Consider the following 57671-nt stretch of genomic DNA (forward strand, 5'->3'; position numbering starts at 1 on the left):
CGGCTTCTACCGCACCGGGGACATCGGCGCGCGGGACGCCGAGGGCTACATCACCTACGTGGGCCGCGCCGACGACGTCTTCAAGGCATCCGACTACAAGATCAGCCCCTTCGAGCTGGAGAGCGTGCTCCTCGAGCACGAGGCGGTGGCGGAGGCGGCCGTCGTGCCCGCGCCGGACGAGCTGCGGCTCGCCGTCCCGAAGGCCTACGTGGTGCTGGCGGAGGGCTGGGAGCCCGGCCCCGACACCGCGAAAGTGCTGTTCGAGCACTCCCGACAGGCGTTGGCGCCCTACAAGCGTGTGCGCCGCCTGGAGTTCGCGCCCCTGCCCAAGACCGTCTCCGGCAAGATCCGCCGCATCGAACTGCGCGAGGCCACGGCCGCGGGTTCGGACGCCGAGTACCGCGAGGAGGACTTCCGGTGAGCGGAAACGAAACGCACTCGCGCTCGCAGGGAACGAGCGGACCGCCGCACGAGGGCGCGGCCGGCGGAGTGTCGTACCCCCACAAGCCCGACGGACGGTCGTACACCCACGGGACCGGTGACACCGCGCTGCTCGGTGACACCATCGGCGCCAACCTGGACCGGGCGGTCGCGGCCTGGCCGGAGCGCGAGGCCCTGGTCGACGTGCCGTCCGGGCGGCGCTGGACGTACGCCCGGTTCGCCGCGGACGTCGACCGGTTGGCGTCCGCGCTGCTGGCGAGCGGGGTCGTCAAGGGCGACCGGGTGGGAATCTGGGCGGTCAACTGCCCCGAGTGGGTGCTCGTCCAGTACGCCACCGCCCGCATCGGCGCGATCATGGTGAACATCAACCCGGCCTACCGCACCCACGAGGTCGAGTACGTCCTCCAGCAGGCCGGCATTTCCCTGCTCTTCGCCTCCCTCAGCCACAAGAGCAGCGACTACCGGGCGATGGTCGACCAAGTCCGGGGCAGATGCCCGCAGTTGCGGGAGGTGGCGTACTTCGGCGACCCCAGCTGGGAGGCGCTGATCGGCCGCGCGACCCCCGAGGCCCAGTACGAGGGCCTGTCCTGCGACGACCCGATCAACATCCAGTACACCTCGGGCACCACCGGCTTCCCCAAGGGCGCCACCCTCTCCCACCACAACATCCTCAACAACGGTTATTTCGTCGGCGAGTTGGTCGGCTACTCCGAACAGGACCGGATCTGCGTCCCGGTGCCGTTCTACCACTGCTTCGGCATGGTGATGGGCAACCTGGCCGCGACCTCGCACGGCGCCTGCATGGTCATCCCCGCCCCCTCCTTCGACCCCGCGGCCACCCTGCGCGCGGTCCAGCAGGAGAGCTGCACCTCCCTGTACGGCGTCCCCACCATGTTCATCGCGGAGTTGAACCTCCCCGACTTCGCCACGTACGACCTCTCCTCGCTGCGCACCGGCATCATGGCCGGCTCGCCCTGTCCGGTGGAGGTGATGAAACGGGTGGTCGCCGAGATGCACATGGCGGAGGTCTCCATCTGCTACGGCATGACGGAGACGTCCCCGGTGTCCCTGCAGACGCGGCGGGACGACGACCTGGAGCACCGCACGGCCACGGTCGGCCGCGTCCTGCCGCACGTCGAGGTCAAGGTCGTCGACCCGGCCGGAGTCACCCAACCACGCGGCACCGCCGGGGAGTTGTGCACCCGCGGCTACAGCGTGATGCTCGGCTACTGGAACGAGCCAGAGAAGACCGCCGAGGCCGTCGACCCGGGCGGCTGGATGCACACCGGTGACCTCGCGATGATGCGCGAGGACGGGTACGTCGAGATCGTCGGCCGGATCAAGGACATGATCATCCGGGGCGGCGAGAACATCTACCCGCGCGAGATCGAGGAGTTCCTCTACGCCCATCCGAGGATCGCGGACGTCCAGGTCGTCGGCGTACCGCACGAACGCTACGGCGAGGAGGTCCTCGCCTGCGTCATCCCGCGCGATCCGGCCGGCCCCCTCACCCTGGAGGAGCTGCGGGCCTTCTGCGAGGGGAAGTTGGCGCACTACAAGATTCCCAGTCGGCTCCAGATCCTCGACTCCTTCCCCATGACGGTGTCCGGGAAGGTGCGGAAGGTGGAGTTGCGGGAGAAGTGGGCCGGGGAGACGTACGGCGGCGGGGGGCACGCCGGCTAGTCGCGGCGCATGCAGACCCTCGGCCACCGGTCGAGGCCGATGCTCGCCTCGTGGGTGCGGATCTCCCGTAGTCCAGGGGTGAGTTGGTCCTCGTCCAGGACGCGGAAGCCGAGGCGCCTGTAGTAGGGCGCGTTCCACGGCACCGTCGTGAAGGTGGTGAGGGTGAGACCGGTCAGACCTTCCTCGCGTGCGCGGTCGGCGACGTGTGCGAGAAGGGTCCGGCCCACACCCCGGCGGGCGGCACCGGGGTGCACCGACACCTGCTCCACATGGAAGGCACCGTCCACCGGTTCGCCCATCAGATAGGCGACGGGACGGTCCGCTTCGTCGGCGGCCACCCACAGGTGTCCCGCCCTCCGGTACCGCTCCAGCACCTCCGGGGCGGGCGGTTCGTCGTTCGCGATCTCCGCCATGCCCAGTTCGCGGAAGGGGGCGCCGGCGGCGCGCTCGATGTCCTGGAGCGGGGGGAGCTCTCCGGCGGTGGCGGAACGGATGCGCATCCGTCGAGTCTCGGGTACGTCGAGGCGCCGCGCGAGCGATATGTCAGGGCTCAGGTCCCCGTGGTGTCGAGCTCGTCGGCGGGACTGTTGACCGGCTGCGGAATCCCGGTGGGGTCCAGCACGAACAGGGGGACGCCCAGACCGTCGGCGCGTGCACGGGCGTCGTCCGTGTACCCGGCGAGGGAGAAGTAGACGCCATGCGAGGACTCCGTCATGGCCGTCAGCCACAGGCATTCCACGTCCCGCACGGAGGCCGGCCGCACGGCCGGGTCGACCTGGACCAGCAGGCCGCGCGCGGCGATGCCGATACCGGAGGGCGGCCGCTGGTCGGCGCGGCGGATGTCCCGGTAGCCGAGCCGGCGCAGATAGAGGGCGGTCGCCGTGACCGCGTCCCGGGCGGAACGGATCGTCACGGACTGGAAGGGCCGCCGCGGTGCCGGAGTGGCTTCGGGGGGCGAGTCCGGGGGCGCCTCGGCGGGCGCCCCGGTCACCGTGACCCGCAGCACCGTCCCGCACGGACAGCCCAGCTCCGGACACGGCCACTGGTCGCTGCGCCCGCAGGATGCGCAGCGCACGGTGATCCACTCCTCCTCCCAGGCGCGGTGGGTGACGGCGGTGGCCGTCCCGCGCCGGTCGAGGCGGGGGCTGACGGGCGCGCCGCACGGGCACGGATACGACGGTGCCGCGTAGAGATGCTCGCGCCGACAGGCCGGGCAGCGCACCGGAACGCTCTCGGACATGGCCCACATCGTCCTCCAGGAAGCCCCCGCTTGTCCGTCTCTTGACTGCCTTCACCCACCCACTTACATTAATTCCAGATCGTAGAATTTTATTTCCATCATACGGAAGTGCTCTCCGCGGGGCGCGACGGGAGTGCGGATCCGGCAGCCGAAGCAGGAGTACTGATGGCTCGAATGACCGCTGCCCGCGCGGCAGTTGAGATTCTCAAGCGTGAGGGCGTCACCGACGCTTTCGGTGTCCCGGGTGCGGCGATCAACCCCTTCTACGCGGCTCTCAAGGCCTCCGGAGGCATCCACCACACCCTCGCCCGCCACGTCGAAGGCGCCTCGCACATGGCCGAGGGCTACACGCGCACCCACCCGGGCAACATCGGCGTCTGCATCGGGACCTCGGGCCCCGCCGGCACCGACATGATCACCGGCCTGTACTCGGCGACCGGCGACTCCATCCCGATCCTGTGCATCACGGGGCAGGCCCCGACCGCGGTGATCCACAAGGAGGACTTCCAGGCCGTCGACATCGCCTCGATCGCCAGGCCGGTGACCAAGATGGCGATCACCGTCCTGGAGGCCGCACAGGTCCCCGGCGTCTTCCAGCAGGCCTTCCACCTCATGCGCTCCGGCCGCCCCGGTCCGGTCCTCGTCGACCTGCCGATCGACGTCCAGCTCACCGAGATCGAGTTCGACCCGGGGACCTACGCGCCGCTGCCGGCCTACAAGCCCGCCGCGACCCGCGCCCAGATCGAGAAGGCGATCGGGATGCTGAACGCGTCCGAGCGGCCGCTGATCGTGGCCGGCGGCGGGGTCATCAACGCAGACGCGGCCGAACTCCTCGTCGAGTTCGCCGAGTTGACCGGCATCCCGGTCGTCCCGACCCTGATGGGCTGGGGCGTCCTGCCCGACGACCACGAACTCAACGCCGGCATGGTGGGCCTGCAGACCTCGCACCGCTACGGCAACGCGACCTTCCTGGAGTCCGACTTCGTCCTCGGTATCGGCAACCGCTGGGCCAACCGCCACACCGGCAGGCTGGACGTCTACACGGCCGGACGGACGTTCGTCCACGTCGACATCGAGCCCACCCAGATCGGCAGGATCTTCGCCCCGGACTACGGCATCACCTCCGACGCCAAGGCCGCCCTGGAGCTGTTCGTGGCAGTGGCGAGGGAGTCGAGGGACGCGGGCAGGCTGCCCGACCGCTCCGGCTGGGCAGCCGCCGCGCAGCGGAAGAAGGCCACACTCCAGCGCCGTACGCACTTCGACGACATCCCGATCAAGCCGCAGCGCGTCTACGAGGAGATGAACAAGGCCTTCGGCCCTCAGACCCGGTACGTCTCCGCGATCGGCCTCTCGCAGATCGCCGGCGCCCAGCTGCTGAACGTCCACCGGCCGCGGCACTGGATCAACTGCGGCCAGGCGGGCCCGCTCGGCTGGACCGTCCCGGCCGCGCTGGGCGTGGCCAAGGCGGACCCGGAGGCGTCCGTCGTCGCCCTCTCCGGCGACTACGACTTCCAGTTCATGATCGAGGAGCTGGCGGTCGGGGCGCAGCACCGGATCCCGTACGTCCATGTCCTGGTGAACAACGCCTACCTGGGCCTGATCCGCCAGGCGCAGCTGGCGTTCGACATCGACTTCCAGGTCAACCTGGAGTTCGAGAACACCAACTCGCCCGAGCTGGGCGTCTACGGCGTCGACCACGTCAAGGTCGCCGAGGGCCTCGGCTGCAAGGCGATCCGGGTGACCGACCCGAACGAGCTGGGCGCGGCCTTCGAGCAGGCGAAGAAACTCGCCGCCGAGTACCAGGTCCCGGTGGTGGTCGAGGTCATCCTGGAGCGGGTCACCGACATCGCGATGTCGAGGACGAACGACATCAGCGAGGTCGTCGAGTCCGAGGAGCTCGCGACCGAGCCGGCGCATGCCCCGACCTCGATCAGGCCGCTGAAGGTCTGACAGCCGACAGCCGACAGTCACCTCACGAGGGCGGCCCACCGGGGGAGGGCCGCCCCTGCGGTGTGCCCTCAGTCCGAGACGCCGCCGCAGGAGTACGGCGAACGCTCGGAGTGCTTCAGAAGCCCCTTGTCCGCCACCTCCGCGCGGGCGGTCAGGCCGGCCCGCAGGGCGAAGCGTGCCGCGAGGACGGTCAGGGCGGGATCGCCGTGCAGGGCCACCGCCATCAGGATGCCGTCCGCGGACAGGCCACGTCGGCCGGTGGGGAGCGGGTGGTCGGCGTACAGGGCGTCGAGCGCGCGCCGGGCCGCGCGGGTCCGGCGCGGCGGAAGGGTACGCAGCAGGCCTGCGGACAGGAGGCCGGCGCGGAGGTCGTCCAGTGCCCGACGTACGCTCGTCCGGTCGACCAACTCGGCTACTCCGGCGGGCTGTTGAAGGGCCGTGAGTACCGCCTCGTACAGCGGGGGCAGGGCCTGCCCCGCGCCCCCGGGCTCCCCCGAGACCCGTACCGTGCCCGGTCGGCCGGCATCGGCGGCCCCCAGCAGATGCAGGGCCAGCACGGCGACCGTGACGGCGGCGCGGGGACCGCCCCGCAGCAGCGCGACCTCATACGGCTTCAGCCGGACCGTCGTACCGCTGTCCATGGCTCCCCCTGGCACGGGGTCCGCCGCCCCCGTGCCGGCGGGCCCCGTGCCACCAGAATGTGCCCGCGCCCGGGGGCAGTTGAAGCCTCCGGGCGCGGGTTCAGAGGTTGATTTGAGGGTTCCGTAGTCGGCGTACGACCGCTGCCGTACCCGCGCTCAGCGCTCGTGGTGCTCGGACAGTCCCGGCCACTCGTCGGGGCCGCCGCCCTGCCACTCGACGATGTCGCTCTCCTCGACCTCGACCTGGTCCAGATCGGCGAGCCGCAGGAGTTCGACGACGTCGTCCAGGTGCGAGGCGACGCCGAGGTTCTCGGCGTCCGCGGTGACCCGCCGGGAGCCGTCCAGGGCCGGGGCGTGGACCACGATGTGCGGGTGCTGTGCCGGGTGCGCTGGTGCCATGCCTTCAGACTCCTGCGGAAGGGGCGTTCCCGCACCCCGACGTACCGGGACGCACCCGGGAGCCGCCGATCAACTGTGTGCCGCGGTGGATTCCGGGCGGCGTCGACGCCTGGGCGCGACAGGACAGATGTCAGCGCCGATGCCGCCCGGAGTTCGGGAGGGCGGGGTCAGATGCGGGCGCCGGACAGGCGCTCCACGGCCCGCAGGAGCGCCGAGTGGTCGAGGCCGCCGTCGCCCTGCGTCCGCAGGCTCGCGACCAGCTGGGCGACCACGGCGCCGACGGGCAGGGCCGCGCCGACGGTGCGGGCGGCGTCGGTGACGATGCCCATGTCCTTGTGGTGCAGGTCGATACGGAAGCCCGGCGTGAAGTCGCGGTTCAGGAAGTTGTCCTTCTTGCGCGTCAGAACCATGGAACCGGCCAGCCCGCCGTTCAGGACGTCCAGGGCCGCCTTCAGGTCCACGCCCGACTTCTCCAGGAACACCACGGCCTCGGCGCACGCCTGGATGTTGACGGCGACGATCAGCTGGTTGGCGGCCTTCACGGTCTGGCCCGAGCCGTGCGGACCGCACAACACGACGGTCCTGCCGAGCGCCTCGAAGATCGGCTCGGCCGCGTCGAAGTCGGCCTGCTCGCCGCCGACCATGATGGACAGCACGGCCTCGATCGCACCGGCCTCACCGCCGGACACGGGGGCGTCCAGGACGCGGATGCCCTTCGCCCGTGCCGCTTTCGCCAGGTCGACGGAGGTCTGCGGGGTGATCGACGACATGTCGATCAGCAGCGCGCCGGAGCGCGCGTGCTCCAGGATGCCGTCGGGTCCGTACGCGATGGCCTCGACCTGCGGGGAGGCGGGCACCATCGTGATCACCACGTCGGCGTCGCGCACGGCGTCGGCGATGGAGCCGGCCGGGGTGCCGCCGGCGGCGGCCAGTCGGTCGAGCTTGTCCTGTTCCAGGGTGAAGCCGGTGACGTCGTAACCCGCCTTGATCAGGTTCTCGGACATGGGGGAGCCCATGATGCCGAGGCCTATCCAGGCGATCTTGGGAAGGTTCGCGGTCATGTGGAGACCTCTCTGCCTGCTTCGCAATGTCTGTGGCGTGGTGCTCAGCGGGCGGCTCGGGCCTCGGCGGGCAGCCAGTCGAACGCCGCCGCGCTCGGTCGGTCACCCGGCTTGTACTCCAGGCCGACCCGGCCCGGGTAACCGGCCTTCCCGAGGCGGCCGAGGAGGTCTTCGAGGGGGAGTGAGCCGGTGCCCGGCGCTCCGCGCCCGGGGTTGTCGGCGATCTGCACATGGCCGGTCTTCGCCGCGTACCGCTCGATCACCGACGGCAGGTCCTCGCCGTTCATCGACAGGTGGTACAGGTCCATCAGGAAGCGCGCGTTGCCGAGCCCCGTAGCCTCGTTGACCTTGTCGACGATCTCCACGGCCGCGGGTGCGCTCACCAGCGGGTACAGCGGCGACTCGGGTTTGTTGAGGGCCTCGATCAGCAGGATCGCGCCGATGGCGCTCGCCGCCCGGGCCGCGAGCACCAGGTTCTCCAGCGCGAGCGCGTCCTGCTGGTCCGGGTCCACGCCGTCGACGCGGTTGCCGTACAGGGCGTTGAGCGCCTCGCAGCCCAGCGACTGGGCGAACTCGGCGGCCACGTCGATGTTGGCCCGGAACCGCTCCGACTCCGCCCCGGGGATCGACAGGGCGCCCCGGTCCGGCCCGGGCAGCTGCCCGGCGTAGAAGTTCAGGCCCGTGAGCCGCACGCCCGCGTCCTCGATCGCCCTCTTCAGGGCGTCCAGCTCGGACCGCTCGGGGACGGGGGAGTCGCCCCAGGGCCACCACAGCTCGACCGCGGTGAAGCCGGCCGCCGCGGCGGCCGCGGGACGCTCCAGGAGCGGGAGTTCCGTGAAGAGGATCGACAGGTTGACGTTGAAGCGCTGCGCTGCGGCTGTGCTCGATTCGAAGCCTGGCATCGGCTCGGCGCTCCCCTCCTGAGTAATTCCGTATTACGAAAGTTAGTTTCTGCTCAATGGAAGATTGCCGCTCTGCGTAAGAGCTTGTCAAGAGGGCTCGGGCGGAAAGCGCTACCGCGCGTTAGGTTGAGCGCGTGCGATTGCGAGTGGAGTTCACGACGGAGCCCTTCGACCTCGATGAGGCGCCCGCGCATGCGGTGGTGGCCCGCCAGGTCGTCGAGACGGCCGGGCTGGACGCGGTGGACGTCGGCCCGTTCGGCAACACGGCCGAGGGGGGCGCCGACGCCGTGCTCACCGCCGTGGACGCCCTGCTGCGCAGGACCCTGGAATCCGGCGCCACCCGTATCTCGCTCCAGCTCAACGTGATCGGAGAGGGTGCGGAGTGACCGGCGCCGGAGGCGAGTCCTTCATCGGGGCCGTCAAGCCGCTGGTGGACGCCATGGGCGGCGAGATACTCGCGCCCGACGAGGCGGGCCCCGACGACGTGGTGCTCTCCTGGGAGGGGGCGGAGGTCGTTGCCGTGCGGCTGCCGCAGCTCGCGGACTCCCTCGACCACATCCTGGCCGCCCTGGAGCGCAAGAAGGGCAAGCCCCTGGCGGACCTGGACCGCAAGGCCAAGCAGGAGGTCGTCCGCATGCTCGAGGTGCGTGGCGCCTTCTCCGTACGGCACGGCGTGGAAACCGTCGCGGGCGCGCTCGGGGTGAGCCGCTTCACGGTCTACAACTACCTGAATCGCGACAAAGAGGGCTGAGTGAAGGGCTGAGTGAAGCCCGAGGGTTTCGTTACCCCGAATTTTCAACAAAGTGTTGACGTGGTGTCGCGGAGGGGCGTTAGCTGGCCCCAGTCCGTTCAGCACGAAGGCCCTTCGTGGCCACGGAGGCTCCCGTGACGTCGACTCCCACGCCCCCGGGCCTGGCCCGGTTCAACGCCCTGGGCGAGCACGCGGCCTTCGCCGCACTCCATGAGGCGTGCGCGTCCGCGGCCTGGGTGAAGCGACTGCTAGCCGCCCGCCCGTACGCCGACACCGGCAGTCTCTACGCCGCCAGTGACGCGGCGATGGCCGAGCTGACCTCCGACGACCTCGCGGAGGCGATGGCCGGGCACCCGCCAATCGGCCGACCCGAGCCGGGCGATCCCACGTCGACGCGCGAACAGCGTGGCATGGTCGGCGCCTCCGAGGAACTCAGGGCGGAGATGCTCGAACTGAACCTGGCCTACCAGGACAGGTTCGGCCATGTCTTCCTGATCTGCGCCACCGGACGGACCGGCGAGCAGATGCGGGACGCGGTCAAGGAGCGGATCGGGAACTCGCCGGAGCAGGAGCGGGAGATCGTCCGCACCGAGCTGGGCAAGATCAACCGTATCCGCCTGGCCCGACTGGTCGACGAAGACTGAAGTCGACGGACCTGAAGTCGACGAGACCTGAGTCGACGAAGACTGAAGTCGACGACTGATGAGGACGCCTGACCATGAGCACCAGCACCAGCACCAGCACCAGCACGAGCACCACCGCCTCGGTGTCGACCCACATCCTCGACACCAGCGTCGGCCGCCCCGCCGTGGGCGTCGCCGTCCAGCTCGCCGCCCGCTCCGGGCGCGACGCGCACTGGCAGGCGCTCGGCGGCTCCGCGACGGACGCGGACGGGCGGTGCAGGGACCTGCCGGCGCTGCCGGAGGGCACCACACACGTACGGCTCGACTTCGCCGTGGAGCCGTACTTCGAGAAGAAGCAAGCCGATGCGCAGCAGGACGCCCCCGCGAATCGGGACAGCGGTGCCGTGTTCTTCCCCGAGGTGGCCATCACCTTCGCGGTGAGGCCCGGCGAGCACTACCACGTACCGCTGCTGCTCAACCCGTTCGGCTACTCCGTATACCGAGGGAGCTAGCTAAATGACAGACACTTCCCGCCCTTCCCGCCCTGTGATCCTGGGACAGAACCAGTACGGCAAGGCCGAGAACCGAGTCGTCAAGATCACGCGGGACGGCTCCACCCACCACATCAAGGACCTGAACGTCTCGGTGTCGCTGAGCGGCGACATGGACGAGGTCCACTACTCCGGCTCCAACGCCAACGTCCTGCCGACCGACACCACCAAGAACACGGTGTACGCGTTCGCCAAGGAGTACGGCATCGAGTCGGCCGAACAGTTCGGCATCCACCTCGCCCGCCACTTCGTGACGAGCCAGGAGCCGATCCACCGAGCCCGCATCCGCATCGAGGAGTACGCCTGGGAACGGATAGAGCACCCTGGGCCGGGCGAGCACTCGTTCGTCCGCAAAGGCCAGGAGACCCGTCTCGCTCAGATCACGTACGACGGTTCGTCGTGGGAGGTCGTCTCCGGTCTCAAGGATCTGACCGTCATGAACTCGACCGACTCCGAGTTCTGGGGTTACGTCAAGGACAAGTACACCACTCTTCCCGAGGCCCGCGACCGCATCCTGGCCACCGAGGTCTCAAGCCGCTGGCGCTTCAACTGGACCGAGGACGCGCAGCGGATGCCGGCCTGGGACGAGTCGTACGCACAGGTCAAGGGGCACCTTCTGCGAGCCTTCGCGGAGACGTACTCCCTGTCGCTCCAGCAAAGCCTGTACGCCATGGGCGCGCGCATCATCGACCACCGCGGCGAGATCGACGAGGTCCGGTTCTCGCTGCCGAACAAGCACCACTTCCTCGTGGACCTGGAGCCGTTCGGGCTCAAGAACGCGACCGGAGACGGTGCGGTGTACGTCGCCGCCGACCGTCCCTACGGCCTGATCGAGGCCACCGTCCTGCGGGACGGCTGCGAGGCGAAGATCCCGGTGGACCTCACCAACCTCTGAGCCGACTTGTGAACCAACCGCGGACTTCAGGGTCATGCCGTGCCCTTCCCCGAGTCCACGAGCGAAAAGGACGCATCATGGCAGCAGACCGGCGCCTCGTCATCGAGAACTGTTCGATCGCGACCGTCGACGCCCACGACACCGAGTACGAGAGCGGGCATGTCGTCGTCGCCGGTAACCGCATCGAGGCGGTCGGCGCGGGCAGGGCGCCGGAGGGCCTGGCGAACGTCGAACGCAGGATCGATGCCGACGGCCACCTCGTGACCCCCGGCCTGGTCAACACCCACCACCACTACTACCAGTGGATCACCCGGGGGCTGGCCACCGACCACAACCTGTTCGACTGGCTCGTCGCGCTGTACCCGACCTGGGCGCGCATCGACGAGCAGATGGTCCGCGCGGCCGCCCAGGGTTCGCTCGCGATGATGGCCCGCGGCGGTGTCACCACCGCCATGGACCACCACTACGTCTTCCCGCGGGGCTCCGGCGACCTGTCCGGCGCGATCATCGGCGTCGCCCGTGAGATGGGTGTCCGTTTCACTCTCGCCCGCGGTTCCATGGACCGCAGTGAGAAGGACGGCGGGCTGCCGCCCGACTTCGCCGTGGAGACCCTGGACGGTGCCCTCGCCGCCACCGAGGAAACCGTCGGGCAGCACCATGACGCCTCCTTCGACGCGATGACCCAGGTCGCCGTCGCGCCCTGCTCGCCATTCTCCGTGTCCACCGAACTGATGAGGCAGGGCGCCGAGTTGGCCCGACGCCTCGGCGTGCGGCTGCACACCCACGGCTCGGAGACCGTGGAGGAGGAGCAGTTCTGCAAGGAACTGTTCGGCATGGGCCCCACCGACTACTTCGAATCCACCGGCTGGCTCGGCGAGGACGTGTGGATGGCGCACTGCGTCCACATGAACGACTCCGACATCGACGCCTTCGCCCGGACGAGGACCGGCGTCGCCCACTGCCCCTCGTCCAACGCCCGCCTGGCCGCCGGAATCGCCCGCGTCCCCGACATGCTCGCCGCCGGGATTCCGGTCGGCCTGGGGGTGGACGGCACCGCGTCGAACGAGTCCGGCGAACTCCACACCGAGTTGCGCAACGCGCTCCTGATCAACCGCCTGGGCGCCCACCGAGAAGCCGCCCTGAACGCCCGTCAGGCACTGCGCCTGGGCACCTACGGTGGCGCCCAAGTCCTGGGCCGTGCAAGAGAGATCGGGTCCCTGGAGCCCGGCAAGCTCGCCGACCTGGTGCTCTGGAAGCTCGACACCCTCGCCCACGCCTCGATCGCCGACCCGGTGACCGCGCTGGTCTTCGGCGCGGCGGCCCCGGTCACCGCGTCCTTCGTGAACGGCCGCCAGATCGTCGAGGGCAACCGGCTGCTCACCGCAGACGAGGACGCGATCGCCCGCTCCACGCGCGCCGAGGCGCGACGGTTGGCGGAGATCGCCGGAAGCTGACCCCGTACCCACGTACGGCAGGTGGTCTCCGGTCGGGAGGGACGGCTCCCGGCCGGTGGCCGTGGACCCGAGCTGGGGCCATGGCCACTGGGTCCGGGCCGGCCTGGACCAGGTAGGACATGACCCGTCCGGCGGAGGCGGGCGAGGGGATCGCGGGCGTCACACCCGCGTGACCGCCTGGCAGGGCCGGGGGGCCGGCAGTCGGCCGGTGAAGAACGACCCGGGCGGCACACCCATCACGGTGCGGAAGTCGGACGTCATGTGTGACTGGTCGTAGTAGCCGGTGGCGGCGGCCAGCTCCGCCCAGGGAGCGTCGGTCGCGTGCGTGAGCAGATGGCGTACGCGGCTGATGCGGGCGTAGTGCTTCGGCGACAGGCCGACGCCCTCGGCGAAGAGGTTGCGTAACTGACGCTCGCTGACGGCGAGTTGGCGGGCCACGTCGCGCACGGTGGCGGGGGCGCGGCCCGGCCGGGTCGACAGGGCGTCGACGGCGGCCCGCAGCAGCCGGGTGCGTGTGCCGTCGGCGACCGGGGCGAGCCGGTCGAGCAGTGCCTCCGCCAGACGCGCGGTCATCTCCTCCGGCCCCAGGTCGACCAGCTCGCGCGCGAGTCGCCGGGCCGTCCTCGTCGGCAGGGCACCCAACGGCACGACGTGACCGACGAGTTCGACCGCCGGTGCGCCGAGCAGGGGGCGCACGGTGCCCGGGCCCAGCCGCACCTGGACGCAGGACACCACCCGCTTGTCCGCGTCCGCGTGGTAGGAGGCACGGGTGCGCGGACCGATCACCAGGGTGTCGCGCCGTCCCGTGTCCTCGACCCGGACGACCAACTTGGTCGCGGTGTCCGGCACATGGGTGAACGACTCGGGCAGCGGGCCCGCCACGGCCGTCGCCGCGATGTCGGCGATCCATGGCCGCAGGGCGTCGGGGACAGGCAGGAGGCGTTCGGTCAGGGCGGTCGTCACCCGACCACGGTAAGCGCGCCGGCTGCCCGCGCGGGCGCCCCAACCGTGCCGGAATCTCCTAGAGTCCGGCGCCGGCCGCCCGCCACCGTGGTCAGCATGATTCTTGTGACGGGTGCCACGGGCACCATCGGCAGTGAAGTCGTACGACAACTCGCGGCGCGTGGCGAGAAGGTGCGCGCCCTGACCCGCGACCCGGCGAAGGCTGTGGTGCCGCCGGGCGTGGAGGTGCTGCGCGGGGACTACCGGGACCCGGGCTCCCTGGAGGTGGCGATGTCCGGGGTGACGGCCGCGTTCCTGGTGGGCGTACCCGCCCCGGGGACGTGGCACGACCAGGCGCTGGTGGCGGCGGCGCGGGCGGCCGGCGTGTCCCGCCTGGTGAAGCTCTCCGCCATCGGCACCGGTGATCCCGAGCTGGGTCCGTCCGGCTCCTGGCACCTCGACGGCGAACGCGCCGTCCGGGACAGCGGCGCGCGGTGGACGATCCTGCGGCCCTCCGCGTTCGCGTCCAACACACTGAGCTGGGCGGACCCCATCAAGGCGGGCGAGCCGGTGCCGAACCTGACCGGAGACGGGCTGCAGGGCGTGGTCGACCCGCGGGATGTCTCCGAAGTGGCGACCCGGGCCCTGGTCGACCCCGGGCACGAGGGACGGACGTACACGCTGACCGGACCGGAGACGATCGGCGTGCCCGGCCAGGCCGCCGTACTCGCGGACATCCTCGGCCGCCGCGTCACCGCGCGCGACCTCTCGGCGTCGGAGGTCCGGCAGTACGTGCTCGGTTGGGGCCTCGACGAGAAGGCCGCGGACGGTGTCCTGGCGGGCACCGCCTACGTCCGCCGGGGCGGGAACGCCGTCGTCACCGGGGATGTGCCCGAGGTGCTGGGGCGCACGGCGCGTACCTACCGGGAGTGGGCCGAGGACCACAAGGGGGTGTTCGGGGCGGGGTGACCGGTTGCGAGCCGCAGCCGAGCGATCTGAGGGGGCGGCCGATCGGGACACTGCGGGGCACAAAGGGCATGAGGGGTTGCGGAGGAACAGGGGAGGGGCGCCGACGGGCCGCCCGGGGCCGTTTCCGAGTGTCGGCCCCCCTCGCGCCCCCCGTCGAGCCCTCAGTCCTACAGCCCGAACAGGCCCGGATCCGCCGCCAGTTCTCTGAAGTACTCCCGTGGATCCGCCACCAGCCTGCGCTCCTTGAGGTCCATCAGGCCTCCGACGGCCGTGATCTCGGCGGCCACCGTGCCGTCCGCCTTGCGGATCGTCTGCTCGATCCGGAAGGTCTTGCCCTCGCCCCAGGCGAAGCCGCACGTCACCTCGGCCTCGTCGCCGGCCACTAACTCGCGGCGGTAGCGGATGGTGGTCTCCAGGGTCACCGGGCCCACACCGCTTCCGATGAGACCGGACTGGCTGATCCCCGCCGCCTTCAGCAGCGACCAGCGGGCGTGTTCCGCGTAGTTGAGGTAGACGCTCTGGTTGAGATGGCCCTGCACGTCCGTCTCGTACCCGCGGACGGTCACCGGGACGGAAAACGCTTCGGTCACGGCTTCCCCTTCTCGTCATGGATGCTCTGATCGACCGATCTTGGCATGCCCATCACGCCCGACGCGGGGACGCCAGCAGATAGCGCGCTCTCGTCCGTGGTTGCGTGTGCTCGCCGGCCTGCCAGCCCGCCTTCTCCAGCGTGGCCGCACAGACACGCAGCTCCTCGGTGTCCGGCGCGTGCACGGCGACGGCCTCCGGCTGCGGGGTCGCGCGCACCCGGTAGCCCCCGGTGCCGTCCCGCCCGGCGGGGCGCAGTCCGGCCGCCTCCAGGGCCAGGGCGGCGGCCTGGACCAGGTGGGCGCGCTCCCAGGCGCAGGGCCGTTCCGTGGCGCCGTGCGGGTTGGTCATCCGGCGCAGCTCCAGGAGCCCCTCCCAGGCGCTGTGCACCTCACGGGCCCGGGCCGGACCGGCCACCTGGGCGCCGTCGGGCGCGTCCTCCTCGCCGCCGATGCGGGCAGTGAAGACGCCCGGCGCCGGGGCTGGTGCGACGGCGGGGGCGGGAGCCTCCGGGGCCGCCTCGCGTATCCGGTGTCCGGCCGGGGTCAGGAAGTGGTCGTGCGGCGGCCGTGGGTGCCGGAAGGCGAGGCCTCGCGCGACCAGCGCCGTGAGTTGCGCGTCCGTCCCCCTGAGTCGCCCGGTGACGGGATCGGCGGCGTCGATGACACGCCGCTGCGCGGCGGTCGGCGGTCGGGTCACGGCCTGCTCCTCCCCGTCGGATCCTTCTCGAAGGCGTCACATCACTGCGACCTGCCAGGCACCTCACTGCGGTCACCCTTCGAAGACTACGACGGGGCTCTGACATTCCACCGTTCCTCATCAGTGAGCAGGAGTGAGTCTTGGACCCGTACCTGGTCGCTGCGGACATCCCGAACGGTGTTGGATGTCCTGGTCGCCCGCTTTCGCTCCGTGTCCGGTGACACGGATCGCGTCCGTGGTCCGGGGATACGGGGGCGGGTTTCCTCACGCCTGCGGGTGTCCGGTCGGGCCTGGACGGTCCGATGCCCCGCACCATCACTCTGGTGATGCGGGGGCGGTGCCGTCCGTCGCCGGATCGGATACCCGTAGGCGCGTCGCCCGACGGCGATGCTTGCCGCATCGTGCCGGGACATTGTGCGTCGTGGGGTGGTCAGTGGTTTCTGCCAGTGCTGGGCGCCCCACCGGCTGGTGTAGGCGGGGTCGACCGCGACGATCGCGATGTCCTGCTCGGCGGCCATCGACATCAGCCGGGCTTTGAGTCTGGCGGTGGGGAAGCGGGAGAGCAGGCGGCGGAAGCGCTTGTTGCGGCCGTGCCGCTCGCGGCTTGTGCCGTCGCTGAAGTCGAGGTCCTCGATGGCGATCGCGCTCGCCCCGCAACGCCGGGCATGGTGCAGCAGCCGGGTCAGTGCGTGCCGGATCTGCGCGTCCCGGTGCTGAGCGGTGCCGGTCAGGTCGTAGAAGTAGCGCTGCGGTTCGCCGACCGGGTTGCCGTGCACATCCAGGTGCCAGCAGGCGAGGTGGTCGTCGTTCATGTCCACTCCCACCACACCCCGCACCAACGCCGCCTCAAGCGGCAGCACCGGGGCGGCGGCGCGCTGCCACGAAGCGGTCACATACCAGCGTCCGCGCACCGGGTCGTGGTGGATGCGGTAAGCGACCGCCCGGTTCGCAGTGATCCGGTCCAGCCACTCCTGCCCTCGATGCTGGAACCGTACGGTCGCGTCCAGCAGATACCGGCCGTGGGGTGCGTTGGCCAGGTGGGCCAGCGGGGCCGGGAGCTTGACCGAGACCTGCCCGGTGTCGGTGACACGGATGGTCTCGTTGCCGAAGCGTTTGCCGGACTCCCCGTCGGCCGACAGGAACATCCGCTCCGCCCGCCACCGCTGTCGCCACTCCTGCTCGTTCAGCCCGGCCGCCGCCAGGTGGTGACGGGCGTGGGCGAGGCGTTTGCCGCCGCGCACCACCCGGACCCGGCCCGCCGCCCAATCCGCCTCCACCCCCGCGAGGCGGTCCTTCAACGTCTGCAGGCGGCGGGACTTGGCATGCCACTCACCCCGCGAACCGTAACCGCGTACCAGGCCGTCCCTCTTGTCGGCCTTGGCACCGAGCGGCCGGGCAAGCCGCGCCTCGACCGAGTCGATCTGCCTGCGCAGCCAGGCCATGTGGGCCGCCTGTCCACGCCTCGCCAGCGCCCACTGGTCATGCGTGGCCTTGGTGATACTGCCCGCCCAGCGCGCCGAGGACCTCCCCGTCAGCTCGCGCTTGCGCACCGCCCACCCGGCCGCATCATGCGCCCGCCCCTGGCGACAGCGTTCCGCGAGATCCCCGGCCGCCAGCGACCCCAGGAACGCCCCCACCTCGGTCAGCACCGCCGCGTCCGCCTCGCTCACCCGCAGCCGGTCCCGCACCGCCACACCGGCCGGACCGGGCACGACGAACGCCGCCACCAACTCCCGCAGCCCACCCACCCGTACACCCCCGACCGCAATGCGAAGACCCCGTCACCGCAGTCAACGACCACCACCCGCAAAGGTCACCCATTCGATGAGGGAACTCCCGTTCCCTACGCCCCACCACACCCCAGACACTCACTCATGCACGCCAGAACACACTCGTGCGCTGTTCCGCGGCAACAGTTCACAACCCCCTCGTAGCCGCCGTAGTCCCACTCGTAGAGGTCGGTGTCGACCCGCGCGTCGGGCAACCCGATCAGCTCCGCGGTCTCCCTGGCGCGCTGCAGCGGGCTGACGAAGGCGGCCCCGATCCGGTGCGACCGGATCAGCGGGACCAGCCGCCGCGCCTCGGCACGGCCGTGCTCGGTCAGCGGGACGTCCGTCCGGCCGGTGTGCCGACCTGACCGCGACCACTCGGTCTCACCGTGCCGCACCAGGAAGAGATCACTCATACGACCCAGGCTAGGAGGCCCCTACTGCCGGTACCCGCCGAGGAACCGCCCGATCCGCCCGATCGCCGCCTCCAGGTCGTCCGCGTGGGGCAGGGTGAGGATGCGGAAGTGATCGGGGGTCGGCCAGTTGAAGCCGGTGCCCTGGACCACCTGGATCTTCTCCCGCAGCAGCAGGTCCAGGACGAACTTCTCGTCGTCGTGGATCTTGTGGACCTTGGGGTCGAGGCGCGGGAACGCGTACAGCGAGCCCTTCGGCTTCACGCAGGACACGCCGGGGATCTCGTTGAGCTTCTCCCAGGCCACGGTGCGCTGTTCGTGCAGACGGCCGCCCGGCGCGGTCAGCTCGTGAATGGACTGGCGACCGCCGAGCGCGGCCTGGATGGCGTACTGCGCGGGCGCGTTGGCGCACAGCCGCATGGAGGCCAGCATGGTCAGGCCCTCCAGATAGTTTTTGGCGTGCTGCTTCGGACCGGTGACCACCAGCCAGCCCGAACGGAAGCCGGCCACCCGGTACGTCTTCGACAGGCCGCAGAAGGTCAGGACCACCAGGTCGGGGGCGAGCGCGGCGACCGAGTGGTGCACGGCGTCGTCGTACAGGATCTGGTCGTAGATCTCGTCGGCGAAGACCATCAGGCCGTGCCGGCGGGCGAGGTCGAGGATGCCCTCGATGACCTCCTTCGGGTAGACCGCGCCGGTGGGGTTGTTCGGGTTGATGATGACGACGGCCTTGGTGCGGGCCGTGATCTTCGACGCCATGTCGTCCAGGTCCGGGTACCAGTCGGCCTGTTCGTCGCAGAGGTAGTGCACCGCCTTGCCGCCGGCGAGGGTGGTGACGGCCGTCCAGAGGGGGAAGTCGGGGGCCGGGATGAGGATCTCGTCGCCGTCCTCGACCAGTGCCTGTACGGACATGGAGATCAGCTCGGAGATGCCGTTGCCGAGGAAGACGTCGTCGACGCCGACCTCCAGGCCCAGCGTCTGGTACCGCCCCGCCACCGCGCGGCGGGCGGAGAGGACGCCGCGCGAGTCGGTGTAGCCGTGCGCCTGGGGCAGCATGCGGATCATGTCCTGGAGGATCTCCTCCGGCGCCTCGAAGCCGAACAGCGCGGGGTTGCCGGTGTTCAGGCGCAGCACGCTGTGGCCCGCCGCCTCCAGTGCGTCGGCGTGTTCGATCACCGGGCCGCGGATCTCGTAGCAGACCTCGCTCAGCTTGTTCGACTGCCGGAACTCCATGCGCTTACGCCCCTCCGGTTCGTGGTGTTGCTTGGTTTTACCAAGTATGAGCTTGGAAAGTCCAACAACGTGTTTAGACTGCGTCGCATGTCACCTCGCCGAAGCTACGACCAGTACTGTTCCGCGGCCCGGGCGCTCGACGTCGTCGGCGACCGCTGGACCCTGCTGATCGTCCGCGAACTCCTGGCCGGCCCGCGCCGCTACACGGACCTGCACGCCGACCTGCCGGGCGTGAGCACGGACGTCCTCGCCTCACGGCTGAAGGACATGGAGCGGGAGGGGGTGACGACCCGACGCAGGCTGCCACCGCCGGGGGCCGCGTACGTCTACGAACTCACCGGTCGGGGGCGCGAGTTGCTGCCCGTACTCCAGGCGCTGGGGCAGTGGGGGCAGACCGAGTTGGGTGAGCGGCGGCCCACCGACGCCGTACGGGCGCACTGGTTCGCGCTGCCGCTGCTGCGTTCGCTGGAGGTCGAGGGGCTCGTCGAAGTCCGTCTGGAAGAGGGGGACTTCCATCTGTATGTCGGCGCCGAGCAAGGGCCCGTGTACGGCGATGGGCCCGCCCCGCGGGAGCCGGACGCCCGGCTGGCGATGGATACCGACACGTGCCTGCTCGTCGGGCGGGGGGAGTTGAGTGTGCCGGACGCGGTGCGAGCGGGGCGTATCGAGGTGACCGGTGACGGGGCGCCGGCGAAGGCCTTGCGGGAGGCCTGACGGCGGGGGAGGCCTGGGAGTCCTGGGGGACGGGAAGGCGAGGAGGGGCCCCGCCGCACAGGTGCGGCGGGGCCCCCTTGACGAACCGTCAGGCGCTCGGCGGCACCCGCGACGGACGCCCCGACCCGCGCGTCAGCGCGTACCCGCCGATACCCGCGAGTGCGGCCAGCACTCCGCCGATCGCGGTCCACACCCACCGGTCGGACCACCAGCCGGAGGACCAGCCGTCGTCCGGCTCGATGCTGGAAAGTACGGCGGAGTCCGACGAACTTCCTTCCTCCGCCTCGGACTTGACCGCGATGCCCGGCACCAGGGGCTGGGACAGCGAGCCGTCCACCGCGGCCGAACCGCCGATGTCCTTCGAGTCGACCCGCACGTCCGTGTCGACGGGGAGACCCAGGTCGGCCGTGGTGAGGTCGACGACCGTCAGCCGGACGTAGTACGTGCCGGGCAGCGGATCGTTCGCCCACTGCTCCGACCAGGCGTGGACCGTGCGGAGGACACAGGTCAGCCGCACGGAGGCGGTGCCCGCCGCGGCGGTGCGCGTCTGCGCGCCGTACTGGCAGGACTGGCGCCGGCGCAGACCGTCGTACACGTCGATCTGCCAGGTCTCGGCGGCGTGCGCCGCGGGCAGCTTCACCGTCGCCCCGACGGTGGGGCGCTGACCGGCGTCCGCCGGGAACGACCAGTACATGTAGTCGCCCGCGGACCCGTTCGCGGTGGCCGTCCGGCCCTGCTCGATCTCGGTCGCGGTACGGAACGAGGTGCCCGCGGCGGCGGGCGCCGAACTGTCGTCGGACGCGCTCGGGGACGGCGAGGAGTCGGCGACAGCCGGGGACACCGCCAGCCCGAGCATCAGCAGCGAAGCGCTCAACACGCGTGTGATCCGCATCAGTTGGTCCTCCAGACCGCGAGCCGCCAGCGCGACAGCCAGCCCCAGACGAGACCGGCGAGGAAGCCGGTGAGGATCAGTGCGCCGAGCAGCCACCAGCCGCGTCCGAGGCCGAAGGAGGCCACGTCGCTCGCCTGGCTCGGCCCGTCCACCACGTCCACGGTCAGCTCCAGCGGCAGACCCGGCGTGGTCTTGACCCCGGAGGCCGCCGAGAAGGAGTTGGTGACCTGGAGGCAGACGGTCTCGGCGGCCGGCTTGTCGCTGTCGTCGTCGTCCCGCTCGGGCTTCGGGTAGCGCAGCCCGGTGGAGATGACGTCCGTACGCCCGATTCCGGCGGCCTCGCCGCGCACGATCTCGCGGCCGTGCACGGTGACGGCCCGCAGCAGTGTCCCGTAGTCCGGGTTCACCGTCCGGTCGGCCGCCACGCTCACCGAGGCGCGCAGCTCCTGGCCCGCCTGGACGTCCACCCGGTACCAGCGCTGCTGCCCGAACTCCTCCCGGTCGGTGTACAGACCGGACTTGAGAGTCGGCGCCTTCGCGCACTCCGTCGCGCCCTGAGTGGCCACCGGCGTCACCACCGGATCGGCCGCCCGGTCCACCAACTGGTTGACCCGGTCGGTGAGTTCGTCGGTGTGCTCCACCGAGGTGTACGTCCCGCCGGTCGCCTCCGCGATACAGCTGAGCTGCTGCCGCATCTTGGCGTTCGGGACCAGACCGAGGGTGTCGATGGTCAGGCCGATGCCCTTGGCGGCGATCTCGCGGGCCACCTCGCACGGGTCGAGCGGGGCGCAGGTGTCCTCGCCGTCGCTGATCAGCACGATCCGCTTGGAGCCGTCGCCGCCGTCCAGGTCGCCGGCCGCCTTCAGCAGCGCCGGGCCGATCGGCGTCCAGCCGGTGGGGGAGAGGGTCGCGACCGCCGTCTTGGCCTCGGTGCGGTCCAGCGGGCCGACCGGGTAGAGCTGCGCGGTGTCCCTGCAGCCCGTCTTCTGGTTGTCGCCGGGGTAGTCGGCGCCGAGGGTGCGGATGCCGAGTTCGACCTCCTCGGGCGTCGCGTCCAGCACCTCGTTGAACGCCTGCTTCGCCGCTGCCATCCGGGTGCCGCCGTCGATGTCCCGGGTCCGCATGGAACCGCTGACGTCGAGGACGAGGTCGACCTTGGGCGCGGTCCCGCCCGTGGGTTCACCGGCGACCGCCGCGGCCGGGAAGGCGATCCCGGCCGTCAGGGCGGCGAGCAGGGCGCACACTCCCGCCGCCAGCTGTTTACTTGTGATCATCGGCGGATCTTATTGATCAGGAGGGCCGGGCTCCAAAACGGCCGATCAGATCGGTGGCACCGACGTCTCGGCACAGGGCATCGGGCAGCGGGCTGTTCAGTGAAGGGGATGGGGCAGCCCGGTCCACTGGTCTCCCGGCGTCCCCGGCGACAGCCGCATCAGCGTCAACGCCTTGGCGGGCACCGGCTCTTCGAGGAGCGCGACGAGGTCCGGCGTGCGCGGCAGATCCCGTACGGCGCTCTCCAGCGCCCCCCGCAACACCGCCGCCGACCCCGCCGTACCGGCGAGCGCTCCGGCCACCAGCGAACCGAACAGCTTGCGGCGCAGGGCCGTCACGTCGTCGGTGACGATGCGTCCGGTCAGCTCCGGGACCGGGATGCCGTGCCGGGCCAGACGGGCCGGGCTCACCCGGATGTCGGCGAGGTCCCGGTAGACCAGCCGCACGGGCGCGCCCGTCGGGGACAGCACCACCAGGAGGTTCTGACCATGCGCCTCCAGCGCCACCCCCAGATCCAGCAGCCGCAGGCCCACCGTGAGCGCGAGACGGGTGAAGTCGGCGAGCCAGGCCGGGGATTCGGGCAGCCCGGTGGTGGCGAGCGCGGCCACCGGCACCACACACTCACCACTGCCCGGGGCCGCATACGCCCGCGGTGACTCCCGCAACACCGCCGCCACATCGGGGGAGTTGGCGGTGACCGCGCCCAGCGTGCGGGTGATGTGCAGCAGACCGTCCAGCCGGGCGGCCAACGTCTCCGCGAACGCCGACAGGGTCGCGGACAGCGCGATCGAGTACCCGGAGATGTCCCGCACCGACGACGTCAGCCGGGCGCTCAGCGCGGTCTTCACATGCGGTCCGCAGGGCTGGTGGAACCCGCCGGGCAGCTCCAGCGTGCGCAGGGACATCAGCGGACGTGCGTCGATCCCGGTGTCGCACGCCCGCTTGAGCACATGCTCCGCCTGCCAGGGATGCGTCGGCACCAACAGCCGCTCCCCGTCCCGCAGTTCGTCCGGCCAGTCACCCGTCACCAGGCACTCGCCCGCCGGTACCGGCAGCAGCCCCAGCCGCACCAGCGGACCGTGCTCGGGCCCGTAGGCGAGCTGTTCGGCCACCGAGAAGCCGGGCCGGGAGCGGCAACCGGGGTGGTACGGATGCCCGTCGACCACCCGCCGCTCCCACTCCCAGTCGTACACCGGCCGTTCCTCCGCAGCGGGCCGCTCCTGCCCGGCCCGGGACAGCGCCAACGAGGCGACGCTGTGGCCGAGTTCGACCGCGAAGTCCGTACCGTGCGCTACGGCGAGGCCGGTCATCAGCCGCGCCGGATCGTCGTACGCCACCTCGTCGAGTCGTACGACGGAGACGTACGCGGCGGTGGCGTACGGGTCCGGACGCGGGCCGTGCAGCCGGCGGCCGTCCGACAGACGCAGCGTGCACCCGGCGGGGCCGTCCGCGCGGTCCGCGAGCCAGGGGAGCGGCTCATGGGTGAGACCGCGCCACAACCGGGTCAGGACGGCCGCGCGGGCACCGGGCAGTTCGGCCGTGTACCGCGGCACGAGGCCGGGACGTACGGCGGCCAGCTCCTCGGCGACCTCGGCCTCGGCGGTGGGGGGACGGTGCACGGGCGGGCTCCTCGGGTAACCATGGGATGTCACGACAGGTGGTGACGACAGACATACTGATCATCGCCGCCCGAACGGACCGTAGAGAACGAGTGGAACGCGTGGATCCCTTTCCCCCGCCCGACGCAGCCGACGCCGCCCCGCGCGCCGGCGCCCCGCACGACATCGGTGACCGCGCCGACGCCTACGCGGCGGCGCCCCTGCTGAACTGCCTGCTGCGGGAGGTGGCCGAGCCCCTTGAGCCGTCCGCCGCACAGGGCGCCCACCGCGTGTACCGGCTGCCCGGAGGCAGACCGCTGCGCGTGCGCGGGCAGCGGCGGCCCGCCGAACCCGAGGTCCACACGGAAGACGGCTGGCGGCGCGTCGGCCATCCCGAACTCGTGAAACTCGTCGCCGAGGAACTGGTCCGGCACACCGGGCTGTCCAACCCCGACCTGCCCACCGAGATGATCGACAGCCGGGACGCGGTGGCGGCGCTGCTCACCGCCCGCGCCCGCGTGGCACCGCCGGACGACGCCTACCTGCGCTCCGAGCAGTCCCTCATCACCGGCCACCCCCACCATCCCGCTCCCAAGGCGCGCGGCTGCGGCCCCGTCGCCGACTGGCTGCCCTACGCCCCCGAGGCGCACGCCCGCTTCCCGCTGACCCTGCTGGGACTCCGGGAGGACGCGGTCGTCGACGAGGGCGACACCTCGGCCCTGGACGCGCTGGGCGAGGCCCCGCCCGGCTACCGACTGCTGCCCGCGCACCCCTGGCAGCTCGACCTGGTCGCCCCCGCCCTCGCACCGGCCTTCGCGGACGGCCGCCTGATCCGGCTCGGCGACACCGCGTTCGAGACCTGGCCGACCGCCGCGATCCGCACGGTCTACGCCCCGGGCCGCGACCTCTTCCTGAAGTTCAGCCTGGACGTCCGCATCACCAACGACATCCGCCGGCTGTGGCGGCACGACCTGCTGAAGCTCCGCCGGACGGACACGGCGGCACACGAGGCCCTCGCCTCGTTCGGCGGCCCGGCGGCCTGGCTGAGCGACAGGGGGTACCGGACCGCGGACTTCGCCTTCGAGGAACTCGCCGTCCTCGTCCGCGACGGACTGCGCGGCCACCTCGTGCCCGGCGCGACCCCGCTGCTGGCGGCGGGGCTGGTGGAGGGCTTCGGGGGCAGCCCGCTCGACGGGGCGAGGGACCCGGCGGCATGGTGGGAGGCGTATCTGGCGCAGGTGGTGCCCCCGGCCCTGGCGGCCTTCGCCGACCACGGCGTCGTACTCGAAGCACATCTGCAGAACACGCTGGTCGCCGTCGACGCCGACGGCACACCCGTGCAGGCCCTGTTCCGGGACGCCGAGGGTGTGAAGCTGCTGCCGGAGGTGTCCCGGGCGGCCGGCTGGGAGCGACTCGTGTACTGCCTGGTCGTCAACCACCTCGTCGAGATCGCCGCGGCTCTGGCCGAACGCACGCCCGGCCTCGATCCCTGGCCAGCCGTCCGCCGCGAGCTGTCCCGGCACGACCTCCCGGAGATCGCCGCCCTGCTCACCTCGCCCACCCTGCCCGGCAAGACGAACCTGCTGCTGCGCTGGACCGGCGCGGACGGCGCCGACGCCCGCTACCGACCGCTGCCCAACCCCCTCGCCGGTCTGACCGACTGAGCGCCGTAGTTCACGTTCCGCCCCTTGTCCGACATCCCCCACGGTGCCATGCTCACGACACATGTTTGCGTAAACATGCCGAAGGCGTGATGACGTCCGGGCACCGACCGATCCGGCCCGCGGCAGACGACACTCCGCACGGCAGACGACAGCCCGCACCGCACACGACAGAGGGGACCTGACTCAGACATGCCCAGACCTGGAAGGGCGACGGCAGTGGTGGTGACCGCCGCCGCCTTGCTGACCGGCCTGCTTCCCGCCGTCGCGGGGGCCTCCGCCTCCGGGGGCGTCGCCTCGCGTCCCCAGTACGACGCCATCCCGAACGGCCAGACGTACTACGACACGAACGGCGACCCCATCGAGGCCCACGGAGGCGGCTTCCTCAAGAGAGGAGACACCTACTACTGGGTGGGGGAGGACAAGTCCCAGGGCAACGCCCGGTTCAACGGACTGAATCTGTACAGGTCCAAGGACCTGGAGAACTGGCAGAAGGTCAGGCAGATCCTCACGGTGGACTCCGAGGACACCCGGGGCAACAAGATCCTCACCCACGCGAAGGTGGAGCGCCCGAAGCTGCTCTACAACGAGAAGACGAAGAAGTACGTCCTGTGGGGTCACTGGGAGATGGCCGCGGACTACTCCGCCTCGGAAGTCCTCGTGGCGACCTCCAACACCATCGACGGCCCCTACACGATCACCTCGAAGGGCCACTTCCGCCCCGGTGCGGGGAACGCCGAAGCGGAGGCGATGGGCGACCGCGTCGGGCAGCCGACCGAGGACTTCGACACCTCGGCCAAGGACGCCGCGAACAAGAAGCACGCCTACAAGCCCGTGCAGGCCGACTATCCGGCGAAGATCCTCCAGTACAAGGCCCCGGACGCCCGCGCCCCCGAGAAGCTGTCGTACGTCGGTGACGACGACTACGGCACGAGCCAGGCCGGGAACTCGTGGACGTACCAGCTGAACGACATCACGCACGACACGACGGTGAAGGCGAAGGCGGTCCGGATGACCGGCTTCGACACGTCGGCGTACGACCGGTACGCGAAGGACTACAACGTCTCCACCAGCGGCTACATCGTGCGGTATCCGACGGAGAACGCGTCCGGCACGATGACGGCCCGGTACACGATCGGCGATCCGGGGACCTCCCACGATCAGCTGGTGGCGCCGGTGGTGTCTCCCACGCTGAAGGAGTCGTCCGATCCGTCGGTGGTGCTGGTCAACAGCCAGGACGTCGCGTTCGTCACCGGTGCGACCGCCGACGCGACCTCGTACTTCACGACGGACGGCTCCGACCCGGCCGCCCCGGACAACGCCCAGCGCCGGCGATACACGGACGGGACGCGGATATCCCTGGCGGGGGCCCCGGGCAAGCGGACCGTCGTCAAGGCGGTCACCGAGAAGGACGGCAAGGCCAGTGAGGTCACGTCGGTGACGTACCAGGTGGCCGAGGCCGCGTCGGACGTGCCCGTGTTCACCCCGGTCATCAACCGCGTCCCCGGCACGTACGGCACCTTCGGCTACAAGGAGTTGCGGATCCTCTCCCCCTCCTACGGTGCGGAGACGTACTACACCATGGACGGTCAGGACCCGGCCCCCGCGCGCAAGGGCGACAACATCGGGTACGGCTCACGTGACTTCACCGTCCACCAGGACGAGAAGACCGGCGAGGCCTACCTCGTCACCGCGCAGGACCACATCTACATGCGGGTGTGGAAGCTGAACGACTCCTTCACGGACGTGGTGCCCGACAAGGAGTACGACATGTATGTCGGCGAGCACCGCGAGGCTCCCGCCCTCGTCCGCAACGGTGGCAAGAACGGCAGATTCGTCTACCTCATGACGTCCTACCAGTCCGGCTGGTACCCCAACCAGGCCCAGTACGGGCGCACCGAGGACCTGGACGCGGGCTTTGGTGAGCCGCGGGACGCGTACGGCTACCGCAACGGCCAGAAGGCGTGGAGTTCCCTGCAGCTCGTCGGTGACAACACCACCTACGGTTCCCAGCCCACCAAGATCCTCAACATCGGTACCGACAGCAAGCCGAGTTACGTGTACATCGGCGACCGCTGGCGCCCGGACCTCCTGCTGAAGTCGACGTATGTGGCCATGCCCCTGACCATCAGCGACAGCGGCAACGGCGGCAAGGGTCTGATGAGGCTCCAGCCCACCCCGCGACTCGACCTCGACGCCAAGAACGGCAAGGTCAAGCAGCCGGACTGGAAGCTGCTCTCCCTGAACAAGCCGGTGACCGCCTCTCCCAAGGTCCGTGCCGCCGTCGGCGCGCCCACCGAGAGCCTGAGCGACTGGGAGACCACCCCCGAACAGGAGGCGACCGGGATCTACCGGCACTACGACGCCACCGAGGCCAATGACGGCAAGGACGGGGACGTCAGCGTCTATGACGACACGGAGCAGTACTACAAGAGCGCAGGGCTCCCCTTCTCCTGGCAGGTCGACCTCGGCGGGCGCCACAAGCTGGCCTGGATCGGGCTCTCGTTCAAGACGGTCGGCGGTTCGGACAACGTCCACCGCTACACCGTCTCCGGCAGTACCGACGGACAACGCTGGACGGAACTCGTCGACAACACCCAGAACAACCGGGTCGGCCACCAGAGCCACGAGCTGACCGGTTCGTACCGGTACGTCAAGCTCGACGTGTACAAATCGTTCGACCTCGCGCACGGCAAGGACGCCGACTGGTCCCGCGGGCTCTACGAGGTCTCCGTCTACGGAAAGTGAGAACCGACGCGCCACCCCGCGCACGCGCGCTGGCATACCCTGACCGGTGTGCTGCGTGAAGTGACTGCTGTTCGATACGTGACTCCGCTACGGTCCGGTGGCTCCGTGCCCGGTGTCGTCGAGGCCGACGACCTGGGCACGTACGTCGTCAAGTTCACCGGCTCCGCGCAGGGCAGGAAGGCGCTGGTCGCCGAGGTGATCGTGGGCGAGCTGGCGCGCGCCCTGGGGCTGCGGTTCCCCGAGCTGGTCCTCGTGCACTTCGATCCGGCCGTCGCCGACAGCGAGCCCCACCAGGAGGTGCGGGAACTGCACGGCGCGAGCGCGGGAGTCAACCTGGGCATGGACTACCTGCCGGGCGCCGCGGACTTCACCCCGGAGATCGCCGAGACCTTCCGCGTCGACCCGCTGGAGGCGGGCCGGATCGTCTGGCTGGACGCGCTGACCGTCAACGTCGACCGTACGGTCCACAGCTCCAACCTGATGGTCTGGCCGACCCTCGGCGTCGCACCCCCGCGGCTGTGGCTGATCGACCACGGTGCCGCGCTCGTCTTCCACCACCGCTGGGACGGCTCGGACCCCGAGAAGGCGTACGACTTCCGCCACCACGCGCTCGGTCACAGCGCGCCCGACGTGCGGGCCGCCGACGCGGAGCTGGCGCCCCAGGTCACACGGGAGCTGCTGCGGGGGATCGCCGACGAGGTCCCGGACGCCTGGCTGGCCGTCGAGGGGGTTTTCCGGACCCCGGACGATGTCCGTGCGGCGTACGTCGACTATCTGCACGCGCGCGTGCGGGCCTCCGCCGCCTGGCTGCCCACCGACTTCCCCACCAGGGAGGAACGCGCCGCCGAGGAGGCCCAACGGGCGGCGAGGACGGAAGGAGGACGGCCGAACTGGCTCAAGCGGGTCCCCGACCTGCACGGCGAACCGGCCGCGGAACAGGATTGGTCGGTGCACCTGGGATGACAGTTCAGCCGGATGCCCAGCGGGTCGAGATCGAGTACTGCACGCAGTGCCGCTGGCTGCCGCGTGCCGCCTTGCTGGCCCAGGAACTCCTGACGACCTTCGAGACCGAGCTCACCGAGCTGTCCCTGAAGCCCGGCAAGGGCGGTGTCTTCGTCGTCCGGGTGAACGACGAGGTGGTGTGGGACCGCCGGGAGCAGGGCTTCCCGGAGCCGACCGCGGTGAAGCAGGCGGTACGCGACCGAGTGGCCCCGGAGAAGTCCCTGGGCCACTCGGACAAGCCGGAGTGAGCGTCAGCCCCTGAGCTGCTCGTACGCCGGCAGGGTCAGGAAGTCCGCGTAGTCCTCGTCGAGGGCGACCTCCAGGAGCAGGTCGTGGGCCTGCTGCCAGTGACCGGCCGCGAAGGCCTCCTCGCCGAGTTCCGCGCGGATGTTCCGCAGCTCCTCGGCGGCGACCTCACGGGCCAGCTCCGGCGTGGCCTTCACCGTGTTCCCGGCGTGCTCGAACTCGACGCCCGCGTTGATCCACTGCCAGATCTGCGAGCGGGAGATCTCGGCGGTCGCCGCGTCCTCCATGAGGTTGAAGATGGCGACCGCGCCGAGCCCGCGCAGCCAGGCCTCGATGTAACGGATGCCGACCTGGACGGCGTTGACGAGTCCGTCGTACGTCGGCCTGGCGTCCAGCGAGTCGACGGCGATCAGGTCGGCCGCCTCGACGTGCACGTCCTCCCGGAGGCGGTCCTTCTGGTTCGGCTTGTCGCCGAGGACCTTGTCGAAGGACTCCATGGCGATCGGGACCAGGTCGGGGTGGGCGACCCAGGAGCCGTCGAAACCGTCGCCCGCCTCACGGTCCTTGTCGGCGCGGACCTTCTCGAAGGCGACCTTGTTGACCTCGGCGTCCCGGCGGGACGGGATGAACGCCGCCATGCCGCCGATCGCGTGCGCGCCGCGCTTGTGGCAGGTACGGACGAGGAGTTCGGTGTACGCCCGCATGAACGGGGCGGTCATCGTCACGGCGTTGCGGTCCGGGAGGACGAACCTGGCGCCGCCGTCACGGAAGTTCTTGACGATGGAGAACAGGTAGTCCCAGCGGCCCGCGTTCAACCCGGAGGCGTGGTCGCGCAGTTCGTAGAGGATCTCCTCCATCTCGTACGCGGCCGTGATCGTCTCGATCAGGACGGTCGCGCGGACGGTGCCCTGGGGGACGCCCACGTAGTCCTGCGCGAAGACGAAGACGTCGTTCCAGAGGCGGGCCTCCAGGTGCGACTCCGTCTTGGGGAGGTAGAAGTACGGGCCCTTGCCGAGGTCGAGCAGCCGCTGGGCGTTGTGGAAGAAGTAGAGCCCGAAGTCGACGAGGGCGCCGGGAACCTGAGTGCCGTCGGCGTCGACGAGATGCCGCTCGTTCAGATGCCAGCCGCGCGGACGCATGACGACGGTGGCGAGCTCGCTGTCGTCCTTCAGGGCGTACGACTTGCCCGACCCGGCGTCGGTGAAGTCGATGTTCCGGGTGTACGCGTCGATCAGGTTGCGCTGTCCGAGGACGACGTTCTCCCAGGTCGGCGCCGAGGCGTCCTCGAAGTCCGCCAGCCAGACCCGGGCGCCCGAGTTGAGGGCGTTGATGGTCATCTTGCGGTCGGTGGGGCCGGTGATCTCGACCCGCCGGTCGTCGAGCGCGGCCGGGGAGGGGGCCACCTTCCAGGAGTCGTCCGCACGGATCGCGGCCGTCTCAGGGAGGAAGTCGAGTGTGGAGGTGCGGGCGATCTCGGCGCGGCGCTCGGCGCGGCGGGCGAGGAGCTCGTCACGCCGGGGCGTGAACCGGCGGTGCAGTTCGGCCACGAAGGCGAGGGCCGCCTCGGTGAGGACCTCCTCCTGCCGGGGCAGGGGCTCGGCGTCGACGATGGCCAGCGGGGACGGCGCTGGTGCGGACATGAGCTGTCACTTCCTTCAGCGAGCTTGGCGCCGGGCGCCGGGCGACCCGGGTGGGGGCGAGGAACACCCGGGGAGGGGCCGGGCGCTTCTGAAAAGTGGATACTAGTTTCCTCATCGTGGAACTTCAATGGTTTGTTGATATCAAGACTCTCCGCGCCGAGGCAAGCCGGCGCTCGCTGTCGTCCCGTTCACCCAAGTCACCCAAGGTGCTTCAGGTCGGCGACGGTGTCGATGTCGTACGGCTTTGCCACATCTCCGCACTCGACGAGCGTGATCGCCTCCTCACGCGCCTTCAGATAGGCGCGTGCCCCCCGGTCGCCGGTCGCAGTCGCGGTGACGCCCGTCCAGTGGGCGGCGCCGAGCAGGACGGGATGCCCCCGCACACCCTCATAGGCGGCCGCGGCCAACGACGGCGCATCCCGCCCGGCGGCGAGCACCCGGGCCATCGCCGCCGCCCCGATGCCGGGCTGGTCGACGAGCGAGACCAGCGCGGCCCGCGCCCCCGTCCCGGCGAGCGAGCCGAGCCCGGCCCGCAGCGACGAGCCCATGCCGTCGGCCCAGTCGGGGTTCTCCACGAGCACGCAGTCACCGAGCTCCGCCTGTTCCCGTACGGCGGCGGCAGCGGCCCCGAGGACCACATGCACGCGGGCGCAGCCGGCCGCGCGCAGTTCTCCGACGACGTACTCGACGAGGGGGCGTCCCCGGTACGGCAGCAGAGCCTTGGGCCGTCCGCCGAGTCGCCGTCCGCCGCCGGCCGCGAGAAGCAGTCCGGCCGGCCGCTGTTCGTTCTCCGTCATGCGTCCTGCATACCTGACTCCCAGGAGGACGCCCGGTTCCGTAGGGCTGAATTTCGGTCCTGACAGTGGCGCATCCGTCATCGCGTGGCGTTTACTGACCCGCGTCCCCCGGCGCTCGACCAGCGCCCAGGGGTAGCGCTCGGTGGGACGGGAATGTGCGGGCGCACAACGGTGTGCGAGGGGGGACGGCTGTGTTGCGGAGCTTGGGACAGAGACCGGTGACCGGCGCCGACGAGGATCTCAAAGTGGCGGAATTGCGGACCGCGGTGTCCCGGTTGCGCCGCGAACTCGCCGCGTATCCGGCCGAGTTCCCCGACCGCGCGATCGCGGAGGACGAACTCGCCACCCTGGCGGCGATGACCGTCGACGGGTCGCATGAGATCCCGCGGCTGCGCCGGTCGCTGCTGTTGATCGCCGCGGCGATCGGGTCCGTCAGCGCGCTCGCGCGGGGCCTGTCGGAGGTGCGCAAAGCGGTGGACCTGTTCAGCGAGCCGCCGCGCTCGCCGGTCCAGGAACCGCCGCGCGGGCAGGGCTGAGCCCTACGTCGCCGGTCCTCGGTAGGGGAGCGCGCCCGTGCCGCCCTCGAAGCGGACGTCCCGTGGTACGGATCAGCTCCCGACGTCCGGCTCGAAGACGACCTCTTCCGAGCCGTGCCCGTCGGTGAACCGGCCGCCACGGCATCGCGCGGCGCTCACGCCGGGTTCTGGCTCGCCAGCGCCTGGGAAAGCTCCACCGCGACCTGCTGGAGCACCGGCACGATCTTCTCCGTCGCCGCCTCCGTGACCCGGCCCGCCGGGCCGGAGATGGAGATCGCGGCGGCGGTGGGGGAGTCGGGGACGGACACCGCGAGGCAGCGGACGCCGATCTCCTGCTCGTTGTCGTCGACCGCGTAGCCGGCTTGGCGCACGACCTCCAGCGCCGCGAGGAAGCCGTCCGGCGTGGTGATCGTCTTCTCCGTGGCGGCGGGCATGCCGGTGCGGGCCAGCAGGGCGCGCACCTCGCCGTCCGGGGTGTTGGCGAGCAGCGCCTTGCCGACGCCGGTCGAGTGCGGCAGCACCCGGCGGCCCACCTCGGTGAACATGCGCATCGAGTGCTTGGACGGCACCTGTGCCACGTAGACGATCTCGTCCCCGTCCAGCAGTGCCATGTTCGCCGTCTCGCCGGTCTCCTCGACCAGGCGGGCGAGATAGGGGCGCGCCCAGGTGCCGAGCAGGCGGGAGGCGGACTCGCCGAGCCGGATCAGGCGCGGGCCGAGCGCGTAGCGGCGGTTGGCCTGCTGACGGACGTACCCGCACACCACGAGGGTGCGCATCAGTCGGTGGATGGTCGGCAGCGGCAGCCCGCTGCTCGCGGAGAGCTCGCTCAGCCCCACCTCGCCCCCCGCATCCGCCATCCGCTCGAGCAGATCGAAGGCGCGCTCGAGGGACTGGACTCCGCCGCTGGCGGACTTCGCGGAGTCGGTGGTGCTGGCGCTGGACGTCGGCACGGCGCGTTCCTTTCGGCGCAGGCGGGAAGAGCAGAATCCTACCCGCCAGTCGGTTGACTCCCTGCTTGGACGTGGTTACGTTCTGCGTGCCGGAACCCTATTTCCACTTTGTGGAAACGTCCAGAGTGGGCGCTATGTTTTCCTTCAGGGGGCGCGCCCTTGGCGGCACCCTTGACGGCATGGAGCCGGAAGTGAAGACTCCTTCAACAGAACGTTGAATTCCGTTACGTGGAAGTAAACAGCGGAGCGAAAGAGGCCCGGGTGTCCGACGTAGAACTGGTGCTGCGCTCGACGCGCGTCATCACCCCGGAGGGGACGCGCGCCGCCTCGGTCGCGGTCACCGCCGGGACGATCACCGCCGTCCTGCCGTACGACGCTCCCGTACCCGAGAGGGCCCGCCTGGAGGACGTCGGCGACGACGTCCTGCTACCTGGCCTGGTCGACACCCACGTGCATGTGAACGACCCCGGCCGCACCGACTGGGAGGGCTTCTGGACCGCCACCCGCGCCGCGGCCGCCGGCGGCATCACCACCCTCGTCGACATGCCGCTCAACTCCCTCCCGCCTACGACCACCGTCGACCATCTCCGCACGAAGCGGGAAGTGGCCGCCGACAAGGCGCACATCGACGTCGGCTTCTGGGGCGGAGCCCTGCCCGACAACGTCAAGGACCTGCGCCCGCTGCACGAGGCCGGTGTCTTCGGCTTCAAGGCGTTCCTGTCGCCGTCCGGCGTGGACGAGTTCCCGCACCTCGGCCAGGACCAACTCGCCCGCTCCCTCGCGGAGATCGCGTCCTTCGGCGGCCTGCTGATCGTGCACGCCGAGGACCCGCACCACCTGGACGCGGCCCCACAGCACGGCGGCCCCAGGTACGCCGACTTCCTGGCCTCCCGCCCGCGCGACGCCGAGGACACCGCGATCGCCCAGCTCATCGCCCAGGCGAAGCGCCTCGACGCGCGCGTGCACATCCTCCATCTGTCCTCGTCGAACGCGCTGCCGCTGATCGCCGCCGCCAAGGCCGAGGGGGTCCGCGTCACGGTCGAGACCTGCCCGCACTACCTCACCCTCACCGCGGAGGAAGTCCCGGACGGCGCCAGCGAGTTCAAGTGCTGCCCGCCTATCCGTGAGTCCGCGAACCAGGACCTGCTGTGGCAGGCGCTGGCGGACGGCACCATCGACTGCGTGGTCACGGACCACTCCCCGTCCACGGCCGACCTGAAGACCGACGACTTCGCCACCGCCTGGGGCGGCATCTCCGGTCTCCAGCTGAGCCTGGCCGCGGTGTGGACCGAGGCGCGCAGGCGCGGGCACGGCCTGGAGGACGTGGTCCGCTGGATGTCCACGCGGACGGCCGATCTGGTGGGCCTGCGGCAGAAGGGCGCCATCGAGGCCGGCCGCGACGCCGACTTCGCGGTCCTCGCGCCCGACGACACCTTCACCGTGGACCCGACCGCTCTCCAGCACCGTAACCGCGTGACGGCGTACGCGGGCAGGACACTGCACGGCGTGGTGAGGTCCACCTGGCTGAGGGGCGAACGCGTCGTCGCGGGCGGCGAGTTCACCGAACCGAAGGGGCACCTGCTCACGCGGACCCCGACTCCCTGAACCGCGGGGCCACCTGCCCAGCGGTGGCCCCCGGGACCCACCCCGTTGTCTCCGCACCCGCACCCGTATCCGCACCCGCACCCGTATCCGCACCCGCGGCGGCCGACTCCGAAAGGCAGACCTGATCACCGTGACGGCGATTGAAAGTTTCACCGGCGACGCGACCCCCTACGGAGGCGGTGACCCGTACGCGGACTACCGAACCGCCGCGTTTCCCTTCACCCAGTACGCCAACCTCGCCGACCGGCAGCTGGGCGCCGGAGTCATCGCCGCCAACGACGAGTTCTTCGCCCAGCGCGAGAACCTGCTGCTTCCCGGCCCCGCCGAGTTCGACCCCGAACACTTCGGGCACAAGGGCAAGATCATGGACGGCTGGGAGACCAGGCGCCGCCGGGGTGCCTCCGCCGACCACCCGTGGCCTACGGCCGAGGACCACGACTGGGCGCTGGTCCGCCTCGGCGCGCCGGGCGTGATCCGCGGCATCGTCGTCGACACCGCCCACTTCCGGGGCAACTACCCGCAGGCGGTGTCGATCGAGGGCACGTCGGTGCGGGGGTGCCCGTCCCCGGCGGAACTCCTCGGGGACGACGTGAAGTGGACGACGCTCGTCCCGCGCACACCGGTCGGCGGCCACGCGGCGAACGGCTTCGCCGTATCGGTCGAACAGCGCTTCACCCACCTGCGCGTCAACCAGCACCCCGACGGCGGCATCGCGCGACTGCGGGTGTACGGCGAGGTCGTACCCGACCCCAAGTGGCTGGAGGTCCTGGGCACCTTCGACGTGGTCGCCCTGGAGAACGGCGGCCGGGCCGAGGACGCCTCCAACCTCTTCTACGCACCGGCCTCCAACACCATCCAGCCGGGCCGCTCCCGCAAGATGGACGACGGCTGGGAGACCCGCCGCCGCCGCGACCAGGGCAACGACTGGATCCGCTACCGGCTGGTGGCCCGGTCCCAGATCCGCGCGCTCGAGATCGACACGGCGTACCTGAAGGGCAACAGCGCGGGCTGGGCGTCCGTCTCGGTCCGGGACGGTGAGGAAGGCGAGTGGACGGAGATCCTCCCGCGCACCCGCCTCCAGCCCGACACCAACCACCGCTTCGTCCTCCCGACCCCGGCCGTCGGCACGCACGCGCGCGTGGACATCTATCCCGACGGCGGCATCTCCCGCCTACGCCTGTTCGGCTCCCTGACGGAAGAGGGCACGGCGACCCTGACGGCCCGCCACCAGGAGCTGGGCGACTGAGAGGGCGGAGCCGGCGTGCGGGGTCTTGGGGCTGAGCCCGGACCCGGGTCCGGGACAGAGGCCCCGCGCAAGCTTCGATGCCGTGCTTGTCGAAGATGTCCTGCCGGTACAGCATGCCCATCGGGCCGGTGTGAGGGGGACCGCACCTCACGCCCGGGTCAAGGCCCGCGTCCGGAGTCCGGGGCGCAGCCCGCGCTCGGAGTCCCGGGCTGAGCCCGCGCCCGGGGCCCGGGGCGGAGCCCTGCAAAGACGCCCGGGCGCGTAGCCCGCCCCGGGTTCAGAGGCCGCCCCCTCAAGGGCCAAGGACGCACCCGCCGCCGGGGCCAGGGGCCGGCCGACCCCTCAAATGGCCCGGGGGACGCGGTGCGCCCCGGGGTCCAGAGGCGGAGCCCCGGCCGGGTGGAAGGGGCAGTGCCCCTGGGGATGGGACGGGCAGGGGCGGCGGGGGCGAAAAGGCCCCCGCTCGTCACGCCGCATGCCCCCCGTCCACGGAGAACTCGCCCCCCGTCACATACTCCGCCCCCGCCAGATAGGCCACCGTCCCCGCCACTTCCGACGCCGTCCCGTACCGCCCCAGCGCCGTCATCGACGCCTGCCCCTCCGCATATGGCCCGTCCGCCGGATTCATGTCCGTGTCGATCGGCCCGGGATGCACGATGTTCGCCGTGATCCCCCGCGCCCCCAGCTCCCTGGCCAGCGCCTTCGTGAGCCCGATCAACGCCGACTTGCTCATCGCGTAGAGCGTCCCGCCCGGCCCCGGAACCCGCTGCGACATGCACGAACCGATGGTGATGATCCGGCCCCCCGCGCCCATCCGGGAGGCGGCCGCCTGGGACGCCAGAAAGACCCCGCGCACATTCACGGCCAGCACCCGGTCCACCTCACCGACCGACAGGCTCTCCATGGGCCCCAACAGCCCCACTCCCACGTTGTTCACCAGCACGTCCAGCCGTCCGTCGAGCGCCTCCGCCGCCCGCTCCACCGCTCCCGCCGCCTCGTCCGCGTCCGCGGAGTCCGCCCGCAGCGCCACCGCCCGCCGCCCCAGCGCCCGCACGGCCCGTGCGACGTCCTCGGCCGCCTCCTTGCCGCTCACGTAGGTGACGGCCACGTCCGCGCCCTCCTGGGCGAGCCGCAGGGCCGTCGCCGCGCCGATACCCCGGCTGCCGCCGGTCACCAGAGCCACCTTGCCGTTCAGAGATCCGTTCTTCGTCGTCATGCGTCCATCTCAGCGGCCCCCGCCCCTGAACACCGGCGGCGAACGGACATCGACATCAGCCGCCCGCAGCGATCCGGAAACCCGATGAATGCCGTCACGGCAGCGGGCGTCTCCATCCAGTCGTACGAACCGGCGCGCCGCCCGGAGCGCGGGTCGTACGGAGCGTGGCTCAGTCGTGCCAGGTGGTTTCAGGTCCCGTCGCAGGATGCGGAACCCCGCGGGAGAGGCCAACGCCGCCGGACGCGGCGTACTCACAGTGGCATCGGATCGACGTCACAGTTCGCCGGCAGGCCGGCCTGTGCTGTCCCGATGGCCGGGTGATCGGAACCGAGCACCCGTTCGTAGCGTGCGAGCGTGTCCTCGTGCAGTGCGTCCGCGTCGTCCCCGCGCCCCAGCAGTCGCAGCCCGAGCACCAGGTTGACTGCGATGGCGAGAGCGGCGGGATGGTCCTCGCCGAGGTTGCGGCGGCCCTGCTCCAGAGCGCTGGTGCTCAGCTCGACACAGGCCCGGATCTCTCCCGACTCGTACAGATCGGCGGCGAGGTTGTTGGCACAGGCGAGGGCGTTCGGGTGCGCCGGGCCCAGTTTCTCCGCGAGGGCCCTGAGAATCTGCTCGTTCAACCGGCGCGACTCGCCGACGCGTCCGAGGAGTCTGAGGCAGACGGCGTGGTTGATCCGTGCGCCGAGGGTGTGTGGGTGATCGGGTCCGTACAACCGCGCGTAGCCCTCACTCCCGCGTTCGCTCAGCTCGAGCGCTTCCCAGAGCTCCCCGTTGTAGCGCAGGTCTATGGAGTGTGTGAGCAGCGCGGCGAGCGTCTCGGGATAGTTGTCGCCATATCGGTTGCGGTACAACTGCAGTGCCCTGCGGGAGAGTTCCAGGGCTCGTGCATGCCGGCCCATGCGGCGCTCGGCCTGCGCCAGGCCCTGCTGGCTGCCGATCGTGCTGGGGTTGTTCGCGCCGAAGTGGTACTCGTAGCGGCGGGAGACATCCTGTTGTTGTCTGTATGCCTCGATGTACTCGCCGGCCTGCCGCAGATCCATGGCGATGCCGGCCAGCGTGTGGAGGGTCGACAACGCGTTCTCGCCGAGTTCCTCGACCTTGCGGCGATGGGTGTCCTGGTCCAGCTCCAGCGCCGCCCGGAAATCCCCGGTGAGCCGCAGGTTCAGTGCCACGCGATGCGCGAAGATCAGTGTGGACACGTCACTGGGGCCGAAGAGCCGTCGACTCGCCTCGAAGGCCTGACGGTCCAACTCCGAAGCGCCGGCGAAGTCGCCCCGCATGCGCAGGTCCCAGGCGAGCATCGAGGTGATGTCCAACGTCGTCTCGTGCTCGGTGCCCATGGTCTCGGTCATGGCCTCCCGGGTGCGCTGATCCAGTTCATACGCCAGGTGGTGGTGCCCCAACGCTCGCAGGGTGTCCCCGTAGAGTTTGGCTGCTCGCAGTCCGTGCTCGTCGTTCTCGCCGGCGGCGTCCCGCCACGTCTCGTAGGCGTCCCGCGCCAGATCCCGGGAACCCTCGTAGTCGCCCCAATAGAACATGTACTCGATCTCGTTCAGGACCAACTGGCGGACCCATCGATCGTGAGACAGCACGGCTTTGCTGCTGAGCACATGGGGGAGCAACTCGCCGTACTGCTGCCACTGCCCCGGCGAGGAAGGTTCCACCGGATCGCCGTGGGCCAGGAGCCGGTGCGCGGCGCCGCGCATCTGGTCCTTGAGCTCGTCGGGCATCTGGTTGACGAGTACTCGCTGGACCAGTCGGTGCAACTGGATCGTGTTGGTGATGTAGTTGATCCGCGCGAGCGCATAGCGGTTGACATCGCGGATCGCGCGCCCCAGCCGGATCGGATCACTTAGCGCGAGGGCGAGTTCGGGCGGCACCGGAGCGTCGCGGATCCCGGTGATGAGCCGTCGGGAGATCGGCTCCGGGGCGAAGAAGGCGCATACCTGCAGCAGTTGGAGAGCGGCGGGATGGTCTCGCTGAAGGCGCTCCAGCGACAGGTTCCAGGCCGCGGCGACGGACAGGGGATAGTCCGGAGGCGGGTCGCTGGCCATCAGCTCGAAGGCGTGCTGCTCGAACAGCCGCAGGTATTCGTCCGCGGGCATACCTGTCTCGGCGAGCCATACGGCCGCCTGCTCGACGCCGAGCGGTAGGTCTCCGAGAGTCTCGGCGAGCCGGTCCGCGGTCGCGTCGTCGAGATTCGGTGCGCGGAGTTGAAGCAGCTGACGGCTCTCCGCGCGGGTGAACACGTCGACTTCCAACGGCCGCGCCGCGGTGGCCCATTGGGCATTGCGGGACGTCACCAGAATGCGACCGGGCCCGTTGGTCGGGAAGAAGTCCCGGACCGTGTCGGGTGTTTCCGCGTTGTCGAAGACAAGGAGCCAATTCTTGTCCGGTTCACCGATTCGCAACGCCTCGATGACGGCGGGCACCGCGGTGCCCGCCTCACCGCTGCCGATGTCGAGGCCGAGGCGGCCGGCCAATTCCACCAGGGACTGGCGGATCTGCTGCGGCTGCTCGGACGGAATCCACCAGACGACCTGGTACTCGTGCATATGGCGGTATACGTACTCCACCGCCAGCTGAGACTTTCCCACCCCTCCCATGCCCTGCAACGCCTCGGGAATGACAGCCGTGGTGCCCTCCTGCAGGCGCTGGTGCAACTCCTCGAGAAGTTGCACCCGGCCGGTGAAGGCTCGGTTCCGTGGAGGTACGTCTCCCCAGACCGGCGGTGGCTTGCGTGCTTTCTCGCCCTGCTGCGCGGCGGACACCGCCTGAGGTTCGCCCACGGACACGTTCCCTCCGATCCCGGGTGCTGCCGCGACATGCTCACCCCTGCGAACGCGGGTGGAGCCCGAGTGGTCAGGTTGTTCCCGCACCGCGGGTGAGTGAACATCTGGAGCGGTGGCGCCCTGGAACAGCCGTGTCCTGAGCGTGGCCGCCGCGGGGCCGTAGCGCCCGCCGAGGGCGACGAGGGCGGGCAGGACGGGCACGAGCCACGCCCGGATCCGCTCCACGGGCAGATGCGCGGCGAGGCTCGGGTCCCGCGCGACGGCGCCCGCCTGCCGCAGTTCGGCCTCCAACGGCCCCTGCGTCGCCTCAGCTAGGAACTCGAAGACCGTCTCTATGACGAGTGCCGTCTCGTCACGTGTCCCTTCGGACAGCAGCTCTTGACGCAGGCCGTCCACGAACTCCAGATCGACCCGCGTGGAACCCGGTGGATCGGCCTCTGCCGCGGTGCGCCGCAGCAGCCCGCTCAGCAGCAACTCCGCCAGATGCCAGGTGCGGGCCTCGGGGAGCAGCTTCCGCCGCAGGACATCGAGGATCGCCAGGTTCAGCGGGGCGGCGGCACACAACCGCGCCAGGTGATAGGCGGTCGGACTGAGCTGCGCCCGGACGCGACGGACCAACTCCGTCGCGGGGACGGGCTGGGCCCGGGCAGGACGCTGCCACCGGGGTACGGCCCCCGGCGCCACGGATGCGGCGAAGGCCCTCACCTCGTACGCCGTCGCTTCTTTGTGACTGACGAAGCGCGCCCACCGGTTGAGGGCCTGGGGGGTCAGTTCCAGCACCGGGATCGGCATGGCTCGCTGGTCGGCGGCGTCCGCGTCCTCCTGCCAGGCGGGAGCGAAGTCGTCCGGCCGCCAGGACCACAGGCGGTTCGCGGTGATCGGCCCGGGACTGGTCAGCAGTGCCCGGTAAGGCGGACTGGGACCGCGCGACCACAGGTGTTCCGGAAGCACGTTCACCACGGCGACCGGTGTGGTGCTCGCCCAGCGGGCAAGCCGGCGCTGGGCGCTTCCGTCGGCCCACCGGTCCGCGTGCATGTCGGTGAGCACGAGGACGGCGTGCCGGCCGGGCGCATCGATCAGGTGGGGAGCCCTGTCCGGTCCGCTGCCACTGCCGGCCGCCGTCGGCCAGAGGCACACCCGAACGTCACGGAAGGCCCCGGAACCTGCCAGCACCCTCGCGAACCGCTTCGCTGTGGGAGACCACAGCGCCATGGAGTGGCCGCCCTCCACGACGAGCGACACGATCAATCGCCGATCTCCTGTGGGCCGGGACCGGGGGCGTGGCGTGTTGCCGCCGCATACCGCTTCCGCGGTGCCCCTCCTGGGCGACGACCTTGCGGACCGGCCGGCCGACGGATGCCTGAGCGGGCGGAATGTCACCGACCAGGAACGGAACCCGTCTGACGGGAAGGAGCCCTGGGAGTCGACCGGCGTCCGGCCGGACGCCGTCCGGCCCAGGTCCGCCTCCGACGAGGCCGCTCCGTGCCCGGCCGCGTCCAACTCGCCCGCAGCGTCACGGGCCGCGGCGACACGCTGCTCGCGATGGGCGGCCAGCCACAACGCCTCACCGACCGCCGACGAGACGGAATCAGGGCGTGCCGGGTCGACAGAGGCGCTGCACGACCTCGTGCCGTCGTGCCGCCAACCGGGCGGAAAGGGCGGACTGGTCATCCAGGACCTGTTTCGTCGAGACGCTGCCACAGGGCATGGAGCAGCCGGTCCAACGAGGTCTTGTCCGGTCCTGAGGAAGTCGTCCGCAGATACTCGGAATCGAGCAGCTGGTCTGAGGCGAGGGTTCCGCCCGCGATGGACCGGGCGAGGAAGTCCCGGATCATCGTCAGCCGCTCCGCACCGTCGCCCGTCGCGAACTGGGCTGCCAGTACGTCGGCGAGCCGTTCGGCGTTCGGCGGGGGCAGCTCGAGAGAAAGGCAGTGGCGGAGCAGGTCGGGGGGCAGGAGCCGCTCCCCGGTGCGGGTGATCACGACGAAGGGGAAGGCACGGCAGCGGATCGTCCCGTGGCGGATCGTGACAGCGCCCACCGGGTCGTCGGTGTGCACGACCACGTCCGGCGTCCGCGAGCGCACGCGGGACAGCTCGGGTATGCGGAACTCGCCGTCGGCGAGGATGCCCGTGAGGCCGTCGACGAGGTCCAGGTCCGCTTTGTCTAGGTCGTCGATCAGCAGGACGCGCGGTGCCTCGCGGGGGATCAACGCCGTTCCGAGCGGACCCAGTTGGAAGAAGTCACCGATGCTCCCGGCAGTTGTCCGCCCGTCCTGGTCGGGGTGGCCCTCGCCGACGCGGTCATGGGGCGCCCCACGTACGGCGGCGTCCTGTAATCGCCCGATGGCGTCGTAGCCGTACAGGCCCTCGGAAAGCGTGGAACTGTTGGTGATCCGCCAGTGCAGTACCCGACCGAGTCCCAGTTCACGGCTGACGCGGTAGGCCAAGCTCGACTTCCCGCTGCCCAGGGGGCCGGTCACGATGAGCGGACGCCTCAGGAGCAACGCGGCGTTCACCATGTCGACCTCTTGGTCGGACACCGCCTGGGACGACGTGTCACCCGCGCCCAACAACCGGAGTGTCGTGGCCGCGTCGTCCGGAGGGGGGCCGGGCACCACCGGGCCGCCGTCGAAGTCGCGCCAGGGAGGCGGTGGGGGCAGCCGCTCGGTGAGGGGCACCGCCGGGACCGGTCCCGCCGAACCGCGGTAGACCCGCCACTCCCGGCTCCCGCTCACCGGCGCGGGTGCCGAACCGCCTCGAGCCTCGCGTGCTTCCTCCCCACCGTGTCCCCTCACCATCGCCTCCTCCGTCACCCGGCCCCCTGCGCAACCGGCCCATGGACCACCAGGAATGTGCCGATCACATTTCGAATTCAGGTTTCACAAGCGTCTCGGTCGTACCTGAGAGGATCGGTTCCGGAAATTCCGGCAGCCGACTGGGATCATCCCACAGAACAGCTATACCGGCGCCTGTGTCGTCCTGTGCGAACGCGTCGTCCCGTTCTGCCAGTTCCGATCGTAGGCGCACCATCTGTTTCAGTAATTCACCCAACGGGTATGCCAGCGCGGCCTCCACGGCATGGTGGATCTTGTCCGTCAATCGTCCGGCATGGCTCCACACGAGTACCGGGAGACCGGCGTGGAGGCCGGTGAGTAATTCGTTCCGTCCCTGAAGCTGGTCAGGCGGAGCGCCGAGGGCCATCAGGACGACACCCGGATCCCGCTTGAGGCACAGGTAGAGATGGCGGTTCTCCGTGGTGTCCCGGCCGCCGCACCGGTGTGCGCGGGCCTGCCCCGCACGCGCGGTCAGTACATCCCAGCGCTCGTTCCAGACCCTGTGCGTCTGCAGGGCCTCGATCCGCTCCAGACTGCGCACGACCACGGTGTAGTCCTGCCAGAACGGCGGGCCGCCGTGCTCGCTCGTCCACACTTGTTGGTCCCCCAACGCTCCGATCCGGGACCACTCCTCCACCGGTTCGTTCAGCAGGGACACCGGCAGGATGAACTCCAGCACGATGCCGCCTCGATGGGTGTGCAGCCGGGCCTCCTCCCGATCCACGAGAGCGGCGACGTAACGGCGCACCTGGGCGCGAGGCACCGACGTGTCGTCGCGGCGGCGAGGCTCCCAGGACCTGTCGGTGTTGGTCCAGCAGGTGACGTCGACTCGCTCCGGTGAACTGATCGAAGGGGACAACCGGATCATCAGGTAGGCGGGGTGCGCGCCGTTCGCCGCCTGCGGTCCCATGTCGGCGCGAGGCCGTTCCAGCATCCGCCGGGCCGCCGCCGGGTCCTCGGCGCTGCCTCCCACCTGTCGGCCGACCCAGGTACGAATCGGGTCGCCCCGCTCCGATGGCAGGACCGCGGCCAACGCCTCAAGGAAGCGCGCCGACCGTGGCACTCCGTCCATGGGCCGGTTGATGTGCGCCAGTAGTTGACAGGCGTCCCAGGCCGTGTTGCACCCCCCGGGCAGGGGGCCGAAGTGGGGGCCTGCGGCGTCGCGATAGAGGTCGGCGAGCGCAGGCACGGAGGTCCGGTCCAGTCCGGCGAGGAGGGCACGCAATTCGAGCTCGGCGGAGTCGTCGAATACGGGCAGGACGACCGAGTGGGCCAGTGACGCGGCATGCCGCGACGGCAGATCATAATCGGCCAGATATTGCACGGCATCGGTCAGGGATTGCCACCCTTTGGAAACGGATCCGAATGCCCGAACCATCGTGATGACGTGGATCTTCTTCTCACTGGACTCCTTTACGGAAACCCGAACCTGGAGCCGCTCCATGGCTTCCAGGATGCACAGTCTGCGGTTGTCCAGGTCGTTGAGTACGGACACCTTCATCAACGCGTCCACGAGACGTACGGCGGATTCCGGATCCGGAACCGCGCGCGTCGCGCCGTCAGCCATCGTCACTCAGCCGGTGTGACCAGATCCGCCCGGCCAGTCGTGTGAAGCGCTCCATGGCGATGGTCTCCCCCTCCATGCCCCGGACTGCCGCGATCAGAGCAGCCGGTCCTTCCTCGAACTCGTCGCATCGGCGGACGACGTAGAGGAGCTGGAGCCTCGGCCGGTTCTGCCGCGGGACTCCCCACGCGATCTTGCCGGGCAGCACGGACAGCAGTGACGTCCCCCCGTCCGACGCGACCGATTCGATGGCCAGCAAGCATTCCACGAGCGGCCACAGATCCCCGTGGAGTGCGAGCTCATCGCTTCGCCCTTGTCCCATAAGGGAATTCCCGGCCAGGAGATTGCCAAAACGGGTTCCGTTCAAGACGTCCAGCGGGATCATCCAGGCCACTCTGGTCGAATCGATCTCCGGTGTGTCGAGCACGGAAGTGACGATCCCGACCACGAGACCGCGGTCGAGGTCCCACACACCCGCACCGCTGAAGCCCGGTCCGATGCGCGCTCCGGTGACGCTCGAACCGTCTAGTTGACGCCACTCGGCATGCGTTCCGCCGGTCCCGATGACCCGCGCGTGTGCCCACAGACCGTGGGCGACCCTGCCGGGGTGGCCGAGTACCGACACGGTGAATCCGGTACGGGTGCCGCACCTGCCGACCGGCGCCGGGTCGGGGCCGGCGTCAATCGGAATCTCCAGCCGCAACAGGGCCAGGTCGCCCGCGGGACGGGAGCGCAGCCAGCCGCCCTCGATGACCCGGGCGCGCACCGGCCCTTCCCTCCCTCTGCCCGCGGCAGGAAAGTCCACCAGGACCTCATCCTGAGGGGCCTGCTGTGTCCGGGGTATCCGTAGAGCGGCTTCCACGACATGAGCACATGTCAGTAGAGTCCGCTCGCTCAACACCACCCCGGCACCGAAAACCTGCCTGCCCGGAGGGTCGAGTACACGGGCCCGCCAGGAGTCGGCGTGCTGCGGCCCGGAGGCTGTGGCGTCCCCTGGTCCCACGGGTCTCCCTCCTGCCGGCCGAGAGGTGCGCGGAACCGCGTGCGCGGGGCAAAAGGGTAGACCGAAGACCAGTCGTTTGGGTACGGGGCGCGATCCGTCACGCTCAGCCCCCTGACTCGCCAACCGCCCCTTCACTGGTGCGAGTTACGGCTCCCGGTGCGATGTCCGGCCACCGCGTAGGGTCGGCATTCGCCCGATCCAGTCGCTCACCGCGAGTGCGTCGGGCGCCTCGTCGCCGTCCTGCCCCAGCAGCGTGAGGTACACCGCGCGGACCACTTCCGGACGCTGCAACAAGGCGTGACCGGCGGTGGGTTCGTCACTCGCCGCGAAGGCGAACCCGAGCCCGACCCAGGCCGACGGCGACTCGGGATTCTCGGTGAGGACGCCGCGATAGCCGTCCGCGGCACGCACCGAGTCACCGCTGATCAACGCGAGATCGGCAGCGGCCAGTGCGGGACGGCGCGAGGCGGCGTAACTCTCGCCGCGTGCGTGGGCGACGACGGCGTCAGCCCCATCGAGCAGCGCACGACGCAGTTCACCCCGCGGATCGGGTGCGCTGAAACGGGGATCGGGGCGCAGGGCGGACCGGATGCCGGGAAGCGTTTCCGGATCGGTTCGGCGCAGCCACTCGCGGGCCAACCCCCGAACGCGGTCGGCGTCCGGTCGGGTGTGCCTGGCCCTCCAGACAGCTCTCAGATCGGACGCCTCCTCCCGCGCGAGGACGTCCGGTCCCGTGGGGACGGACTCCGACGCCCACGCGTCCACGTCCGTGGCCATCGCCGCCACGAAGCGCCGCCCCGGGGCGGTCAGTTCCGGGCACGAGCGCAGCGACTCCAGAGCCTCGGTGAGAGCCGCGCGCCACAGAGCGAACTCGAAGTGGGCGAGGTCGGCGGCGGCGCCGGTCAGCGCGTGGCGTTCGACCCGCCAGAAGTCCGCGACGCCGGCGAAGGCGTACGCTCCGTGCAGAAGTCCGGCCGGTGGCCGAGGGTCACCTCGCCACGGCGCGTACAGCAGCCGCGGTTCACCGCTGGTCAAGGGGTCCTCGCACAGCGGCAGTTGGTGCATCAACCCGTTGAGTGCGGAATGCCGGGCCTCGTGCACGAGGGTCGCCGCGAGATCGGGTGCCTGCTCGTGCAGGGACATCAACGCGCTTCCGAAGGCCTCGTTGTACGAGGCGCTCATCGGGCGGTACCTGGGCGCGATCGGCAGGGGCACGAGTACGCGCAGCGCGGTGGCCCGTAACTCCGCCGCGCGGGGGTGGCGGCGCACCAGCGACTCGTCGGCCTCACGCAACATCAGTTCCCAGCGGTCCGCCTCCCCCTGAGCGAGGGGCGCGGGCGAGGGCTGCGGATGGGTACGGAAGTCCCGATATGGATCGCTGTCGTCGAGGATCAGGGCGCGGTCCGGCGCGTCCGTGTCCCCCGCGACCCGGCGCAACGGCTGCCACACGCCACTCTTGGCGCTCAGGTCCGCGGGCAGGGCGAACTGGAGGCCGGCCACCGTCAGAAGTGGTGGGCCGTCGTCGATGGAAGGGATCAGCAGGACGGCGACATCGTGGTGCGTGGGACCGGCGGTGTGGCCCATGGGACCGGGGAGCGTGACCCGCCCCAGTGTGGGCAGTGGCACTCCGTCGGCAAGCACCGGCAGATCGATCGTGCTCGGCACAGCCGCGCGCAGGGCCGCTGAAGCAGCGAGCGCGTGCAGGTAGCCAAGCTCCCTCCACAGCGGGGGACCGTCTTCGCGCGCGTCGCCGCCAGGCTGGTCCTTGGGGCTGAGCCGTTCCAGAGTCCGGACGGCCCACACGCCCAGGCCGGGGTGATCGAGGAGGTCGGCCACCACGTCGGGCCTGATCCGTTCGCAGCGCATGAGGAGGTCCAGCGCGGTCTCCAGGGGAGACAAGGGTGATGCGGTGTCCGCCTGTGTTTCCCGGGCCGCTTCCACCACGGCGCGCACCATCAGCATGCGACGCCCGCGTTCCACAGCTCGAATGCGCCGCGCGGTGGCGGGCGGCATGTGCCCCTTGGCCAGCTCGTCGAGATCCGATGCCGGTGTGTGGTGCCTGACCAGCATGACGTCGGCGTCGGACGGGGAGGGGGGCACCGATCAATCCTGGTGCTGACCGGCGTTGCAGTCGACGGCGAGGTGCGGGCTTCCGGCACCCCCACTGGCACTCTGCGCCGCGGTTTTCTCCCCAAGGTGGCGCACCAGGGTGGACAACGCCTCATCGACCGCGGGGCCACGAAGGGTCATCACCTCCTGAAGTCCGCAGCGGCTGAGATCGACGAGGTCGGTCTCGAACTCGGTCGCAGACGTCGTCACGTTGTGTTTCTCCCTAATCGCTGTGCTGAGGCCGGTCCGCCCCCGTCTTCGCGGACACCGACGCAGGGCGGAGGTCAGGAGGGCGCGCCGAGTAGTCCTGGTTGCAGGCTTTACCGCGGATTGCCGGGCCAATGAAGGATTTCCAGACATCCTGCTCCGCGACGGTACCGCATCAGCTACGTTGCCGAGCGCTACCCAAGGGCCCCGCCGCGCGGGAAGACAGAGGGGGAAGTGTGGGCGCACTGTTTCGCTTTGAGCTGGAGGAAGGCGGGTCGGTCGTAGCGGTGATGGACGACGGGCGAGGTGGCGTCGTCGACGCCTCCAGGACGTCCGAGATGGTCGCCCGTGCCACCGCTTCCTTCGAAGCCGCCTTGGAGGGGGTGCGCGGGGCCGCCGCAGCGGCGCTGTCCAGGATGCGCGATCTGCCACAGCCCCCGGACGAGGTGTCGATCGAGTTCGGGGTGCAACTCGACGCCGAGGTGGGTGCGGTGATCGCCCGCACCGGGGCTCAGGGGCATCTGCAGGTTCATCTGACCTGGCGTCGTGACGGTGGGGCGGAGAGTTGACCCGGGGTCAAGGTCAACTCGGTGAACCACCACGAACGTTCGACCTTGTCCATAGCGGCTGTCGACCCGGGTGGTCCCGGCCCGCAGGCCGGCCCGGATTCAGCCGGGCCTCCGGCTCTCCGCCACGGCGAACAGCGCGAACGCCAGCACGATCAGGGCGACGCTCGCGTAGATCTCGTAGCCGTCGAGGAGACCGATCCGCTGTACGAGACCGACATGCCAGTCGGTGAACTCGTGCAGCAGACCCATCGCACCCTGCACCAGGGCCAGGAACCCGAGTAGTTCCAGCATCTGTTTCATGGGTGAGACCCTCGCCCCGCGGGCCCCTCACGGACATCGGCCGCGGGGCGAGACACGTCCGACGTGAGCCTCGCTCCCGCCGATGCGGACGCGTCGAAAGTCTCCGACGCCGCGACTTTGGTCGACGATGCCGTGCGCGCCGGGGTACCCCGCCCCCGTACTGCGTAGATTTGTCGGCCGTGAGTGGTGACGAGAACGTGACCGTGCCGCAGCCCCTCTCGGGGCGGCGATGGCTCCTGCCGTCGGCCCTGCTGGCGGAGTTCGACCCGGACGACGACCGGCCCGGGCGGCGGCCCCGGCGCACCGGGCGGGACTGGATCGTCGACTTCTCCTGCTTCTTCCTTGCCGTCTTCGTCGGGCTGCTGGGCGCCGACGCGGTGAGCGGCAATCCGCACGTCTCCCACGACCTCGCCGTCATGGACCAGTGGATCGGCGTCCTGGCCTGCGCCGCGGTGTGGCTGCGCCGCCGCTGGCCGGTCGGACTGGCCGTGGCGACGATTCCCATCGAGACCTTCTCGGACACCGCGGGCGGCGCGTGCATGATCACCCTGTTCACGCTCGCCGTGCACCGCCCCTTCCGGTACGTGGCCTGGGTGGGCGGCATCAGCATGGCGCTGATCCCGGTCTACTTCTGGCTGCGCCCCGACCCCGACCTGCCGTATGTCGTGGCGGTCGCCATCCTCGTGCTGCTGACCGCCGCGGTGGTCGGCTGGGGCATGCTGGTGCGCGCCAAGCGGCAGCTGATGCTGAGCCTGCGCGACCGCGCCCGGCGCGCCGAGACGGAGGCGCGACTGCGTGCGGAGCAGGCGCAGCGACTCGCCCGCGAGGCCATCGCCCGGGAGATGCACGACGTGCTCGCGCACCGGCTGACGCTGCTGAGCGTGCACGCGGGCGCCCTGGAGTTCCGGCCGGACGCGCCCCGCGAGGAGGTCGTCCGAGCGGCCGGTGTCATCCGGGAGAGCGCGCACGAGGCCCTCCAGGACCTACGGGAGATCATCGGCGTGCTGCGGACGGGCGACTCCGACGACGCGGGCCGCCCGCAGCCGACGCTGGTCGCGCTGGACGTGCTGGTCGCCGAGTCCCGCGAGGCCGGCATGAAGGTCACCCTCGACAGCCATGTCACCGACCCCGGTGCGGTCCCCGCCTCGGTCGGCCGCACCGCCTACCGCATCGCCCAGGAGGGCCTGACCAACGCCCGCAAGCACGCCCCCGGCGCCGAGGTCACGGTGTCCGTCACCGGCACCTCGGGGGAGGGTCTCACCGTGTCCGTACGCAACCCCGCTCCCGAGGGCGAGGTCCCGCACGTCCCCGGCTCCGGTCAGGGACTGATCGGCCTGACCGAACGCGCGACGCTCACCGGCGGCCGGCTGGAACACGGGCCGCAGGCGGACGGGGGGTTCGGGCTGCGGGCGTGGTTGCCGTGGGCCTGAGCGCCGACGCCCGTCAACTCCCGCGGCACCACCGCGACTCCGCGTCGTGCAACCCTGATCAGGCACGCCACTACCGTGGTTACGTAGGCTCATGACTGCGATCAGACTGCTCCTCGTCGACGACGACCCACTGGTCAGAGCCGGCCTGTCCCTGATGTTGGGCGGCGCCGACGACATCGAGATCGTCGGAGAGGCGGCCGACGGCAGCGAGGTCGAGGCGCTCGTCGACCGCACCCGCCCCGATGTCGTCCTGATGGACATCCGGATGCCCGCGATGGACGGCCTGACCGCCACGGAGCGGCTGCGCCGCCGGGCCGAGGCCCCGCAGGTCGTGGTCCTGACCACCTTCCACGCCGACGAGCAGGTGCTGCGGGCCCTGCGCGCGGGCGCCGCCGGCTTCGTCCTCAAGGACACCCCGCCGGCCGAGATCCTCGACGCCGTACGCCGGGTCGCGGCCGGCGACCCCGTGCTGTCGCCCACCGTGACCCGCCGGCTGATGGACCAGGCGGCCGGCACCACCGCCGACACGCGCCGCACGCGCGCGCGGGAGCGCATCGCAGCCCTCAACGAGCGTGAACGCGAGGTCGCCGTCGCGGTCGGCCGGGGCCTGACCAACGCCGAGATCGCCACCGAGCTCTTCATGAGCGTCGCCACCGTCAAGACCCATGTCTCCCGCATCCTGGCCAAGCTCGACCTCAACAACCGTGTCCAGGTCGCCCTGTTGGCGTACGACGCGGGGCTTGTGGAGGAACCGGAGGGGAACGGGCACTAACCGCGACGGCCGGGCGTTGACACAGAGGCGGAAGGGGGAGCCATGACAGAAGTGATCGACCTGGGGGAGCACGGCGACGCGTTCCGCACGGACCCGCATCCCGTGTACGGGCGCCTGCGCGCCCGCGGCCCGGTCCACCGGGTGCGACCGCCCGGATCCCGCGCCGACTACTGGACCTGGCTCGTCGTCGGGCACGAGGAGGCGCGCGCGGCGCTCGCCGACTCCCGGCTGTCCAAGGACAGCCGCGGACTGGGAGCGCTGTTCCTCGACGAGGAGTTGATCGGCAGGTATCTGCTGGGCGCCGACCCGCCCGAGCACACCCGGCTGCGCGGGCTCGTCACGCGAGCCTTCACCATGCGCCGGGTGGAGGAACTGCGGCCGAGGATCCAGCAGATCACCGACGACCTGCTCGACGCGATGCTGCCGCACGGCCGCGCCGACCTCGTGGAGGCGCTCTCCTATCCGCTGCCGATCACCGTGATCTGCGAGCTCCTCGGAGTGCCCGAGAGGGACCGCACCGAGTTCCGGAAGATGTCGACCGAAGTGGTCGCACCCACCGACGGCGACACCGAGTACGAGTCCGTGCTGCGGCTCTCCGAGTACCTCACCGATCTGATCGAGGACAAACGACGGGCCGGACCGAGCGGCGACCTCCTCGGCGACCTGATACGCACCACCGCCGAGGACGGCGACCGCCTCTCCCCGCAGGAACTGCGGGGCATGGCCTTCATCCTGCTGATCGCCGGCCACGAGACGACGGTCAACCTCATCACCAGCGGAGTCCACGCGCTGCTCACCCACCCCGATCAACTCGCCGCCCTGCGAGCCGACATGAGCCTGATGGACGGCGCCGTCGAGGAGATTCTGCGCTACGAGGGCCCGGTGGAGAACGCCACGTTCCGGTATGCCGCCGAGCCCCTGGAGATCGGTGACACGCCCGTGGAGCGGGGCGACACAGTGATGATCAGCCTCGCCTCGGCCGACCGGGACGCCTCCCGCTACCCTGCCCCGGACCGCTTCGACATCCGCCGGGAGACCCGCGGCCACGTCGCCTTCGGCCACGGCATCCACTTCTGCGTCGGCGCCCCGCTGGCCCGCCTGGAAGCGCGCACGGCGATCCGCTCCCTCTTGGAGCGCGCCCCCGCCCTCGCCCTCGACGGTCACCCCGGCGACTGGCTTCCCGGCATGCTGATCCGCGGGCTGCGCAGCCTGCCGGTGCGCTGGTAGCGCCCGGTGAGCGGCTACGCGTCAGGCGTTCGCTCAGCCCGCCATCGGCCAGTCCCCGCCCAGGATCTCCGTCAGCCCCACGGCCCGTCTCTCCCGCCGCGACACCTCACACGCCTCGGCGATCCGCAACGCCTGCAGGGCCTCCCGGCCGTCGCACGGGTTGGGTCGCCCGCCCCGCACCACATCGACGAACGCGCGCAGCTCGGCCTCGTAGGCGGGCCCGAACCGCTCCAGGAACCCGGTCCACGGCTTGTCCGCGGCCGGCGGCCCGGTCGGCTCGGTGGACGCGATCGGCGTACGGTCGTCCAGGCCCACCACGATCTGGTCCAGCTCCCCGGCGAGCTCCATCCGCACGTCGTACCCGGCCCCGTTCAACCGCGTCGCGGTGGCCGTCGCGATCGTGCCGTCGTCCAGGGTGAGCAGCGCCGCCCCCGTGTCGACGTCGCCCGCCTCCCGGAACATCGCCCCACCGGCGTCGGACCCGGCGGCGTACACGTCGACGACCTCGCGCCCCGTCACCCAGCGCAGGATGTCGAAGTCGTGGATCAGGGTGTCCCGGTACAGCCCGCCGGACACCGGCAGATACGCGGCCGGCGGCGGCGCCTGGTCGGACGTCAGCGCCCGCACGGTGTGCAGCCGCCCGAGCCGCCCCGAGCCGACCGCCTCGCGCGCCCCGGAGTAGCCCGCGTCGAAGCGGCGCTGGAACCCCATCTGCAGGACGGTGCCCGCCGTCTCGACCTCGCCGATCGCCTGTAAGGTGCCGGCGAGGTCGAGGGCGATCGGCTTCTCGCAGAACACGGGAAGCCCCGAGCGTGCTGCCCGACCGATCAGTTCGGCGTGCGCCGACGTCGATGTCGTGATCACCACGGCGTCCACGCCCCACCGGAAGATCTCGTCCACCCCCGGCGCCGCCGTCTCGCCCAGCCGGTGTGCCAGCTCCTGGGCCCGTGCCGGGTCCGCGTCCGTGAGGATCAGGGAGCCGACCTCCCGGTGTTGGCTGAGGGTGTTCGCATGAATGGTGCCGATGCGACCCGTACCGATGACTCCGATGCGCATGTGAACAAAGTGCGTGCGGACGTGCCGTGATGTCAATGCGTATGTCCGGACAATCAAACTTCACAACTTCCCGTCAACCACGCACGGAGCTACGCTCGGCCCGTGCCGAAACCAGGAGTGGACCCGACCGTGACGCTCGATCTCCGCGTGGACCGCAGCAGTCCCGTGCCGTTGTACTTCCAGCTGTCCCAGCAGCTGGAGGCCGCGATCGAGCACGGAGCGCTCACCCCCGGCAGCCTGCTGGGCAACGAGATCGAGCTCGCGGCACGGCTCGGTCTGTCACGTCCCACCGTGCGCCAGGCCATCCAGTCGCTCGTCGACAAGGGTCTGCTGGTGCGCCGCAGGGGTGTCGGCACCCAGGTCGTGCACAGCCAGGTCAAGCGCCCGCTGGAGCTCAGCAGCCTCTTCGACGACCTGGAGGCGGCCGGCCAGCGCCCCGCGACGAAAGTCCTCGTCAACACGGTCGTCCCGGCGCCCGCGGAGATCGCGGCCGCCCTCGGTGTGGCCGAGGAAAGCGACGTACACCAGGTGGAACGGCTGCGTCTCGCGCACGGCGAGCCGATGGCGTACCTGTGCAACTACCTGCCGCCCGGTCTGATGGACCTGGACACCGCACAGCTGGAGAGTACCGGCCTCTACCGGATGATGCGCTCCGTGGGGATCACCCTGCACAGCGCCCGCCAGTCCATCGGAGCCCGCGCGGCCACCGCCACCGAGGCCGAGCGGCTCGCGGAGGAGGCGGGCGCCCCGCTGCTCACCATGCAGCGCACCACGTTCGACGACACCGGCCGGGCGGTCGAGTTCGGCGATCACACCTACCGGCCGACCCGTTACTCCTTCGAGTTCCAGTTGCTCGTACGCCCCTGAGGTGTCCACAGACGCCCCGGGTTCGTCGCAATGTCCGGACAAGGCGACCGGTGTCTGCGTGTCCGTCGCCGGCCGGCGCCCGGCCCGCTCACCCGCACTCCGACATCCACAGGAACCGGTCCATTGCGCCCCCATGCCGCACACAGCGTGAGCGTGCGGCAGAATCGGGCGCGATGAGCACCTACGGCAACTTCAGCGCCCCCATCGGCTCCCGCCGCGCGACAGCGCTCCGCACGGTCGGCACGAGGGAGCGCCGCTCGCACCTCACCGCCCCCCGAGTGCCCACGGTCGGCATCGACATCGGCGGCACCAAGGTGATGGCGGGCGTCGTCGACGCCGACGGCAACATCCTGGAGATGCTCCGCACGGAGACCCCGGACAAGTCCAAGAGCCCCAAGGTGGTCGAGGACACCATCTGCGAGCTGGTCCTGGACCTGTCCGACCGGCACGACGTGCACGCGGTCGGCATCGGCGCGGCCGGCTGGGTCGACGCCGACCGCAACCGTGTGCTCTTCGCACCCCACCTGTCCTGGCGCAACGAACCCCTGCGTGACCGCATCGCCGGCCGTCTCGCGGTCCCCGTCCTCGTCGACAACGACGCCAACACCGCCGCCTGGGCCGAGTGGCGCTTCGGCGCCGGCCGCGGCGAGGACCACCTCGTCATGATCACGCTCGGCACCGGCATCGGCGGCGCGATCCTGGAGGACGGCCAGGTCAAACGCGGCAAGTACGGCGTCGCGGGGGAGTTCGGCCATATGCAGGTCGTCCCCGGCGGGCACCGCTGCCCGTGCGGCAACCGCGGCTGCTGGGAGCAGTACAGCTCCGGGAACGCGCTGGTCAGGGAGGCCCGCGAACTGGCCGCGGCCGACTCCCCGGTGGCGTACGGGATCATCGAGCACGTCAAGGGCAGCATCGCCGACATCACCGGCCCGATGATCACCGAGCTGGCCCGCGACGGCGACGCCATGTGCATCGAACTGCTCCAGGACATCGGACAGTGGCTAGGCGTCGGCATCGCCAACCTGGCCGCCGCCCTCGACCCGTCCTGCTTCGTGATCGGCGGCGGCGTCTCGGCCGCCGACGACCTGCTGATCGGCCCCGCGCGGGACGCCTTCAAGCGGCAGCTCACGGGGCGCGGCTACCGCCCCGAGGCCCGCATCGCCCGCGCCCAGCTCGGCCCCGAGGCCGGCATGGTCGGTGCCGCCGACCTCGCCCGCCTCGTCGCCCGCCGCTTCCGGCGCGCCAACCGCCGCCGGGTGGAGCGCCACGAGCGGTACGAGCGGTACGTGGAGGCTCGCCGCCCGTCGCAGGGGTCCGCGTGACCCCTGCGCTCCCCCATCAGGTCTCGTCGGCCTCGGACGAGCCGCCGGCCGAGGGCCGTCGGCACATGATCCGCCGCAGGGCGCTGACACTGAGCATCATCGTGCTCCTGATCGGCGTCCCGGCCGGCTATCTGGTGATCTCCGCCAACCAGAGCCGCGACAGCGGCAAGGACAAGGAGGCGAAGTACTCGGCGACCGGCCTCACCGCCGGCTGGCCCTCCAAGGTCCAGCGCCGGCTGTACCAGGTGCCGATCCCGCACCCCGCGGACCAGATCGCGTACTACGAGACCAACAACTGGAAGACCAGCCGTCTGTACGCCCAGTTCCGCACCTCGAGCGCGGGCCTGGACGCCTTCCTCACCGGCGTGGGTGTGAACCGGGGCGACCTCAAGCAGGGCAAGATCACCGTCAGCGCCCGGGACCAGCACATCACCGGCTGGTCCTTCAAGACCCCCGGCCCCTGGTCGGGCCTCGTCCACAGGCAGAAGAACCCGGCCCCCACTCAGGACATCGTCGTCAACCTGTCCAACCCGGCGTCCCCCATGGTGTACGTCGTCTCGCGCACGGTCCCGTGACAAGGGGGCTCCGACCGGTCGCCGGAGCCGAGTGTCAGACCCCGCCCGTAGAGTCGAAGACGACTGATCCGACACACGGGCGGGAGGTGGCAGGACGTATGAGCGACACGGCTTCGGTGGCCGAGCGGGCGGCGGACACCGTCCCCCTCCGGCTCGCCGCCGTCTTCCTGCCCGCACCCCTGCCCCGCGACGGCCGCGTCGCGTTCTGGGACCCGGAGGACGGCGAGCTGCCCGTCGCCCGCACCGAGATCACCGTCGTACGACGGCATGGTGCCGGAGTCCGCCGCAGGACCGCCCCCGCACTGTCGCTGCCCCTCGGCGAGGCCCTGCCCCTGCTCGTGCGCGCACGCCGGGACCGAGCCGCCCATCCCGCCACCGCCTGCTGGGGCGCCGCCGCGCTGCACGCGCTGCGGCTCACCGCCCGCGGCCGTCTGCTCCCGGGCCTGACGGCCACCGGACACGACGCCTGGCGGGCCGGCCCCCTCGACCCGGACGACATCGCCCACCTGCGCGCGGTCGCCGCCGCCCTGCCGTACGAGGGCCACGCGGTCCCGCTGTCCGGCCCGGGCCCGATCCGGCTGCCCGAACCGGAAGCGCTGATGCGTTCCTTCCTGGACGCGGTGGCGGACACCCTGCCCCGCACCCCAGCCGCGCCCTACGCCTCAGGAAGGCCGTTCGCGGCGCGCGAGCCCCAGCGTCTGCCCGACGCGCAGGACTGGGCCGCGGAAGTCGCCGCCGGCATGGACGCGGGCGTGCGGATCTCGCTGCGCCTCGACCTGTCGGCGTACGACCTGTTCGACGACTCGGGCGACGGTGTACGCAGCGCGGGCGCCGCGATCGTCCAGGTGCACAGCCTCGCCGACCCCACCCTCATGACGGACGCGGCGGATCTGTGGGCGGGCCGGGCGGACGCGGCCTTCGGCCCCCGCGCGCGCGTGGACGCCGCCCTCGCAGTGCGGCGTGCGGCCCGCGTCTGGCCGCCGCTCGACCGGCTCGCCGAACAGGACGTGCCCGACGTACTGGCCCTGTCCGACGAGGAGTTGGGCGATCTGCTCGGCGTGGCCGCGACCCGGCTCGCGGCGGCCGGGGTCGCCGTGCACTGGCCCCGGGACCTCGCACAGGACCTCAGCGCGGCCGCGGTCGTCCGACCCGCGCCGGGCTCGGCGACCGACGGGACCGGCTTCTTCGAGAGCGAGGAACTGCTCCGGTTCCGCTGGCAGTTGGCGCTCGGCGGCGACCCGCTCGACGAAGCGGAGATGGACGCGCTCGCCGAGGCACACCGCCCCGTCGTCCGCCTCCGGGACCAGTGGGTACTGGTCGACCCGGCACTCGTCCGCAAGGCCCGCAAGCGCGAACTGGGCCTGCTCGACCCGGTCGACGCGCTCTCCGTCGCCCTCACCGGCAGCGCGGAGGTCGACGGCGAGACGGTGGAGGCGGTACCGGTCGGTGCCCTGGCCACCCTGCGTGACCGCCTCACGGCCGGACTGCGCCCGGCCGAACCGCCCGCCGGTCTGCGCGCCACCCTGCGTGACTACCAACTCCGCGGACTGGCCTGGCTCGACCTCATGACCTCCCTGGGCCTGGGCGGCTGCCTGGCCGACGACATGGGACTGGGCAAGACGATCACCGTCATCGCCCTGCATCTGCGCCGGGCCCGGCAGGAGCCCACCCTCGTCGTCTGCCCGGCCTCCCTGCTCGGCAACTGGCAGCGGGAGAT

The 57671-nt window shown here is 70.8% G+C and carries 52 protein-coding genes and 1 pseudogene (2 of these 53 running past the window's edge); 26 read left to right on the forward strand and 27 right to left on the reverse strand.

Annotated elements, in window-relative coordinates; genetic code table 11:
* Positions 1-421, forward strand: the end of a protein-coding gene (locus OHA64_RS37615) for an AMP-binding protein (protein ID WP_405621001.1). It extends 1250 nt beyond the left edge of the window; the window shows 421 of its 1671 coding nt (coding positions 1251-1671); the start codon falls outside the window, past its left edge; it ends in the stop codon at positions 419-421.
* 68 nt (positions 422-489) lie between these two features.
* Positions 490-2124, forward strand: coding sequence for an AMP-binding protein (locus OHA64_RS37620; protein ID WP_405624273.1), 1635 nt, complete (start codon positions 490-492; stop codon positions 2122-2124).
* Here the strand turns inward: OHA64_RS37620 and OHA64_RS37625 are convergent.
* Both OHA64_RS37625 and OHA64_RS37630 read right to left on the reverse strand, forming a co-directional pair.
* Positions 2121-2624: a GNAT family N-acetyltransferase gene (locus OHA64_RS37625; protein ID WP_405621003.1), complete on the reverse strand. Its 504-nt coding sequence runs from the start codon at positions 2622-2624 to the stop codon at positions 2121-2123. The two genes, OHA64_RS37620 and OHA64_RS37625, sit on opposite strands and share 4 nt — an antisense overlap.
* 50 nt (positions 2625-2674) lie before the next feature.
* Positions 2675-3364: a hypothetical protein gene (locus OHA64_RS37630; protein WP_405621005.1), complete on the reverse strand. Its 690-nt coding sequence runs from the start codon at positions 3362-3364 to the stop codon at positions 2675-2677.
* Positions 3365-3529: 165 nt separating this feature from the next.
* On the opposite strand from OHA64_RS37630, the gene gcl reads away from it, so the two are divergent.
* Positions 3530-5314, forward strand: coding sequence for a glyoxylate carboligase (gcl, locus tag OHA64_RS37635; RefSeq protein ID WP_405621007.1), 1785 nt, complete (start codon positions 3530-3532; stop codon positions 5312-5314).
* Positions 5315-5382: 68 nt separating this feature from the next.
* On the opposite strand, the gene OHA64_RS37640 is transcribed toward gcl, so the two are convergent.
* The 4 genes from OHA64_RS37640 to OHA64_RS37655 form a co-directional block, all read right to left on the reverse strand.
* Positions 5383-5955 carry a TIGR04222 domain-containing membrane protein gene (locus OHA64_RS37640; protein WP_405621009.1) on the reverse strand — a complete coding sequence of 191 codons (573 nt, stop codon included), beginning with the start codon at positions 5953-5955 and terminating at the stop codon, positions 5383-5385.
* 156 nt (positions 5956-6111) lie between these two features.
* Positions 6112-6354 carry a hypothetical protein gene (locus OHA64_RS37645; protein ID WP_405621011.1) on the reverse strand — a complete coding sequence of 81 codons (243 nt, stop codon included), beginning with the start codon at positions 6352-6354 and terminating at the stop codon, positions 6112-6114.
* A gap of 167 nt (positions 6355-6521) precedes the next feature.
* A complete protein-coding gene (locus OHA64_RS37650) occupies positions 6522-7415 on the reverse strand; it encodes a 2-hydroxy-3-oxopropionate reductase (protein ID WP_405621013.1) in 894 nt (297 codons plus the stop codon).
* A 44-nt stretch (positions 7416-7459) separates the two neighbouring features.
* Positions 7460-8317 carry a TIM barrel protein gene (locus tag OHA64_RS37655; protein WP_405621015.1) on the reverse strand — a complete coding sequence of 286 codons (858 nt, stop codon included), beginning with the start codon at positions 8315-8317 and terminating at the stop codon, positions 7460-7462.
* 134 nt (positions 8318-8451) lie between these two features.
* Here OHA64_RS37655 and OHA64_RS37660 point away from each other — a divergent pair, with 134 nt between their 5' ends.
* From OHA64_RS37660 to OHA64_RS37685, 6 genes are all read left to right on the forward strand, one after another.
* On the forward strand, positions 8452-8703 hold the full coding sequence (locus OHA64_RS37660) for a hypothetical protein (RefSeq protein WP_405621017.1): 252 nt from the start codon (positions 8452-8454) through the stop codon (positions 8701-8703).
* The gene (locus tag OHA64_RS37665) at positions 8700-9068 is read left to right on the forward strand and encodes a helix-turn-helix domain-containing protein (protein WP_405621019.1); all 369 of its coding nucleotides are present in this window, start codon (positions 8700-8702) and stop codon (positions 9066-9068) included. The genes OHA64_RS37660 and OHA64_RS37665 overlap by 4 nt, the downstream gene beginning before the upstream one ends.
* A 134-nt stretch (positions 9069-9202) precedes the next feature.
* Positions 9203-9712: a 2-oxo-4-hydroxy-4-carboxy-5-ureidoimidazoline decarboxylase gene (gene uraD, locus OHA64_RS37670; protein WP_405621021.1), complete on the forward strand. Its 510-nt coding sequence runs from the start codon at positions 9203-9205 to the stop codon at positions 9710-9712.
* 74 nt (positions 9713-9786) lie between these two features.
* Positions 9787-10203: a hydroxyisourate hydrolase gene (gene uraH, locus OHA64_RS37675; RefSeq protein WP_405621023.1), complete on the forward strand. Its 417-nt coding sequence runs from the start codon at positions 9787-9789 to the stop codon at positions 10201-10203.
* Between the two features lie 4 nt (positions 10204-10207).
* Entirely contained in the window at positions 10208-11137 is a 930-nt protein-coding gene (gene pucL / locus OHA64_RS37680) for a factor-independent urate hydroxylase (protein ID WP_405621025.1), read from the forward strand.
* A 77-nt stretch (positions 11138-11214) separates the two neighbouring features.
* Entirely contained in the window at positions 11215-12591 is a 1377-nt protein-coding gene (locus OHA64_RS37685; protein WP_405621027.1) for an 8-oxoguanine deaminase, read from the forward strand.
* A gap of 159 nt (positions 12592-12750) precedes the next feature.
* Here the strand turns inward: OHA64_RS37685 and OHA64_RS37690 are convergent, their stop codons facing one another.
* Entirely contained in the window at positions 12751-13554 is an 804-nt protein-coding gene (locus tag OHA64_RS37690; protein WP_405621029.1) for a helix-turn-helix domain-containing protein, read from the reverse strand.
* A gap of 87 nt (positions 13555-13641) precedes the next feature.
* Between OHA64_RS37690 and OHA64_RS37695 the strand changes: the two genes are divergently transcribed.
* On the forward strand, positions 13642-14502 hold the full coding sequence (locus OHA64_RS37695; protein WP_405621031.1) for an NAD(P)H-binding protein: 861 nt from the start codon (positions 13642-13644) through the stop codon (positions 14500-14502).
* Between the two features lie 167 nt (positions 14503-14669).
* On the opposite strand, the gene OHA64_RS37700 is transcribed toward OHA64_RS37695, so the two are convergent.
* The 5 genes and pseudogenes from OHA64_RS37700 to OHA64_RS37720 form a co-directional block, all read right to left on the reverse strand.
* Complete coding sequence (locus OHA64_RS37700; protein ID WP_405621033.1) at positions 14670-15092, reverse strand: acyl-CoA thioesterase; 423 nt, start codon at positions 15090-15092, stop codon at positions 14670-14672.
* Between the two features lie 52 nt (positions 15093-15144).
* A complete protein-coding gene (locus OHA64_RS37705; RefSeq protein WP_405621035.1) occupies positions 15145-15789 on the reverse strand; it encodes a hypothetical protein in 645 nt (214 codons plus the stop codon).
* Between the two features lie 86 nt (positions 15790-15875).
* Positions 15876-17537 (reverse strand): IS200/IS605 family accessory protein TnpB-related protein, encoded by a 1662-nt coding sequence (locus OHA64_RS37710; protein ID WP_405621037.1) that lies wholly within the window; start codon positions 17535-17537, stop codon positions 15876-15878.
* Between the two features lie 173 nt (positions 17538-17710).
* A pseudogene (locus OHA64_RS37715) lies at positions 17711-17974 on the reverse strand (histidine phosphatase family protein); the annotation flags it as partial.
* 21 nt (positions 17975-17995) lie between these two features.
* Entirely contained in the window at positions 17996-19204 is a 1209-nt protein-coding gene (locus tag OHA64_RS37720; RefSeq protein ID WP_405621039.1) for a pyridoxal phosphate-dependent aminotransferase, read from the reverse strand.
* Positions 19205-19291: 87 nt separating this feature from the next.
* Between OHA64_RS37720 and OHA64_RS37725 the strand changes: the two genes are divergently transcribed.
* Positions 19292-19918: a winged helix-turn-helix transcriptional regulator gene (locus OHA64_RS37725; protein ID WP_405621041.1), complete on the forward strand. Its 627-nt coding sequence runs from the start codon at positions 19292-19294 to the stop codon at positions 19916-19918.
* 88 nt (positions 19919-20006) lie between these two features.
* Here OHA64_RS37725 and OHA64_RS37730 read toward each other — a convergent pair whose 3' ends face one another.
* The 3 genes from OHA64_RS37730 to OHA64_RS37740 all read right to left on the reverse strand — a co-directional run bounded on the left by OHA64_RS37730 (position 20007) and on the right by OHA64_RS37740 (position 23701).
* The gene (locus tag OHA64_RS37730) at positions 20007-20810 is read right to left on the reverse strand and encodes a hypothetical protein (RefSeq protein WP_405621043.1); all 804 of its coding nucleotides are present in this window, start codon (positions 20808-20810) and stop codon (positions 20007-20009) included.
* A complete protein-coding gene (locus OHA64_RS37735) occupies positions 20810-22084 on the reverse strand; it encodes a VWA domain-containing protein (RefSeq protein ID WP_405621045.1) in 1275 nt (424 codons plus the stop codon). The genes OHA64_RS37730 and OHA64_RS37735 overlap by 1 nt, the downstream gene beginning before the upstream one ends.
* A 96-nt stretch (positions 22085-22180) precedes the next feature.
* A complete protein-coding gene (locus OHA64_RS37740; RefSeq protein WP_405621047.1) occupies positions 22181-23701 on the reverse strand; it encodes an IucA/IucC family protein in 1521 nt (506 codons plus the stop codon).
* 92 nt (positions 23702-23793) lie between these two features.
* Between OHA64_RS37740 and OHA64_RS37745 the strand changes: the two genes are divergently transcribed.
* The 4 genes from OHA64_RS37745 (at position 23794) to OHA64_RS37760 (ending at position 29339) form a co-directional block, all read left to right on the forward strand.
* Positions 23794-25344: an IucA/IucC family protein gene (locus OHA64_RS37745; protein WP_405621049.1), complete on the forward strand. Its 1551-nt coding sequence runs from the start codon at positions 23794-23796 to the stop codon at positions 25342-25344.
* A gap of 189 nt (positions 25345-25533) precedes the next feature.
* Positions 25534-28089 carry a discoidin domain-containing protein gene (locus tag OHA64_RS37750; RefSeq protein ID WP_405621051.1) on the forward strand — a complete coding sequence of 852 codons (2556 nt, stop codon included), beginning with the start codon at positions 25534-25536 and terminating at the stop codon, positions 28087-28089.
* Positions 28090-28137: 48 nt separating this feature from the next.
* Entirely contained in the window at positions 28138-29052 is a 915-nt protein-coding gene (locus OHA64_RS37755) for a HipA family kinase (protein ID WP_405621053.1), read from the forward strand.
* A complete protein-coding gene (locus OHA64_RS37760; RefSeq protein WP_405621055.1) occupies positions 29049-29339 on the forward strand; it encodes a SelT/SelW/SelH family protein in 291 nt (96 codons plus the stop codon). Before OHA64_RS37755 ends, OHA64_RS37760 begins: the two co-directional genes overlap by 4 nt.
* 3 nt (positions 29340-29342) lie before the next feature.
* Here OHA64_RS37760 and aceB read toward each other — a convergent pair whose 3' ends face one another.
* Both aceB and OHA64_RS37770 read right to left on the reverse strand, forming a co-directional pair.
* The gene (gene aceB, locus OHA64_RS37765; protein ID WP_405621057.1) at positions 29343-30977 is read right to left on the reverse strand and encodes a malate synthase A; all 1635 of its coding nucleotides are present in this window, start codon (positions 30975-30977) and stop codon (positions 29343-29345) included.
* 197 nt (positions 30978-31174) lie between these two features.
* Positions 31175-31774, reverse strand: a complete 600-nt coding sequence (locus OHA64_RS37770) for an NTP transferase domain-containing protein (RefSeq protein ID WP_405621059.1) — start codon at positions 31772-31774, stop codon at positions 31175-31177.
* A 191-nt stretch (positions 31775-31965) separates the two neighbouring features.
* Here OHA64_RS37770 and OHA64_RS37775 point away from each other — a divergent pair, with 191 nt between their 5' ends.
* A complete protein-coding gene (locus tag OHA64_RS37775) occupies positions 31966-32310 on the forward strand; it encodes a DUF5955 family protein (protein WP_405621061.1) in 345 nt (114 codons plus the stop codon).
* Positions 32311-32465: 155 nt separating this feature from the next.
* Here the strand turns inward: OHA64_RS37775 and OHA64_RS37780 are convergent, their stop codons facing one another.
* Positions 32466-33260, reverse strand: coding sequence for an IclR family transcriptional regulator (locus OHA64_RS37780; RefSeq protein ID WP_405621063.1), 795 nt, complete (start codon positions 33258-33260; stop codon positions 32466-32468).
* A 261-nt stretch (positions 33261-33521) separates the two neighbouring features.
* Here OHA64_RS37780 and allB point away from each other — a divergent pair, with 261 nt between their 5' ends.
* Both allB and alc read left to right on the forward strand, forming a co-directional pair.
* Complete coding sequence (gene allB, locus OHA64_RS37785) at positions 33522-34865, forward strand: allantoinase AllB (protein ID WP_405621065.1); 1344 nt, start codon at positions 33522-33524, stop codon at positions 34863-34865.
* Between the two features lie 130 nt (positions 34866-34995).
* The gene (gene alc / locus OHA64_RS37790) at positions 34996-36111 is read left to right on the forward strand and encodes an allantoicase (protein WP_405621067.1); all 1116 of its coding nucleotides are present in this window, start codon (positions 34996-34998) and stop codon (positions 36109-36111) included.
* A 466-nt stretch (positions 36112-36577) separates the two neighbouring features.
* Here alc and OHA64_RS37795 read toward each other — a convergent pair whose 3' ends face one another.
* The 7 genes from OHA64_RS37795 to OHA64_RS37825 form a co-directional block, all read right to left on the reverse strand.
* The gene (locus OHA64_RS37795; RefSeq protein WP_405621069.1) at positions 36578-37327 is read right to left on the reverse strand and encodes an SDR family oxidoreductase; all 750 of its coding nucleotides are present in this window, start codon (positions 37325-37327) and stop codon (positions 36578-36580) included.
* Between the two features lie 251 nt (positions 37328-37578).
* Positions 37579-41790, reverse strand: a complete 4212-nt coding sequence (gene fxsT / locus OHA64_RS37800) for an FxSxx-COOH system tetratricopeptide repeat protein (RefSeq protein ID WP_405621071.1) — start codon at positions 41788-41790, stop codon at positions 37579-37581.
* Positions 41787-42917: a MoxR family ATPase gene (locus OHA64_RS37805; RefSeq protein WP_405621073.1), complete on the reverse strand. Its 1131-nt coding sequence runs from the start codon at positions 42915-42917 to the stop codon at positions 41787-41789. Before OHA64_RS37805 ends, fxsT begins: the two co-directional genes overlap by 4 nt.
* 61 nt (positions 42918-42978) lie before the next feature.
* A complete protein-coding gene (locus OHA64_RS37810; RefSeq protein ID WP_405624275.1) occupies positions 42979-44520 on the reverse strand; it encodes an effector-associated domain 2-containing protein in 1542 nt (513 codons plus the stop codon).
* Entirely contained in the window at positions 44513-45655 is a 1143-nt protein-coding gene (locus tag OHA64_RS37815; RefSeq protein ID WP_405621075.1) for a trypsin-like peptidase domain-containing protein, read from the reverse strand. The genes OHA64_RS37810 and OHA64_RS37815 overlap by 8 nt, the downstream gene beginning before the upstream one ends.
* A 9-nt stretch (positions 45656-45664) precedes the next feature.
* A complete protein-coding gene (locus OHA64_RS37820) occupies positions 45665-47620 on the reverse strand; it encodes an HEXXH motif domain-containing protein (protein ID WP_405621077.1) in 1956 nt (651 codons plus the stop codon).
* Positions 47621-47623: 3 nt separating this feature from the next.
* Positions 47624-47839, reverse strand: coding sequence for a hypothetical protein (locus OHA64_RS37825; RefSeq protein ID WP_405621079.1), 216 nt, complete (start codon positions 47837-47839; stop codon positions 47624-47626).
* A gap of 233 nt (positions 47840-48072) precedes the next feature.
* Here OHA64_RS37825 and OHA64_RS37830 point away from each other — a divergent pair, with 233 nt between their 5' ends.
* A complete protein-coding gene (locus OHA64_RS37830; RefSeq protein WP_405621081.1) occupies positions 48073-48405 on the forward strand; it encodes a CU044_2847 family protein in 333 nt (110 codons plus the stop codon).
* A 99-nt stretch (positions 48406-48504) separates the two neighbouring features.
* Here OHA64_RS37830 and OHA64_RS37835 read toward each other — a convergent pair whose 3' ends face one another.
* On the reverse strand, positions 48505-48705 hold the full coding sequence (locus OHA64_RS37835) for a hypothetical protein (protein WP_405621083.1): 201 nt from the start codon (positions 48703-48705) through the stop codon (positions 48505-48507).
* Positions 48706-48875: 170 nt separating this feature from the next.
* Here OHA64_RS37835 and OHA64_RS37840 point away from each other — a divergent pair, with 170 nt between their 5' ends.
* The 3 genes from OHA64_RS37840 to OHA64_RS37850 all read left to right on the forward strand — a co-directional run bounded on the left by OHA64_RS37840 (position 48876) and on the right by OHA64_RS37850 (position 52134).
* Positions 48876-50135, forward strand: a complete 1260-nt coding sequence (locus OHA64_RS37840; protein ID WP_405621084.1) for a sensor histidine kinase — start codon at positions 48876-48878, stop codon at positions 50133-50135.
* A gap of 91 nt (positions 50136-50226) precedes the next feature.
* Positions 50227-50907: a response regulator gene (locus OHA64_RS37845; RefSeq protein ID WP_405621086.1), complete on the forward strand. Its 681-nt coding sequence runs from the start codon at positions 50227-50229 to the stop codon at positions 50905-50907.
* Between the two features lie 42 nt (positions 50908-50949).
* A complete protein-coding gene (locus OHA64_RS37850; RefSeq protein WP_405621088.1) occupies positions 50950-52134 on the forward strand; it encodes a cytochrome P450 in 1185 nt (394 codons plus the stop codon).
* 33 nt (positions 52135-52167) lie between these two features.
* On the opposite strand, the gene OHA64_RS37855 is transcribed toward OHA64_RS37850, so the two are convergent.
* Positions 52168-53190: a Gfo/Idh/MocA family oxidoreductase gene (locus OHA64_RS37855; RefSeq protein ID WP_405621090.1), complete on the reverse strand. Its 1023-nt coding sequence runs from the start codon at positions 53188-53190 to the stop codon at positions 52168-52170.
* Positions 53191-53319: 129 nt separating this feature from the next.
* Here OHA64_RS37855 and OHA64_RS37860 point away from each other — a divergent pair, with 129 nt between their 5' ends.
* The 4 genes from OHA64_RS37860 to OHA64_RS37875 all read left to right on the forward strand — a co-directional run.
* Positions 53320-54057, forward strand: coding sequence for a GntR family transcriptional regulator (locus OHA64_RS37860; RefSeq protein ID WP_405624276.1), 738 nt, complete (start codon positions 53320-53322; stop codon positions 54055-54057).
* 173 nt (positions 54058-54230) lie between these two features.
* Positions 54231-55379, forward strand: a complete 1149-nt coding sequence (locus tag OHA64_RS37865) for an ROK family glucokinase (protein WP_405621092.1) — start codon at positions 54231-54233, stop codon at positions 55377-55379.
* Positions 55376-55954 carry a sugar kinase gene (locus tag OHA64_RS37870; RefSeq protein WP_405621094.1) on the forward strand — a complete coding sequence of 193 codons (579 nt, stop codon included), beginning with the start codon at positions 55376-55378 and terminating at the stop codon, positions 55952-55954. Before OHA64_RS37865 ends, OHA64_RS37870 begins: the two co-directional genes overlap by 4 nt.
* 98 nt (positions 55955-56052) lie before the next feature.
* On the forward strand, positions 56053-57671 hold the 5' portion of the coding sequence (locus OHA64_RS37875; RefSeq protein WP_405621096.1) for an SNF2-related protein. The gene runs 1210 nt beyond the window's last position; only the first 1619 of its 2829 coding nucleotides appear in the window; the start codon lies at positions 56053-56055; its stop codon lies beyond the right edge, outside the window.

This window comes from Streptomyces sp. NBC_00076, from assembly GCF_045041235.1.
Taxonomy (GTDB): Bacteria; Actinomycetota; Actinomycetes; order Streptomycetales; family Streptomycetaceae; genus Streptomyces.

Bases quoted from the DNA above. Each gene is read 5' to 3' on its own strand.
- OHA64_RS37625 (WP_405621003.1), bottom strand. From the start codon at position 2,624: ATGCGCATCCGTTCCGCCACCGCCGGAGAGCTCCCCCCGCTCCAGGAC.
- OHA64_RS37630 (WP_405621005.1), bottom strand. From the start codon at position 3,364: ATGTCCGAGAGCGTTCCGGTGCGCTGCCCGGCCTGTCGGCGCGAGCAT.
- gcl (WP_405621007.1), top strand. From the start codon at position 3,530: ATGGCTCGAATGACCGCTGCCCGCGCGGCAGTTGAGATTCTCAAGCGT.
- OHA64_RS37640 (WP_405621009.1), bottom strand. From the start codon at position 5,955: ATGGACAGCGGTACGACGGTCCGGCTGAAGCCGTATGAGGTCGCGCTG.
- OHA64_RS37645 (WP_405621011.1), bottom strand. From the start codon at position 6,354: ATGGCACCAGCGCACCCGGCACAGCACCCGCACATCGTGGTCCACGCC.
- OHA64_RS37650 (WP_405621013.1), bottom strand. From the start codon at position 7,415: ATGACCGCGAACCTTCCCAAGATCGCCTGGATAGGCCTCGGCATCATG.
- OHA64_RS37655 (WP_405621015.1), bottom strand. From the start codon at position 8,317: ATGCCAGGCTTCGAATCGAGCACAGCCGCAGCGCAGCGCTTCAACGTC.
- uraH (WP_405621023.1), top strand. From the start codon at position 9,787: ATGAGCACCAGCACCAGCACCAGCACCAGCACGAGCACCACCGCCTCG.
- pucL (WP_405621025.1), top strand. From the start codon at position 10,208: ATGACAGACACTTCCCGCCCTTCCCGCCCTGTGATCCTGGGACAGAAC.
- OHA64_RS37685 (WP_405621027.1), top strand. From the start codon at position 11,215: ATGGCAGCAGACCGGCGCCTCGTCATCGAGAACTGTTCGATCGCGACC.
- OHA64_RS37720 (WP_405621039.1), bottom strand. From the start codon at position 19,204: ATGGAGTTCCGGCAGTCGAACAAGCTGAGCGAGGTCTGCTACGAGATC.
- OHA64_RS37725 (WP_405621041.1), top strand. From the start codon at position 19,292: ATGTCACCTCGCCGAAGCTACGACCAGTACTGTTCCGCGGCCCGGGCG.
- OHA64_RS37730 (WP_405621043.1), bottom strand. From the start codon at position 20,810: ATGCGGATCACACGCGTGTTGAGCGCTTCGCTGCTGATGCTCGGGCTG.
- OHA64_RS37735 (WP_405621045.1), bottom strand. From the start codon at position 22,084: ATGATCACAAGTAAACAGCTGGCGGCGGGAGTGTGCGCCCTGCTCGCC.
- OHA64_RS37750 (WP_405621051.1), top strand. From the start codon at position 25,534: ATGCCCAGACCTGGAAGGGCGACGGCAGTGGTGGTGACCGCCGCCGCC.
- OHA64_RS37760 (WP_405621055.1), top strand. From the start codon at position 29,049: ATGACAGTTCAGCCGGATGCCCAGCGGGTCGAGATCGAGTACTGCACG.
- aceB (WP_405621057.1), bottom strand. From the start codon at position 30,977: ATGTCCGCACCAGCGCCGTCCCCGCTGGCCATCGTCGACGCCGAGCCC.
- OHA64_RS37770 (WP_405621059.1), bottom strand. From the start codon at position 31,774: ATGACGGAGAACGAACAGCGGCCGGCCGGACTGCTTCTCGCGGCCGGC.
- OHA64_RS37795 (WP_405621069.1), bottom strand. From the start codon at position 37,327: ATGACGACGAAGAACGGATCTCTGAACGGCAAGGTGGCTCTGGTGACC.
- fxsT (WP_405621071.1), bottom strand. From the start codon at position 41,790: ATGACCAGTCCGCCCTTTCCGCCCGGTTGGCGGCACGACGGCACGAGG.
- OHA64_RS37805 (WP_405621073.1), bottom strand. From the start codon at position 42,917: ATGGTGAGGGGACACGGTGGGGAGGAAGCACGCGAGGCTCGAGGCGGT.
- OHA64_RS37810 (WP_405624275.1), bottom strand. From the start codon at position 44,520: ATGGCTGACGGCGCGACGCGCGCGGTTCCGGATCCGGAATCCGCCGTA.
- OHA64_RS37835 (WP_405621083.1), bottom strand. From the start codon at position 48,705: ATGAAACAGATGCTGGAACTACTCGGGTTCCTGGCCCTGGTGCAGGGT.
- OHA64_RS37845 (WP_405621086.1), top strand. From the start codon at position 50,227: ATGACTGCGATCAGACTGCTCCTCGTCGACGACGACCCACTGGTCAGA.
- OHA64_RS37850 (WP_405621088.1), top strand. From the start codon at position 50,950: ATGACAGAAGTGATCGACCTGGGGGAGCACGGCGACGCGTTCCGCACG.
- OHA64_RS37855 (WP_405621090.1), bottom strand. From the start codon at position 53,190: ATGCGCATCGGAGTCATCGGTACGGGTCGCATCGGCACCATTCATGCG.
- OHA64_RS37865 (WP_405621092.1), top strand. From the start codon at position 54,231: ATGAGCACCTACGGCAACTTCAGCGCCCCCATCGGCTCCCGCCGCGCG.